This is a genomic window from Spirosoma profusum, from assembly GCF_014699005.1.
GTDB classification, from domain to species: domain Bacteria; phylum Bacteroidota; class Bacteroidia; order Cytophagales; family Spirosomataceae; genus Spirosoma; species Spirosoma profusum.
The window spans coordinates 57,672-109,713 of record NZ_JACWZY010000031.1; the positions used below are offsets into that span (position 1 = coordinate 57,672).

The window sequence follows — 52,042 nt, forward strand, 5'->3', positions numbered from 1 at the left end:
GTTGGGCGTCAGCTTCGTAATGACTGGTATCGTAGCCTTTTCCATAACCCATTCGACCACCATACGGGCAATGTCGGGATCTTGCCCAACGGCGGCCCCCATGCCGCGTTCGGTCATCCCGTGCGGGCAGCCAAAATTGAGTTCGAGGCCGTGCGCACCCGTATCCTCAACCTGAGCAATGAGTTCGTGCCATTTTTCACGGGAGTTATCGGCCATGAGCGATACTACCATTGCGCGATCGGGAAACAGACGTACGCACTCGGCGATTTCACGAAGATTAATGTCGAGTGGTCGGTCGGAGATGAGTTCGATGTTGTTGAGGCCCATCACCTTCGTGCCGTTATAATCAACCGCCGAATAGCGCGACGATACGTTCTTAACCTGTGAGCCCAGCGTTTTCCAGACAACGCCCCCCCAGCCCGCTTCGAAGGCACGTAGTACATTGTATTGCTTGTCGGTCGGTGGGGCACTCGCCAGCCAGAACGGGTTTGGCGATTTGATACCGAGAAAGTTTGTTGATAGATCAGCCATCTTTATAAAGAGTGAAAGAGCGAAAGAATGAAAGAGTGAATTGTAGATGCGAACTTTTCGCTTTTTCACTCTTTCGCTCTTTCGCTCTTTATAAATCCTAGTATCGCTTTTGCACCGTCTTTGCCGGCCTGAACGGCGTCGACGACTTCTTTGCCGCCGTTTACGCAGTCGCCACCGGCAAAGACGCCTTTGATGTTTGTCGAACAGTCGTCGTTGATGAGGAGCTTTCCTTTGGCGTGATCCAATCGGTTGCTGTTGACCAGTTCCTCGAATGGAATCTGTCCGGCTGCTTTGATCACCATGTCGACATCCAACGTAATGGTTTCGCCAGTTTCGACGGGCCATCGCCGACCACTGTTATCGGGCAAACCCAGTTCCATTACGTTGCAAATCAGTTGAGTTACTTTACCGTTTTCGCCCCTGATCTCTTTGGGGGAAGCCAGCCAGATAACACCACAGCCATCCAGTTTAGCCAGATTCAATTCTACCTCGGTGCTGGGCATTTCGGCCTGGGTACGTCGGTAAACAATCGTTACGTCTTTGGCTCCCAGGCGTTTGGCTTGGGTGGCCGCATCGATAGCCGTCATCCCAAGGCCAATAACCGCTACTCTATCACCAACGGGAATGGCTGGATAGCCTTTGGTACGTATGTCGTAAATAAACTCAATGGCGTCTTCTACACCCTCAAGATGTTCGCCCGGAATTTCCAGTTGCCGGGCCAGCCCCACACCGATGCCAAGAAAAACGGCATCGTATTCGGCCTGTAACTGCGATAATGTTACGTTACGTCCCAATTGCTGATCGTACTTAATGTTAATACCGCCCAGCGACGTAATGAAATTGACTTCGTCTTCGCAGAATTGGGGCGTCACTTTGTAAGCCGCAATACCATAGGTCATCAGGCCACCGCCTTTGCTTTCTTTTTCGAAAATCGTTACGTCGATTCCTTCGCGGCTCAGTACGTGTGCGCAACTCAGGCCCGCCGGACCAGCGCCTACCACGGCTACTTTTTTATTCACAACGGGTTTGCGTATAAACAGCGGCCACTGTTGCTCGATGGCTTTTTCGGTCGAATAACGTTGAAGTTTGGCAATAGGAATGGGCGGTTCATTCAGCAGATTGTATACGCAGGAGCCTTCGCACAATTTCTCGACCGGACAAACCTTCGAGCAGCCGCCACCCATGATGTTGGCATCCAGAATAGTATAGGCAGAACCCTTTACGTTATCGGTCGTAATCTGCTTGATAAACTTGGGGATATTAATGCTTGTCGGACAGCTTTTTATACAGGGAGCGTCGTAGCAAAACAGGCAACGATTGGCTTCTACCAAAGCTGCTTCGCGGGTGTCGAAAGGTGGATGAATATCACTGAAATTTTCCGCGTATTCGTCAGTTGATAATCGGTCGTTACGGATTGCCATAGGCAGGAAGCAGTAATGGAAATGAGACTGGATAACGCATCACGATACCTGTATCTTATTTGGCACGTCAAACATCATTCCAAATAAATATAAGCATTTAAGGGCATTAATCAATAGAAAAGCAAATTGCAAAAAAGGAAATTTTTCTTGTTTTGTTACCACTTAAAAAAAAAAATAATCACACAATCTCTCATACAATAAGTTGTCATACCTTTGGTAAACTGTTACAAATTTTTTTCTTATTTCGAGCTTTCTTTTCTTTTTTTGTCAAAACTAACTCACTAGTATGCACAATTTCTCCAGTTCTCATCAGCTATTTTCAGTACTAATTCGCTCGATTCTTCTATCAACTTTTGTAGCCTTTTTAATACCCATATTTGGTCAGGTAGTTCCGCCTGACTTTAAAGTAGTTGAGGTAGTTAGTGGCTTAACGGAACCCACAGTATCGGTCTTTGCACCCGACGGTCGAATATTTGTGGGTCAGTCAAACGGGCAATTGCGGGTCGTCAAAAATGATACCCTGTTAGCTACCCCGTTTATCAGTTTAACCGTTAATTCAGAAGGAGAACGGGGTTTATTGGGGATTGCTTTTGATCCAAATTTTGCCACCAATCAGTACATCTATTTGTATTACACCACCCCGACCAGTGGAACTGTTACTGTTCACAATCGGGTGAGTCGATTCACCGCCAACGGCGACGTATCTGTACCTAACAGTGAAACTGTTATTTTAGAACTTGATCCCCTGACTTCTCCCTTTCCGTGGCATAATGGGGGTTCTCTGGCGTTTGGACCTGATGGTAAACTCTACGTATCAACCGGCGATGGTGCCATCAGTGAAAATGCGCAGGATCTTGATAAATATTTAGGCAAAATACTACGTATCAATTCGGATGGCAGTGTGCCGACGGGCAATCCATTTACAACGGGTTCAGCAGCAAAAAGGCGGGTATGGGCCTATGGGCTCCGCAACCCGTATAACATTACCTTCCAACCCGGAACGGGCCGATTATTTATCAATGATGTGGGGGCTATCTCCTGGGAAGAAATTAATGACGCGACTACAGGTGGCAAGAATTTTGGCTGGCCCACAGCCGAGGGAAATGTTTGTAGCGGGACCGTCTGTGCTGGTTTTACTTCTCCAGTGTATTCCTATCCACATGGCAGTGGCGACGGCAAAGGCTGTGCAATAACTGGGGGGGCTTTTTACAATCCAACGGTACCGAAGTATCCAAGCTCGTATGTTGGAAATTATTTCTTCTCTGAATTTTGTAATGGCTGGATGAACACACTGGATTTGTCAGGGCCAACTGTTCAACGGTCGCCTTTCATGACAAATACATTAACCGGAGATTTATCTGTGATGGTAGGCCCCGACGGATATATATACAGTCTGAGCCTGTCACAGAGTAAGATTTATAAAATTCTTTACCTCGACTCCTGTGCCACATTGATGGCAGGTAGTTGGCAAAATGCAGATATTTGGTCGTGTGGGCACGTACCAACTACGACGGATAAGGCCGTTGTGGGTCATGCCGTTACCATTGCCAATAACCAGCCTGCCCGAGCCTTTGATATTCAATATTTAGCAGGTGGTCAACTTATCTTAACTGAAACTGCCAAGTTGCGAGTGGGATATTAAGTAGGCATGTATTGCTGGAAGGAAAAAAGAGCGTGTTTAACGAAGTGGGCCATGTATGCCATTACCGGAGTAATGGCATACATGGCCCACTTCGTTAAACACGCTCTAGATAAAACATACCTACACGCATTACCACTACGCTGTCGGCAGTGGGTCAACTTGGTAACCTAGAACAAGAATTTTGTTACCGTTTTTTCAAACAATTTAATCTTAAAATCATTCCTACAATAAGTTACTGCTTCTACACACATCAGCTCCAGAAATCTTTGCTAGTCTTTACGTGCTTTATCATCTCTTTAACACCTAAAACTAACTCACTGGTATGTGTAACTTTTCCGTTTCTTCTCATTTATTTTCAGTAGTAATTCGCTCTTTATTGCGAACAATTACTATAATCATCGTTTTAATTGGGCTCACCTTTTTTACGCCTTTATTTGGCCAGACACTTCCCCCTAACTTTACCATAGCGACAGTAACCACTGGTTTAACGGACCCAACGGTGTCAGTTTTCGCCCCCGACGGGCGCATTTTTGTGGGTCAGCAAGGTGGGCAGTTGCGGGTTGTCAAGAACGGAACTCTACTTGCTACGCCATTTGTGAGTCTCTCAGTTAACTCAAGTGGAGAGCGAGGCTTATTAGGTATTGCCTTCGATCCGAATTTTACAACGAATCGATACGTCTATGTTTATTACACAGTTCCCACCAGCGGAACTGTTACCGTTCACAACCGTGTAAGCCGTTTCACCGCTAACGGTGATGTTGCTGTTCCTGGTAGTGAATCCATTATATTAGAGTTAAATGCACTTACTGAAACCAATCATAATGGTGGCTCCCTGGCGTTTGGTCCGGATGGTAAACTCTACGTATCTGTTGGCGATAATGCTGTGAGGGAAAATGCACAAAATCTTAATGACAACTACCTAGGTAAAATATTACGGATCAATTCGGATGGTAGTGTACCGCCGGGCAATCCATTTACAACGGGATCAGCATTTCGACAGCGAATTTGGGCATATGGCCTCCGCAATCCGTTTAATATTACCTTTCAACCTGGTACGGGCCGATTATTTGTCAATGATGTAGGCGAAGGCGCCTGGGAAGAAATTAATGATGCCACTTCCGGTGGCCGAAATTTTGGATGGCCTTCAGCCGAGGGAAATGTTTGTAATGTCACCAGTTGCGCTGGGTTGACATTTCCAGTGTATACTTACCCGCATGGAAGTGGCGATGGCAAAGGTTGTTCGATAACAGGGGGAGCTTTTTACAATCCAACGATACAGAGGTACCCAAGTTCGTATATCGGAGATTATTTCTTCTCAGATTTTTGTAATGACTGGATAAATGTATTGGATTTATCAGGGCCGACCGCCGTCCGATCTCCTTTTATGACGAATACACCAGGTGGAGATTTATCAGTGATGCTAGGGCCCGACGGAAATATATACAACTTAAATAGGGCTTCGGGCAAAATATTCAAGATTATTTACCTTGGCGAAACCTGTACTACAACCAAGGCGGGAAGTTGGCAAGATTCATCCGTCTGGTCGTGTGGGCACGTACCGATTGTCTCCGATAGAGCCGTTGTAGGTCATGTGGTTAATGTGCCGCTTAATCAGCAAGTGTACGCGAACAGAGTTCGATACGTAGCGGGTGGGCGAATCACCTTTAACACAAATACAAAATTACGTCTGGGGCTTTAAAGATTGAGGCACAGAGATGCACGAAGGGTAAAGGAGATTCACAAAGATGAAATAAAAAATCTCTGTGAATCTCCTTTACCCTTCGTGCATCTCTGTGGCAAAACCTCTAACGTCAGCGTTATTTAGTGCGAATCTCGTTTGACTTCGCTTCCTGACCCTCCTTTCAGAAAATCGAAGTCGGCGCCTTCGTGCGCCTGTGTTACGTGCCGGATGTACAGATTCACATAACCACGGTGGTAGCCCAGATCGAGCGGTTTGAAACGTACCAGTCGACCAGCCAGATCCTCATCTGATACGTGCAGGTGCAACCGCCGATTCTCAACGTCGAGCGTAATCAAATCACCATTCTCAACCAGAGCCAGATTGCCCCCTACGGCTGATTCAGGTGATACGTGCAGCACGACCGTTCCGAAGCCGGTTCCGCTCATACGTCCATCTGAAATACGTACCATATCATGAACGCCCTGCGCCAGTATCTTGGCGGGTAGTTGCATGTTGCCAACTTCAGGCATTCCCGGATAACCTTTTGGCCCTACATTTTTCAGGACAAGTACACAGGCCGGGTCAACATCCAGTTCTGGGTCGTCGATACGTGCTTTATAATCGTCGATATTCTCGAATACGACGGCCCGGCCCGTATGTTGCATCAGCGCCGGTGTTGCAGCCGAAGGTTTAAGAACGGCGCCGTTCGGGCAGAGATTACCACGTAGCACGGCGATACCCGATTCAGGCTTAAACGGCTGATCTACGGAGGCAATAACGGCGGGATCATAGCACTGAGCATCGGCGCAATTCTCACCAAGTGTCCGGCCATTTACGGTGATGGCGTCATTGTGCAGATACTGACGTAGTTCGCGGATGACCGCAGGCAGTCCACCAGCATAAAATAAGTCTTCAACAAAATGTTCGCCTGATGGCTGTAAATTGGTTAGCAGCGGGATTTTGGCCGAGAGCTTATCAAAATCGTCGAGTGATAGCTCGATGCCTACGCGACCAGCAATGGCTGTCAGGTGCAGGATAAAATTAGTGGAACCACCCAGCGCAGCATTAATCATGATGGCATTTTCGAATGCCTGACGAGTCAGAATTTTCGAGGGCGTAATACCTTCACGTACCAGTTCAACGGCCCGCATACCGGTGAGATGGGCCAGCACTTTCCGGCGCGAATCAGCTGCCGGAATGGTGGCGTTATCGGGCAGTGCCAATCCCAGCGATTCGACCATAGCCGCCATCGTCGACGCCGTTCCCATCACAGCACAGTGCCCTTGCGAGCGCGCCATACTGGCTTCAGCTGCTACAAACTCTGCCTGACTCATCTCGCCCATTTTAAAGGCTTCGGCGAAACGCCATAGGTCGCTCGTTCCGATTCTACGTCCCTGAAACCGCCCGGCCAGCATCGGCCCACCGGAAACGACCATCGTGGGCAGATCGACACTGCACGCGCCCATCACCAATGAAGGCGTCGTTTTGTCGCAGCCGCACATCAGAATGACGGCATCCAGTGAATTTCCCCGAATGCTTTCTTCTACGTCCATACTGGCCAAATTGCGGAACAGCATCGCCGTCGGCTTAATCTGGCATTCGCCCAGCGACATCACCGGAAACTCAAGCGGGAAACCACCCGCTTCCCAAACCCCTCGCTTGATGGCTTCGGCCAGTTCGCGGAAGTGTGCGTTACAAGGTGTGAGTTCAGACCACGTATTGCAGATACCAATGACGGGTTTTCCCTGGAATTCGTGATGCGGAAAACCTTGATTTTTCATCCAGGCGCGGTAAATAAAGCCGTCTTTACCGGTGCGGCCAAACCAATCTTGAGAACGTAATTGAGCCATTCTTACAGGGAATTATCAGCTTTAGAGCTGATCGGGACATTCGTAGGAAAAGAGACGTAGTGGTCTGTTTTACTTGCACCGACAATTGAAAAGCTGCGTTTCATTCACCTAACTGCTACGTTCAGGGAAAGCACGTATCACGGAACCGCTTCTGCGCGTAATTCCTAAATCCTATTTGCACACCATCTGCATAGTTTGTACTTTTGCGGCTGCTCAAGAAAGTCATGCTGATGACATTCAGAGGCCTATAATGGTAGATGAGCGAGAATTTGGCAATGTAGATACACTGATTATCAACGTACCAACAGCATAATACAGAGAGGTGTCCGAGTGGTTGAACGTGAAAATAAGCCGCAACTTGCTGTGAATCAACCATTAAACCAGCGAAAGGGCCAAATTAAGGGCCAAATGTTGAGACAATACAAGAAACCTCAACTCTACAACGCCGGTGGCGATATTAAAAAAAAGTGGTACGTCCATTATAGCTACATCAACCCTAAAACCGGCAAGTACCAGCGCATTAAACAGTATCAGGACCTCAACTCATACCACACCAAAAAGGAACGTATCGAGTATGCCGATCTACTAATTAAGGCAATTGAAGAGGACTTAGAAGCTGGCTACAATCCCTTTGCCAAAGTCAATGAGCAGACCGTTGCAGGCTCGTATACCCTTGAGCAGTGCGTACCTGCGTTTCTAGCTACGAAAGAGCGTCAACTGCGCGGTAAGACGATAATGGGCTATCGCTCGATTCTGAACATGTTTCTGGACTGGGCAAAGCGAACCGAAAACCACGACCGCCATTTATCGGAGCTAACTACTGAGGACGTTGAGAACTATTTTCGCTGGGCGCAAAAAAACCGCAACCTTGCCCCTACTACTCACAACACAGAGTTAACCACTATCCGCTCATTCTTTACGTTCTGGATAGGTAAACGGCTCATCAACTATAACCCGGCATCGGGCATCAAACGGCTGCGTGAAGAGGTTGCCAAGCACACTGTTTACAGTGATGCCCAAATCAAATTAATTACTGATTACCTTTCGCAGTCGGACACCCCTCGCGATAAACAGCTGCTTCAGTACATCAAATTTATCTACTATACCTGCATTCGTCCCAAAGAAATCAGGATGCTCAAGGTAGGTGATATACGACTCAAGACTGATACAATCCTTGTGCCTGCCAATGTGTCCAAAAGCGGCCGATCTGAGCCGGTGGACATAGCGCCGGGTCTTGACGAAGTGATTGAAGAAATGGGACTGGCTACAGCTGATCCCGACTGGTACGTATTTGGCAACCAGGCCAAAGGCGTTGCCGGTGACTATAGCGACCCACGGCCCGGTCCAAAGCCAGTGGGCATCAATTATTTTTCCGACCTCTACAGGGAGCTAACAAAGGAGCTTGGTCTAAGTGAAGAGCATACCCTCTACTCATGGAAGCATACGCGCAACGTCCATCTGTACATGGAAGATAAGGACTTGCTACGTTTGATGCGTCACAACCGTCACACTGACCCCAAAGTGACCATGCGCTATCTGCGAAATCTTGGACTACTGGTTGACACCCGAATCAAGAACGCCCGTCGTATATAAATATATACCAGATAGAGGCTACCAGCCACGCTAGGCCAAATAGTGCCAGCAAAATCATGGATTTACATTGTATAGAAATACCTATACACCCCGCCAAACTTTCAATTATCAGTAGTTTCGACTTCATCTCATTGCTTTTCTATATATAGGCGATAGGCGTAATAGGTAAGTCAAAAAATTGATAAAAAATATTTTCACTAATTCATGAAAATAATCACTAAATCATTTGTTTGCTAACGAATGAATAGCGACCTTTGAAATGTCGTCCACGGGGGATGGCTGCTAAACACCACTGCAAATGGCTAGCAATAAAGTAGAAGGCTGGATTAAGATGTACGAAGCGGCACTTAATCAGATTCGGCCCCAAATCACCAAAGAAGGTGACACCACCGCCGAAGTTCAACAGGTCATAGACGAAGCGTTGGACGAACTCTTAGGCTGGTACGAATACCGAAAGCTCTTTGGATAGGGCACGGGGGCGAAAGCCCCCACCCTTTCAATCTTTATATATAATCAACTAAATAATCAACTATGGACACGCAGGCATTAATTGACAAAATCAAAGCCATCGACTCGCCCGAGGCTATGGAGGTTGTTGCTGACCTCTTCGAGCAGATGGAGGGCGCTGTACCTGCCGAGGTTAAAGCAGCCTTTTGGCAGCAACTCAAAGTACTAAACACACAAAGCAAGAAAGATCGGGAAGAGATTGCCAATACACTTAGACTGCATGGTGTCGACTATCCATTGGATAAATGGCTAACACCCAAGAACTATGCTCTTAAGTTTGGGATAAGCAACATTGAAACAGTTCTAGGCTGGATCAATCGTGGCGTTATCTCTAAAGAGAACATTAGAGAGATTCCAGAATTAAACTTGCGCCTGGTTAGAGCTATTGAGTATACGCCACGCAAGTACAATCAGAACAAGCAAGAAAAAACATCTTAGATAATACCCTAGTCATTTGCAGATAATCGGAAACACCCTTGCCATTTGGTGAGGGTGTTTTTTTAGTAAAAAAGCCTACCCGAAACAGATAGGCTTTTAAGTTGACAGCTACAAATGAACCCTGAACAGCCCATATTTTAAATACTAATTATATCTTCGCCCTTTGCAGTCCCTGCGTGAGTAGGTATCAAACCGGCTACGACGCGCACCCCTGACCGTTGACAGGCTCACCGACTGCGAACCACTGCTATCGCCACAAACGCCACTGCCTGCATTCACCTTAGTCGATAGTTTCAAGGCATAATCATTGGCGTACGCCTTGTAAGATCGGGATAGTTCGGTACGTTGGCGGTCGGTGATTGGCTCGGTAGCCCCCTGAGAGTCCCGTTTTTGCACCGGGCCTGTATCGGTTATGTTGACGTTGCCGTGAAGTATGTACTCACTCCAAATGGCGTTAGCCAGAAACGGCATTATTAAATCGAAATATTCTTTATTTACGCCGGTTATCAGGTCGACACTACCATTGCCATTCTGATCATAAAATATGTTTTGTATTTCGAGAACGGTATCACTACTAATTAATTCGAGTAGCCAGCCGTTCATAATCTTACGGGCATGAACTGACAACCGCCCGATCACATCAAAGGACACGGGAACGTCGCCAATTTCATCGTTAAAATTAATCTGGCTGAGCCATGCCTGATGCTGTATCGTCGCCATCGGTAAAATAGTCTAGGTTCTCAAGGTGATAATCATGTGTCTCAGGTAGTGGCTTATGCCAGTACGGGAGCACTTTAGCCAATGTCTGATCGATACGCCGTTGCTCTTTATTCACGCTCTGTTGCATGACCTTGCTGGCCACCTTCATTTCTTCGCCGGTAGGAGCTATGCCGCCACTTTTGCGAATGTTCAGTATCTCGTTAGGCACTCGCAACCGTCGGGCTATACGCTGCATAACGCGCTCGTTGGTGGAATTGTACCGGTCAGCCAGTCCAGCCGTGCCCGTTGTAGGCTCAAAGCCCATTGCTTTCAACTCGTCAACGCTATCGGCTTCTGCCAGTATCAGGTTGCCACCATTTTCGCCCCCCTGATTGGCTCTGAGTTGGGCAATTACGCCGTCCTCATCTTCGTCAACCTCATCAACGGTGCCATCCCGATTTTTGCGCTGCGTCTTTTTAGAGCTGCGCAGTTGCTTCCAGACGCCCGATATGTTGAAACCATTGACAACGGTTGAGAAATCGAACTCTACCAGCTCATTCTCCGTCTCCATATTCTTGACGCCACCAAAATAGCTGGGCTTCTGATAGTAAGACGTTGAGGGTGGTCCAACCTTTACGTATAAAAGCTGTCCGTGGTAGTTCTCAATGCCACCTACTGCCAGTATTTGAGCCATGACTATCTCGGGGTCAGGATCGAATAGCGGTAGCCGGGTGTACTTGCTGCGCCGGTCCTTTTTAAACGACTTATCCAGATACGGAAAAACACCCCCAAAGTAGAGGTTGCCGTTGTCGTCAGGCTCACCAAGTCTAACAATCTCCCAGGGTACGCTACGAATATCGTTTACCTGAAAATTACCGTTGTAGCCGATGAGCAGACAAATAACCTGACCTTGTGCAATGTTCCAGGCCATGCCCTCAACGACTTCATCCAGCGTCTCCCCTTTGCGGTTAACAATCATATTGGCCAGCGCTTCATCTTCAATGCCGTTGCCGACAATGAACTCAGCCCGTGCCTGCATTGCGCCGGTCGCGGTGTCGCTGTCATCAATAACATCAATGAGCGTTTGGGGTAAATAGTCGTCTGTCCCAAAAGGAAGAAAGCCCGTAACAGTTGGTTTTGTCACGGGCACCTTCTTGGCTTTTGGCTGAACTTGAAACTTAGCCATAGGTCGGCTTATTCAGTTGGAGCAACTGGCTCCGTTGGGGTTGTGACTGGTTCGACTGGAGTAACTGGCTCCGTCGGTGTTTCTGGTTTGGCGGCAGGTTTCGCCGGTTTAGCTTTTGGCGTTGCTGCTGGTTTGGTTGCTGGCTTCGCGGGTGATTTGGTCGTAGTCGATTGAGGGTCAAAATCCGGATTGACGACAAACAGCTCTTTGGTGCTTGGGTCATCCTTCATAAACTTCTCCGCTACTTCGTCGGTCAGGTGTTTAGCCGACTCCGACTCAGGACCATGTGTTTTATTGATATACGCGAAGGCTTGACCATGCAGTTGAATATGGCCAACATCTTTACGTAGCATCCATTTTTGAGTAACCATGCTGGGTAAGTTTAGAACTTTAATAAAGTGATACCGTAATGCGTGTTGCACCTCCGACAGTTGGCACTTTTTGCAGCTACCATCGAAGATTAAACCAGTAACTTCGGTGTAAGCGGCAAGGATCGCCGGTTTGTCAGATTCAGGTAGTATGCCCGTGTCATACCATTGACATACCACCTGATAAATTGCGGATACGTCCATACATTAAGACAGGGCTAACGCCAGCGTCTCAATAAAGTCGTCAGTGTCATCGACCGGCGAACCACCCGAGGTCATGTGCTGGAACGTATAGAAGGTTGACTTCTCATCCGGTGCCTGCATTTGCAGCGTATACGCACCTTTCAGCGTGTCGTCGTTTGAATCTGAGTCCAGCGTCGTTAAACGAAGTCCGGTTTTCCATCCGACAATTTTCCATGAGCCAGGGTTGCCGTTCTTTTTAACGATGGCGAACACATCTTTCAAATCGAGCAGGGCATCCAATTGCGCCTCTTCAGCGGCCGAGTTGCCAAACAGGATATAGCGGAGCGTTTGAACAACGTTGTTGCCATACTCACCAGTGGTCAGGCTCGTGCCGATCTGGTTAGAGAAGTTGCGACCGATGAAGCGCAGGAGCTTCTTGCCCGATTTTAGCGTAATAGAGCGAATGATTTTTTTATTGGTCGAATCCGGGGCACTGGTTGAGAGCCACGAAAATCGACCAATAAACACCGTCTCACCTACACCTTTAGCCAGGGGTTCATCACAGATGTTTACCCCTAAGTTTATTTTGATATCTTCTGTTGCGCAGGACATTGTTTGCGAAGTTGGTTGAGGTAGGGCCCCGATTAAGAGGCCCTACCGGTGTGTTTAGTAAGCAACGGAAACCAGGTCCTCACGGGCAATCTGAGTATCAAGCTCATAATCAGCCCGTGCGTATTGTTTTTTGTCTTTACGCTCATACCAAGAGTCAAAAGCAACAGGGTTGCGTTCGTCCGTATCAACCGACAATTGAAGGTTATCCTTCACAGTAAGAACTACACGGTGCAACTCGGTAGTAGTAGTTTCGCCGCTATTTGTAAATGTGAAGTCCTCTTCTAACGCCTGATCAACAACATCAAGCACCTCCAAAAGAATACCCTCGAACTTTAGCGTTGGTGTACCATCAATCAATTGAGCGCGAGACGATTCCAGCTTGTCATTACCCGATAACTCTTCAGAATAGTTATCATAGATGGATCGGGTAACAAGAAAGCGCTTGTCTGTGGCCTTCATAGCCTTGAGTTTGCGCTTTTGCTTTCTGTATACCTGACGCAGAATCTTTTTAGCTTCACCATCAGGCAATACCTGACCAGCAGTGGTGGTCGCGGCATTTTGCGAAATAGTATAACGTGGTGTCAGGTTGGCTGTAACTGCGTCTTTAATCCGCTTCCAGATACCATCCACCTGATTGTAGTTTTTCACCTCAGCCGATCCGCCCGTTAGGTTGCTGGCAATAATTGCCTTATTGCTTAACCAGAACATGCGCTTCAAGTCGTTGTCGGCGGCTTCAATCAAAGCCTCCAAAACTAACTCTTCGGCAGGTGTACCGGTTAGGTCTGGTTTTTGCGTACCACCATTCAGGGTTTCCTCAAACTGAGTATTGTACAGGTCAGTATAGCATATACTCATATATGCCTCAACTGGCTGAGGATCCCAGAACTTTTCACGAAAAGTCAGTTGCTTATTGTTAGGTGTTGAATCACAACCAGGATCTTTAATGGTGATCTTGGTGAATGGCTCAACATAGCTCACCTGCTGCTTGGTCTTGACCGCCGTGAGTACCTTGATGAAGTCATCCAAACCGCTAGTTTGCAGGGCGGGAATAAGGATATACTCCTTTGTCAGTTTCCCGTTATAGGTGATGCCTATTGGGGTTTGAATTGGTGATGCCATAGTTAATTTCCCTTTATCTGTCTAAGTTGATACGTTAGTTCGATGCGCGATTGCCCTGCTAGGCGGCTGCCGGAGTTCTTTTGTATTTTGCGTTTGCCTTGGCTATTACCCGTTGTGCTACATTAGCCCCGACTTGCTCATTGTCGGGCACCTCAACCTTGTTCTGCTTGGCTTTGCCGGATTCGGGAAGTTTATTAGCCTGCGTCTGAACGTCGGAGCTACTCATGCCGCCCAAAACAGCTTTGACTCGGTTCTCAATCTGAGTCATGCGCTGGGTGTTGGCCGCTTCCTTATCGGTCAATGCCTTTACCTGCGCCCGTAACTCCTGATTTTCCTGACGTAGCGCGGCCACGTCGCCCGATGCGCTGGCTTCGCTTTCATCGGTCGTGCTTTCCGTTTCCTCCTCTTTGGTATCTTCGATTTTGGTGATTGTGCCATCGGCTACAGTGATCACTTTATCGTCGGCAGTAGGATAGTCACCGTCGGGTGCGGTTTCGCCATCAATCGTGGCTGAGTCGCCAACTACAGCCTCGTCGCCTGTCGAGTTGGTAACCAACGTTCGGCCGTCTTTCAGACCTATGTCCAGTGCCTTCAAGCCAGCACCCTGGACAACTTCCAGAAGTGACTGAGCAGCCGCCAGCGTGTTTTGCTTTTTTGCCATTGTGTTTTGTGAATTGTTAGTTGTAAGATCATCGGGTGCGTCAGGATTCTCCTTATAGTCTCTAAGGCTCATCATATACACCGGTTTGCGCTTTTTGACGGATTCAATTGGGGCAGACACGCCCGACATAGCCATTGCCCCTAGCTTGTGAATGGCTGTAGAAAAGCCATGATCAACGGTTTCCTGCGGAGTCAGGTATAAATCATCTTCCAGGATCAACGCCCGGATGGATTCGACAGCCTTACCAATGCGCTCAGCGAAATAGTCGAACATTTTATTGGTCTCCCTTCGCAGCATCTGGGTAAACTTCTCTGCCTGTAAATCATTGCAGAGGCCAATATCCCACGGGCGGTGGGCCATCCATTCGCAGTAGGGTGTTATCTCTCGGCTTTCGCCGAGGGCATGAAAAATGGTACCAAACGAAGCGCACTGACCATAGGACAGGGTGTCAATGGGTTTACCTAAACTAAGCAGGTACTCGACAATCTTCCATCCTTCGTAGCAGTAGCCACCGGGTGAGCAGATTTCGAGTCGAAGCCGGTCAAAGTCACCAGCCGCAAGTACCTGCTGTTTGACCCGATAAAGGGACGTAGCCTCATCGCTAGGCCAGATGTAGCGCTCAGGTAAAATAATGCCCTCAATTTGAATCGTGGCTGTTGTTGGCACGGCAGGACCGGATTGATAATTTGTGCAGCCGTGAAGTTATGTAGGGCCAAAAAATAGTATATTAGCGTAACTGTATTAGATATGTGTATTTTTTGTGTTCATGGGCGAACTGGAGCCATTTGAGACAGCACTTACCCGCGTCAGGTCGGGTGAGACGATCCGAACCGTCGTTAAGGATAATTTTAAAAATTACCGGGGCTACAATAAGCTGTGTACACCTGAGCAACGGGCAACCATCACACTTGCCCGAGTTGAGTTTCTGGAGAACAAAAAAGCCTCCACCCTTCCCACACCCAGGGCTACCCCTGTTCGCTTCATGGTGGAGACATTGCCCGAACGGGTTGAACGGGTAAAGACCTATTGTAAGGAGCGCAAAATGACCATTTCAAGTTTCATCAACGGACTCATTTTGCGGGAACTGGAACCACCCGAAGCCAAACCGTTACCCAAAAAGAAGCCTTAATAACTGCCCTGTGCTTCTGCGTAAATCAAATCACTTTCAACGCCGTGGATATCTTCAACCGCCACGACGAACCTAGCCCCTTTTAGTGCCGTAATCACATCAGCACCGACATTGATGCCGGGTTTTAACTGCACCCCTCCATACGCAAAGTTGCTCATCTGTGGTGGCTGCATGGCGCTGGCTCCCGAGAACATCCGACCGTTACCGTTATAGGAGTTGATAGCCGAGAGTTCATTGTAAAACTGTGCCGTCGATCTGGCATTGATGATAGCCTCACCGTTACTTATTCGTGCCGGTATCGAGTCAGACGTACCCGAGCCAGGACCACGAACTAACCCCCCTTGCCCGTCGGATACATACCGGCGTACATAATCTGCAACACCACCCTTTGCGAAGGTCTGCGCATCGATCAGCGATTGAGCCGCAAACGCTTTTGTCAATATCAATGCCTCGGTAATGGCACCGAGCACCGGATTTTTAGCAAATAGTTTAAGTGCCTCGGTCGTAGCGGTGGCCGTAGCAATCAGGTTTTCAATGCTGGCAATTTTTTGACGTCGACGTGCGGCCTCTTTCTCAAGCTGCTCACGTTTGGCCTGGTACTTTTCCTCGATACGCGCCCGTAGATCTGCATTCGTGCCGGCCGATCTTAAAGCCGCTTCCTGCTGTTTGTCAAGTGCCGAGAATATAGCAGCACTTTGAGCCTCAAACAGCGTCGACAGGGTGTCTTTAGCCAGCGACACCGTATTGATGATGTCATCAACTAGACCATCAGAATAGGCTTTATCGAGTTTTTTATTATCCTCGTTATTCTTCTCTTTTAGCCGCTTAAGCTCATCTTCTGTTTTTTTGCCAGTGGCAATTTCGAGTTCGTATTTTTTTTGAAGTATTTCCTTTTGAACCTGCAACTCCTTTTTCGACCCCGCAACAACCGCGTTTAATTTGGCCTCAGAAATGGCTAACGCATCAGACTTGGCTTTTTCAAGTTCCTGCTGATCGAGCGCCTTTTGATCTTTAATTGCTTTGGCCCGAATTGCCAGCTTCCTCACCTTTAGCTCTTCCTGCAACTTCAAATCGAGCAAGCCGCGTTTCTCGGCGTTCTCTAGATCAAGTTTTAGCAGGTCGAGGGCATGCTTTTCCTCAAGCTCAATCTGATCACGCTGGAATTTTATCTGTTGAGCAAAGGTCTGTTTGTTTAGGTCGAACTCGGTTTGGAGTCGCTTGTCGGCCAACTCCTTAGCCCGATCAATCTGACCTTTACCAAAATTATCTTCCAACTGTTCACGGGCAAGGTCAGCCTGTGCATCGATCTGTCGAAGTTTTAATTTTAATTGCTGCTTATCCTTAATGGTATCCTGTGCCGCTTTCCGATCAAATTTCTGCTGATCTTCAATCTGCTGCTTTTGAGCCTCAAGTTCTGCCTGACTACCTTTTCGAGCCAATGCGATACGAGTAGCGGTAATAGTCGAATCCAGTTGAAAGGACTTTTCGGCCAGTTCGACAGCGTGTTTAGTCCGAGCCTCGATTATTGCCGCGTTGGTTTGGGCTTCGATGAGTTTACGTTGGGCACTATTCTTTTTCAGTCCAACGCTCTGTAGTTGCCCCTGCAAGGTCAATATCTTTTCCTCCTGCTCTAACGTATCCTTTCCCTGACGTTTCAGGTCAATCAATTCAACCTCTGCCAGCGCAACCCGAGCCTCTGCCAGTTTCTTCCGGGCGTTCAAAGCCTTGTCTGCATTTTCTTTGCGGGTTGCTTCATCAGCTTCAATCTGCGCCGTTTCCCGGTTACGAATGGCCTGCTGCGTGTTAAGTGATTCACGCTGAGCCTTAATAACATTGGCTTTTGCGGTGTCCTCTGCTATTTGCTCCTCGTCTTTAAGTTTTTTATTTGCCGCCAGCCGTGCCTTATTTAGCTTCACGATCTCATTGTAGGCATCGGTAGCATTCTTAACGGTTTGTTTGGCAAGGTCAGCCTCAGCCTTACCTGCTTCACGAAGTATTTTAATTTTCTGCTGCTCCGACAAACTACGGTCTTTCACCTTAAGCAATGCCTGATCAACCTGTAAGCCCACCTTTTCGCGTTGCACAATTAATGCGTTTTCATTGTCCTCAATCTCCTGCATGGCGGCAATATATTCCGCATGGGCTTTACCCGCCTTGATGGCGTTGGCAGCAACTTCGTCCAGACTCACCTTGTACTTATCCGTGCCGGTAACCAGACTTTTAATGGTATCGATCGGTGCGGTGAATAGATCAACGAGCAGGTTGCCCAGTGGCGCAATACCCTGAAGTAACGTATCAAAAGCCTGAGTTAAGAAACCAATCGACTGCTCCAGCTTATCGGCGCCCTCATCGGTCGATTTGATCAATGCCACCAGCCCAACGAATAGCGCAATGATGGGAATGGCCGTAAGTGCGATCAATGCCCCCCGCGTTGAGGCAATGCCTTTAGTGAATACCTGAACGGCCTGGGTGCCTTCCTTGAATTTATCGCCAAACTCACCAACGCTCACCCCGCCGACACGTACCAGTTTCAGGTAATCGCCCACCGATCGATAATTGCGGCCCGTGGCTTCTTCCTGACTCTTCAGCTTATCGGTAACGGCATTGATGGTATTTGCCAGTCTGCCGCCAATCTCTTCATTTTCCCGCTCGGCATCATTCAATCCATCAAACTTGTCCGTAACCAGTGACAAGATAGCTCTCGACTGATCGAGTGACCCGTTGGCGGCTCGGCGCACGTCAATAAGTTTGTCGAGCGTTTTTTGTTCTTCCCGAATTTCACGGCTCAATGTGCGCTCCTGAGTAGTGATCGACGTAAGACTACGGGCGTAATCCTCAGCCGATACCTTCCCCTCTTTGTTGGCTTTTTTAAGATCTTCCTTTGCCACACGCAGAGCCTCCGACTGCTTGCGCAGTTCGACCAACCGGGCCTCGGTAGCGCCCTCGTCAATCTCCACCTCCAGAATAATCGCCTGGTTGTTGTTTTCATCTGCCATACTAGTAGGGTATTAGTACCAGCGAACACCTGCCCGATGCTGACTGATAGTTTTTAATCTGGTTGATGTAGAAATAATTGTCGTTGATGTCCAGTGAACCCGCGCGCACCTTTTGAATCCTGACAGGACTATATAAATCCAGCGTGGCCAGCTCACTCGGGCGCATGTATGCTGACAAAGTGAGTTGCCGGGGTCGACGCAGTACCCGTTTGAGTCCGCCAAAGTAGCGCTGTATCAATGTCTGCTCTCTGGTGAAGGTGCCGGGTGGTCTGTCGAATGCCAGTGAGAAGCTATTGGCCGTTGTCACGGCCCCCTCGGGGCGGGTATACCACCAGCTGGCCATGAGTCGAACGGGTGTAGGACTAATGGTCAGGTCAGGCGTCACCACGTTCACGGTGACTGTCACCGGTTTGGTTGGCTCAACCAGTAATAGCCGTGGCGAAGTAGACTTTCGTTGCACCTGAACATTGGCACCCGTGCCGGTAATGGTCCTCGTTTCGATAAATGGAGGGCTACCATATCCACCGATCACTTTTTTGGAGTCGATGACGGCCGAAAATGGCAATTCAAAGAGCGGGGTTTCAAGGGGAATGTTCTGCGCATCCACACCAATCACACCATCGCCATAGCCTGCCAGTGTTTTATCTTCCAGCGGCTTCCATTTGAGCAAATTCTTTTGCCCGTAGGGGGCAAGTACCGGGTTGTTTTCCGGTTCGTCACTCTCGTCAACGCAATGGCTCAGGTCGGTAGCGTTCACTTCGTTGTCGAGTATACCGTTGAGGGTTTTCAGTTCGAGTGTCCGCGCTACGTCGTCACTCTCCCAGGTAGCCGAGCACATCAGAGCAGTCGACTTGAGAAGATCCGCACAGTTCATGTCAGGCAAATTGATAGCGGTCTGCCAGTTGTCACCTGAGACTATCGACGCATCAGGCTCAAAACTTGCAAAGGTGTCTTCTTCACGAACGAAGCCGATAATTAAGAACTGCGCGAGGGTGGTACGCTTGCGAATGATGAAGCGAACCTGAATCTGATCAAGTGCCCTGCACTCAATGAGCACGTTGAGCTTCAATTGCTCATAACCCGACATCAACAGGTTATAAGGACCGCCATAGGATTGGTATTCCTGGTAAACGTTTTGCCCGTTCTTCTCGACAATCAACATAGCCTCAACCGCTCCCTGATCAACTTTAATCTGAAACGTCTGGAATGCCTGCACACGTAGCCGCATGGCAGTATCGGGCACGTATCGGTAGGTTTCTGCTTTGTAATTATCCTGCCTGCCATCCCGCCAACCGGCTAACGGGTTGTTATCAACTGTTAATGGCAGCAGTATATTCATGCCACTAAAGGAGGGTATGGGCTGCGATGTGGCTACGGTAACCCGCGCCATACGTGCATCAACCCACTCCTGCTCATAGGCTTTCGGCTCCTCTTCGACAAAGGGCAATACCACCCTATTAAGCAACGGATCAGTCAACCAGTCACCTTTAGGGGTATAGCCGACGCGCTGGAGCATGGCCCGAATAAGTGTTTTATTAAATACTGCCGGGGTTAGGGTATCCTGAGCAAAAGCACCGTTATCAATCGAGCCGTAATCAATGGCAGGGTAACAAATACCCTCGGTGCTCTCGGCATAGCTATCAATTACCTCTATCGTCCACGGGTGGTTATAGCGGTTTAAGTCGAGGTCCTTAAGTTTGATATCGGCTAATTGATCGAACAAGCCTTTACGTGCTCCGCTCAGACTAACCTTCCAGCCACCCATAAACGACAACAGCGACGCATTGCCCGTAAAAATAACTTCCCCATCACTGATGAGTTGCGCCGGGATTAGTCGGTACGGGTTTTTGCCAGCCGCGTCCAACTGCTCAGCGTTCTGAAGTAAGGTACGTACCGCCGTCGTATCGGATAGCGTGAACAGGTTGGCATAGGTCACCTGCAAGGTGTTCGGGCTGGTCAGGTCGTTGCTCTGTTTAGTGAGCGCAACGCTGACCTCCGACACCCATTGCCCATATAAATAAAGTCCGTCCTCCATATTATAAAAGCTGACTTCTACGGCTTGGCAATTCGATGGTTACTGAAAAGTTGTTTACGTAGCGCTGCGAGTCCCATAGCTGAGCGTCACCGGTTGGCACGTTGACAGGTATTTGCTTGACTTTATCATCCTCTGTGTGAATGAGCCAATATGCCGATATACTTTCACGTATCGTGCCGAGCGCGTCGGCTTCGTGCTCTCTGAGGTTGGCTGTGTGCAGGACCATGTATTGACCGGTTTCCTTTCTGGTTGACTGGGTTAAACCAATACGTTTGATTTGACCCATTGCACCCGTGCTCTGTCCACGAATCACAGCACCCTCGAATAGCCAGTACATCCAACCACCTGCCAGCGTTAGCCAGGTCAGGTAGACGCCTTCGGTACGGCAACCGGCTTGTGCGGGTACGACGTAATCAATTAGCTCCGGTCGAAACGTTAAGTCAAACGGAAAATCAAAAGAATTTGAACTGCCGGCCGTCACTGTGCTTACTGCTGACATGATTAGGTACCTGTTTTAAATCCAAAGTTGGCCATCATCTCGGCCACATCCTGCTTTGTTCGTTTCAAGTGAGCAGCCATCTGTTGAAGCGTTGCCGTTTGGTGTGCTTCGTACAAATAGTCAATCTCTTTACCAAGCCATTGCCTCGGCGGTGTCGCCTTTATTTCGGATTTCATCCACTCTGGAGCAAGCTCACCCTCGGCCAATTTTTCTAACAACTGCCGCCAGTCGTCAGCGTCAATTTTATCCTTAATCCGGAGTAGTACAGCCTCCCAGACTTTCGACTTTTGGCCAGTCTTGGCTTCCTGAAGCTTCCTGAGCCTATCCCTGTCTTTGGCCTTGAATGCTTCATACTTCTCATTGTCACGTTTGAGTGTCTTCCGGTTTGCTTTACCTACACAGCCTTTACAGGTTAGTCTCCTGTGCGCTGTGGGTCTGCTTGCGTTCTGATCCTCAGCAAATGAATCTATTGACTTCTCTAGTTGACATACCTTGCAAACCCGGGTTGTCTCTTTTATTGAATTATCCTTAAAATTTTTCTTCTCAAACGAGACGAAACCCGACGTGTACCCCTTCTCGCTAACCGCTATGTATTTGATACGCTGCTTCAGTTCACCCTTGTCATTACTGCGTACTTCTAAATACGCCTGACTTACCAAATCACCCGGCTCTGAAAATGCCGTCTTAGGTAAGCAGAGTCGGGCGTACGTAAGCAGGTCGGAGTAGTCACGGTCAGTCATAGGGGTTAAAAGTCGCAATACATGAACGTAATAAATTTACGTCCTTCCAGCCTACTAACAAAGCCAATCACTACTCATCCTTAGTTGGAATTGGTTTTATTGCCCCCGACTGAATAAAGGGTCATCGTTCCCACTCCCGTAGTAATCTGGCCAGTGACTCTCAGCGTTTGATCGGTTGTCGAGTCCACCGTGAAGTCACCTATTTCGACGTAGTTTCGGTTGGAAGAGCCCAACAACTGACCGTCCTGCGTGAGCGTGACTCTCATTTTCTGGCTATTCGTTGACCCGTAGGCGTATAGTCGCCCGATGAGCGTCATGGCCCGATTGGTCAGCGAAGCCGCCACAACACCGGAGTTCTGAATGGTTACGCTCTGCGTTCCGTAGTAGACCTTCAGGGTCAGGTTGCTGCTCACTACCAGTGTCGAGGTGAGTCGAAAGTCGAAACTGAACTGAACGCTCTTATTCGTCTGGAGCACATTGCCTGGAATCGTCGTAACAAACAGGTTCGTTTCTCCGGTAGTACCACCTGTCAGCGAGGTAGAAACCGGCATGATCGAGCCCGATAGGCTAGCTCCGGTTTGCAGCCAGCCGCCTTTTGTCATGCCCACCGGCACCACGACGTTAACTCCGTTGTGGGTCATCACTGAATCTTTCCAGGTAAAGATTTGTCCGGTTGATGTAACACTGCGAAACGTACCTACGCCACCGTTCTGCGCTCTGAGCGTGGCTAAATCCTGAACCGGTAAACCCTGACCAAAACAGGCGATGGATACGAGTAAGAAAAGAAACGTTTTCATTATTGTCGTCCGATTACGTGATAGTTACCTGCCCAGGTCGTTGACGCCGGGAATGTGCTGGTGGCTGGGTTTATAATCTCAAAATAGGTTGCCGTGACCGTGCCTAACTTCCAGGTCTGATTATTGAGTACAGCGCCGTCAGAGGTTGCGGTTAGTGTTACAATGGGTGGATTTGTCCCATAGGAGGCAGCGAACGTAACCCGGCAGATGACGCCCGTGGTGACACCTGATGAGCCTGACGTAAAAGAGATCGAGCCTGCTACGTCGTTACCTACTATTGTTGCAGCAGTAGGTGAGGTTCCGGCACCCGTGTTGAGGGTTAGCGCTGGTGTAGTCGATGATCCACTAAAATGAGTAGCCACTAAACCAGACGCATCAGCGTAACCCGTTCGGGTGCCACTAAACAGGAAGGCAATCTTTGCGCCATTCGGAGCGCCGATATCCATCTGTGCGCTCGACATACCTAGGCCATAACGATTCGCAGGAATGCCATCGTTGTATAAGTCAAATTTAAAATTAGCCCCTGGTACCGATGATGTAGTTGAGCCGAGATTGATATTGGTTGGATTTGTCGAGGCACCCGTAGCGCCGCTTCCAAGCGTCAGGTTGCCCGTGCCTGTTATATTGCCCGATACGTATGGATTGACAAGCGAACCCGAAAGCGTGCCGGACAAATTCGCACTGGTGAGCGTTACATTGCTCCCTGTCACGTTGGAGATAACACCACCCGTAAAACTGGAGCTGGTGATGGTGGTGGTGTTGAGGCTACTGTTGCCAAGTGAAACGTTAGTGCCTAATACACCCGATACCACACCGCCCACGATGGCTACGGCAGTCTGGTTCTGCGTAGCCATCGTACCCAATCCCAGATTCGTCCGGGCCGTTGACGCACTGGGCAGGTCGGACAGGTTGTTACTCTTGACCAGTAGTCCGGATAAATCCTGATCGCCTGAATTCGTGCCCGTCAGACCAAGCGCTGTTTTCAAACTAGCCAGCGTCACATCTGATGCATTAGCCGTACCTCCGGTCAGGTTGGCTTTAATGGTATTGGTTGCCATCTGAGCAAGTCCGGCGTTGGTGACTGCGTTATTAGTAACGGAACTGGCTACATTGGCCGTGCCGTTCAGGGTGCCTGTCGCGTTAGCCAGTGCGCCAATGAACGTACCATTCAATGACGAGCTGCTGTTCGCCGTTACGCTGCCTTCGATAACACCCGAAACCCCACCCTGCAGAAAACCATACGCACTCAAATTAGTCACAGTCAGGCTGTTGGCCGTGCCGCCTACCTTATCCAGTTTGTTACTGGTCAGACTCGCCACCGACGTACTCAGGCTGTTGGCTTTTGTATTCTGCGCATCGTCAACAGCCGCCTGAAAGGATAGATTAGCCGCGTAAATATCGTTACCTACCTTTCCCGCTATGGCTATAGTGTTAGTCGATACTGCCGTGCTTAAGCTATTGGTCTTTGTGTCCTGAGTATTATCTACAGTCGCCTGATATGCCTGACTTACGTTATATAAATCAGTTGATACGTATTGAAACTTAACGCCCGCTATTGGATAGTTAGGACGTTCGACAAGTGAGTTAGTTTTAGTAACTCCATCAGGCAGGGTAACGCTCTGTGTGTAGTCGTCAGAGTCTTCTATTATAAAGCCGTTGTAATTGGCTACGCCGAACGAAAAAGCGAGACGCTTATTAGCCGCGTTAGGCGTATAGTTATTATAACCAGAATACGAGTTATTTAACTTAACAAGAATCTTTCTAGTGTCGTTAGCCTGTAAATCACCGGTTGCAGATAAAAGGATATCGTTAGTCGTAAACTGCGTACCCAGCCGGTTGATCGTATTGCCTGTTATAGAAGCTATACCACCGTTTGCAAACTTTAATTCTAAACAAGCTGGCCCCCGGTTGCCCTCAATATAATTGTCCGTTATAGAGCCCGCGTTACCGCCATTGAAGCCTAAGTACTGAAAGAAAATAGAGCGTTTTTGTAAGAGAATATTTCTGATCGTAATAGTGTCGGCCGTTCCTGTACCATTCCCTAAAACCTGACAGCCTACAACCTTGTTATTAGAGCCGTTCACTATCGCTAACCCAACGATCTCGTTCGAGTTGAAAGCGCAGGACAGGAAAACGTTCCCGTTTGGCGCTACACCATGAGCGCCGTTAATACCGAAAGCGCCTACCTTATTGTAATTAAATACAGACTTATCTATAATACCTTCGCCAGCGTCGGTAATATCCAACCCTAAACGCATCGTAGTAACACGAACCTTAGTAATATTATAATTAGCCGCGTGTTCTATAGCTAATCCTGTAGCTACTTTTAAATTAGGGTCGGCGGCCAATATCCCTAACCCTTCTACTCGTACCCCGTCATCACCTGTGCCTATCACTTTTAGCACCGTTGTAGGGGTAGTCCCTGTGTAGCGTATCAGTGAAGAGGCGGAGCCTGAACCAACGAAAGAGGGACGACTACCACCATAGACCAAAGGACCACTGGCACTACTTAAGTTAGCCGTTAAGCCGAGCGACGTATTGTAGGTACCTTCAGGCCAATATAGTCCGAGGTTGCGCGCTGTACTGAAGTTTATAGCGTTCTGCATCCCTACATTATCGTCATGGATTCCGTCACCATACACATTAAACCACTTGACGTTCACCAGCCCATCGTACTGACGATGAAAGAGTAGCCCGTTAGGGTGTCCGGCAATAGGGGCGGTCCGCAGGTTAAGCACTCCATCATTCAGCGTGGCGTTGTCACCCGGTACGTAGTTGAATACCCCCGCCATGTTCGGGGTGAATACCGTAATGGTATTTGGTGCCGTGGCGTCCGTTAGCGAGAGTGACTGCAAGCCTGAAATGGAGCTAAAAACGGGCAATGAGTTCGCCTTCGGGTTAATCAATAACGGCTTGATAGCGCCCCCCTTCGCACGAATGACAGGCAGACCTTTCGAATCGAAACCCAGATTGATCGATGCATCGTTGGTCGGCTCCTTTACCCCGCCAATGGAGAACTGCGCCAATGCGGGAAGCGTCGAGAACAGAATTAAAATATAGGTCAGTACTGACTTCATAGAGGTATTAAACGGTTTCATTGTTGACATAGAGCTTTGAGCCCTGCATAGTGATTTGATACGTCCGGTTGGGAACAGGCCGAACGATAATGGTTTCACGGCTGATCTTACTGCGTGAGGGATCGAAAGCCGCCCAGTCGATTGCAGTGTTGGCATTATTGATTCTGAATCGAACGTCCGGGCGTCCACGACGAGCGCCCTGGTTAACCGCATAGGGGCCATCGAACGCAGCTGCGTGTTCCAGAATCGTAGTTCCATCGGATGCAGGTGTAATCCAGGCATCCATACCCTGAAACTTATACTCACAATACTGCCACGGTCGACCAGCCGTACGGTCGCATTGATTGTAGTAGTAGGCAGCCTCAGCTCCGGCATCATGCCAGCGTACCGGTTCGACCGGATAGCCATCCTCAGCAAATGGAGCCGGGTTGCCATTGATCGGTTCCCAACTAACGGGTCCGTTCGCTGCGGCATCGTGAGGCTTGACCTTCATCGGATCGGCGCCGTATTTGATCGTGTCATCAAATGGCAGGTAGCCACGTGTACGAGTAAAGCCGATCATGAAGATGCAGCCAAGTAACCAGTCATACTCGACCTGTGGGTGCCCTTCAGAGCTCACTATACCCAGGTTACCCACCTGACGTTTATAGTAAAGCCCGTTGTGCAGCCAGCCTTCATTGCCGCCAATACCGGTATTGCCGGCCACGGCTTCGATTTTCGCCCAATCCAGATAGATCAGGTTCTTATTGCCGATACCACCGACCATACCGCCCATGCCCAGCGCCATCCGGTCAGCGGCATACGCTTTGCGGTAGTACTGGTGTGCATAGTCGGGTGAATCAGTGTAGTTTTTAATGATGGCCCCCACACCCAGCGACTCCAGACCACCCGAATTAAAGTACCCAACACCCGCCCTGGCTCCCGCCTGTGACTGGAGCGTTTGCTTGAAAAATTGATCGTTGGGTGGTATTTTATTGCCACCAGTGTAGTTCTCCCACGGATCGCCATTGAAGTTGGCAAAGGAGCCGTACGTACCAAAGTGATTCATCGGCTGACCGATGGAATCGAAGTAGGCTTTCAGGTATTGATAGAACCACTTCTGATGAATGGAATCGTACGGTATCCGGTAGTTGCCCTCTTCCAGCTCAGCGGCCATGTAGGGCGTTTTCGCCAGCCGGTTAATACCGTCCTGCATCTCGGCTTCGGTGATAAGGCTGCCTGGGTAGCCGGGGCCATTCGGTTTATTGAGGTAATCAAAGAACTTGGTTTCCGTCCATTCGAGCCGTTTGGAATAGTCGAGCATCGAACCATCTTTGATTGCCTTGACGCCGTACCTGCCGTGAACAGTAGTTGGGTCCACATCGGCGGTTTTGCCAATGGCGAAAATGAGTTTGTTGTCGATCAGATCGAACTTTGGCGCAAACCGGGCGGCCCGGTTTAGCCAGTTATCATCGCGGTTGAGCCAGGAAGGTCGTTGAATCAGTGTCATGGTTAGTTGCTGGGTGCTTGCCCGAAAATGATAAATGCCTCTGACTTGCGGTTGAAAATGGACGTGTACGGGCTTGGCGTCTGGGAGATAGAGAAGTAAATCTGAAGCTCATCGCCCGGATTGAATGAGTTGAACGGCATTGAGCCGTAACCCGTAGCCCCACTGAAAAAGTAGTATTTGGTGTAACCGGGTGGTACCTCGGGCGTAGCGCTATCTCTTACGTGCCATGCTCCGTTTTCCCAGTAGACCACCGGGTTGAAAATATCCGGGTTGGACTTGAGAATATGCGTCTGAGCGGGTACGCCAACGGCTGTGCCTGGTGGTGGTGGTTCGGTCGGGTTGCTACTGCCGGTCGGGTAAATCTGAACACGCTCCGTTGATAAGGAGGGTGTGGGTGGAATTCTAAAGTTTACTTCGACCTGACTTGCTATACCCCGACCAGCAATACGAGCCTTAACGTTTAATTGAAGGTTCTGGAATCCGTTTGTCGTAAAAACGTATTGATACCCTTTTGAGTCATTGGTCAATGGGGTCAGATCTTCAGGGTCGTAATGCGTTACGATGCCAGCACCAAAGAAGGGGCCACCATCCAGATCAAATTCGATCTGACCGCCGTTGCTGGTCTGGAAATAGATATAAAACTGGTTTTCTGCCCAGGGGTCACCCGCTTTGGTACGTATCCAGCGCCAGTCAATGCCCGTTATTTCGGCAACCTGAACAACAGGAACCGACACGGTAACAACCAGACGCCCTTTCTCAACGCCACCTACTTTTGAAATAATCGTTAGGGTTTGCCCATTCGTCACGTTGGCATTATTGGCCAGTGTCAATGAGGCATTCGCGCCACTGGTAAGACTCACACCGGTAATGGCTGCGCCGAGCAATTCATAGGTTTCATTGCCAACGCTCTCTGCGGTTTCGCCTACCAGATTTTTTAGCTCATAGGTTTTGGTCTGCCCTTTCTGAATGGTAGCGTCGCCAACCAGAACATACACCTCAGTGGTCGGCTCGGTGGCTGTTAGATTCAAAATCGCTTCCACGTTGCCATTGCTGACCAGAAACGAGCCGTACAGGATCTGGCTTAATCCTTCAATCTTGACAATGTGAATACCATTGGTAGTAAGTCCAGTGAAGATTGAATAGAACCACCATTGCTTATTGAGGACCGTCTCGGCGCTACTGCCCTTCGTCGCTGGAGCCGGGGTAGAAAACGTACCGCCTGGTTTTTTTAGCGATACGATTGGTGCAATTTCCATGTTCGGACTAATGCGAACAATCGCCTGATCCTGCGCATCCTGAAACTGGACAAGCCCCTCAAGTAGTGTACTTTGAATTGGAAAGAAATTCGTATACGTCGCAAAGGCTCCATTATCCTGCGTCGTTTTGAACTCATAGTTATACGTCTGGTTGACGTTTAGGTTCGCCGGTACCGATCCACTGAGTACAATTTCCCCCTGCGAATTCTTGCCGGCTGATAGAAACGCCGGTTTAATCAGCGCATCATAATCAGCGATGCTGTGCCCGTCGGCGGCTGTTGCCGAGGTGAAGGGGACCGTCCAGATATAATCTTTGCCGGGAATCAATGGCGGTGGGGTGAGTGTGCTCCATACCGGTTTAACCGTTGGAACCTCTCCCCCTCCATCACAGTTTGGATTCACCAAAGCCAGGTCGCCAAGGTAATCAGGCCAGCTCACTACCAGCGCATCCGGTGGATTGACACCGTTCGTCCTTTGATACGTTGGTGGTCCAGCCCATGCCGCTTTCTTGCCGTCAGGGCGAAGCATAGGATTGCCGTCCTTATCCTTGAGTGAAAATATGAGTGCGTGATATGTCTGCATTACGTAGTCAGATTATATTGTTCAAGGCGCAGCGTTTCAGAAAAATCGGTAGGTATCTGACCAATGGGCGATAGTACAAAGTGGCTATTGTCGGGGTAGGTCAGATCGAAAAGGCCCAGCAATGGATTACCCTTTTTATCGGTCATCGTGGCGCGGATCTTATCACCGGGCAGGTCGAGATTGTGCAGCAGGGGCACGTTGAACTTGTCGTTGGTAATGGTAAAATCTTCGACACTTTTGGGAGGCATAGGCAGGTCAATACAGCCCTCGAACACCACCGTATACGTGCCGCCAGTGCCCAGACTCGATAGCAGTTGCGAGGCATTCAATACGCCGATCTTCTTGATACCGCCCGGCATATTGATGGGCACAAGCACCTGTGTTGCACTGGTAGCCGATGGAAACGAGGGTGCATGAAACTCGGCAGCCTGAATCTCACGGGTTGTTACGTTGCCATTGTCGGTAGCTACCTGAAGGTCAGGATTCAAGCCAGCATTTAGCGCTTCAATCTTATCGTCCAAATCCTCTGGACTAACCCAAACATCATTAGCCACACCAGCATTAAGCTGCGCCTTGCTCGCCTTACGTGCGATACCGGCAATGTTTTCAGTGGCATAAGGAGGCAACGCACCGCTACCACCGCTACCCTCTGCGAGTAGCTGAGCAACAGCCGAGGCAGACACGGGCAGGTTGTTGCCAACGGTCACCTGCGTTTTATCGGTCACCAGTTTGGTGCTCCACTTCGCCGGATGAGTTGCTGGTGACTGACCGGTTGCAGCCGCTATGAGGCACTTATGCAGCACACCGTCGATGATAACCCACTGATTGACTTTATAGCCTCCCTCTTTTTCAGGGTCGAACTCTAAAGCCGTTGACTCAGCAAGGTTCTCCATCCACGTACCAACCCGCGTGGCTGTATTTGCCTTGAGAACAAGTTCGTTCTTGATCTCAATGGCCTTGTTCAATATGTAGGATAGCGGCTTAACCACGGTATTCGATAGTTAATGGTTTGGTTGCAGCCTGTTCGCCGTCAAAAATTTGCAGTACCGCATACTCGACCGTAGCGGCCGGGTCGGTATTGACTCGAATCCGTTGCACGTAATCGCTCTGATTCACATCATCGGTGGTCGTGCTGACTTCGCCACCAGCTGCGTTATAGTAGGTGGTAACCAGTTGAAAGGATTCGTCTGGATCTTCTGCCAGCCATATCGATACGTCACGGTAGTAGCCACGAAAGGCAATAACTGGCTGCGCGGGTACGATCCATTCACGCAAGGCAGGGGCAGCGTATTTATTTAAATCAGTCTCCCCATCGGGCGGTAAGGTCTGAGCCACCGAGACAATAAACCCGAGCGGTATTTCAGCCTCTCCCTCTTCGGACAGGGAGGTAAACGATACCTCGACTTTATCTGAAAAATCGGTATCGTCCCGAGTCAGTCCCGTATCAACCAGTAGCGGCCTGACGCCGAGGTTTAACCGGTTGCGTATGTCGATACGTGTCGTTAGGTCGGTCTTATGGACTGGCGACTCAATCGCTGAGATATCGCCGTTGGACTTGCCGACCGTCGCTCTGATGTACTCCCATTCATAATCACCGGGCGATTCAGCCATGCATACCAGTGGCGTCATGGCCGACATGAACCCGGCACCGGGATTGGTGACCGAGTAGGCGCCGACGGTAACCGTGCTGCGCGTCAGGTTGGCAGTATACGCACCAGCCCCAATAAACGTAGTGTCGGTGGTGACTGACCACGGCTCATAGCCACGGGCTAGCACCTGAATGGTATACACCTGACCGGATGGCAGACCAAACGTGCTTAGAAATACTTTATTGACTTTGCCGAACGTGTCAGTAAATGGGGCAACGTCGATGCCCATTGAATTGAAAAGCACATTGGTCACGTCAACACTGGTGGCATTCAATATGCGTATCTGCGCACCGGACAGCCCATCACCATTGGGGCGAAGTGCAGTCAGGTTGAATGCTTTAAATGTTGGTAGTGCCATCTAGTTGAACAGGATTGATTTAGCGGATTTAAATAAGACTGGTTGTAGATCGACTTTAGCCAGACCACGCACCCGGTCGGCGGCTAGCGGTTCACTGAGTACACCGCCACGGTTGAACGGATTGGGCACGGGTGTGCCTTCACGGGCTTGCTTGACAGCAATGGCATAGACGGGAATGTTAAGCCCTTTCTCCTGTAGCCACTTTTTCAAGCCTTCGACCTGAGCCGCTGCGGGTTTGCCCGATCGGTTTGGACCACGGCCAACCTGTTGGAAACGAAAGCGGGAAAGCCCGAGCATTACGAGCCGCTTTTTACTGCCAGTTGATTCAACTTTAACCTGTAGCGATTCGGCCGATTGACCCGACGACACTAACCCACGGTCACGCTGTGACTTTTGTACATCGGCAATGAGCTTGCTACCCAATGCCTGCAATGCTTCATCCGTTGTCAGTAGCATATCGATACAGCGTTGGGCTTAAGGGTGAGCGTTAATTGGATGGCGTCGAAGTTGCGACTGGTTAGGTTTAGCCCCATTCGAGCACGGGCACCGGACACCTCACCCTGCTTGGTTAAGCGATTAAGAACCCGGCGCATTTCAATGTCCAGGGCGTCAAAATGGGCTTTCTTTTGCTCGGGCGTGTCGTGAACTTTGGAGGGTGTGCAGATATCCAGTGCTAACTGATGGCGATACTCAAGAGCGCCCTGACCATCAAAGTTGAGGTCGGCCGTAAAGTAGCCTTCGTGAAACAACAAAAACCCGGATTGAAGGCTTTGCGCCACATCATCCAGGTCTTTATTGGTACCGTACCCAAAGGCCATACCAAGTTGAGCCGCAATTGCTTCCAACTTATTCAGCATAGGAAGCAAGTTACAGTGAGGCTATTTTGAGGAGGGGTTTTGTAGCTTGTGTAAGCGTTTTAGATATGTGTTTTTTTTGTGTTCAGCCACGAGGGCGTTCATTGCCCGATCGAATATCAACGAACGGGTTGATTCGGGGTAGTTGATCCTGAAAATATCCGCGAGATGAAGGCTGGTAAAATGCATGTCAAATGCTTCCACGCCCGGCGTCTGCGCTCGTGCCATTTCTTCCAGCGGGTCAACGGCAACAGGACCACGCTGATCCTTCCAGTATTGGTAGGATTTATAAAATTGCGCAAAAAAAAAGCGGACACGGCCAATGCTTCCAGGCATGGCATAGCTGAAATGATGGGCAACAGTTCGGCGGCATGGTGTCGGCTTACGTAGGGGTCAGTGCGAAGAACAGGCCACAAGAAAACGGGTAGTAGTTGGTCAGCCAGATTAGCCGAGTCGACCGGTTGCTTTGCCTTTTCGCGGGCACGTATCACTAAATCAATATCCCACATCTGCCCAACGGTAGCCACCGCGCCGAGGTCATGGGGTAGCTTATGTGTCACACCATCGATGGTAACGGTTTTGGGTAGTTCGGGCTTTAGGGCTGGCTCTTTTTTCAAAAAATCAAGCCGCTCGACTATGAACAGACTGGCATTGAATGGAAGGGTTTGGCTCTTGAAATCGTCCTCATCCATTCCACACAATGCGGCAATGATGGCATAGGGCGATGTATCGCTATCGCTCTGAGCAATGGCCATGAACTGAGCAAGTGTTACCTCTGCCCATGACGTAGGTATATCAAACTCGAAATCGCCGGACTTGAATCGTTGCATGTTAGAACTTCCAATAGTGTTTATCAATCCACCTGAATATAGGTGCGGTCTTTTGGAGTAGGCAAAGGCCGAGCGGTCCGACGACAAAGCCCACAATAAGAAAGTACAGCCACGCATGAAGCATGTTCAATGCCTTTAGTCCAACTAGTACCAGCCAGCAGGGTAAGCCAACACAGATGGCAAGCAGCACTAGTATTGTCAGTATCAATGTGTAGTTTTTCATTCTGTCCATTCGTATCTAATGTGACCACTATGCAACTTCATGTTTTGCAAACATCGTATGACCATTGCCCGAGTATCGATCACCGGACGTAACTTCTTAGGTGCCAGCATCTCACGCATTTCGCGGCGGCTGCATGGCCGAGTCGTGAATATGTACGGTGGGCACTCCATTGGCGGTAGCTTGATTGGTATGTCAGGGCAGGTCATGAGTCGATATTTTTGAATAGGTCGTTTTGCACAAAACCATCATACCAGTTATTTAAAAACTCCATACCCGCAACACTGAAATAACCTTGAAAATCTTCAGTGTTTGGTTTCGTCGCAGGGTATAAGCCTCTAAGCAAGTAATAGCCTATCGTATCGGCCTGTTGCTCCTCGCTGACTAAATCAGACAACAACATGCTCCTTTTATCATAGTGCCCAGTTATTACTTGAATTGAATGACCTAGTTCATGGCAGAGGGCAACCTTGTGATAATCATTTGAATCGCTGTTAGTTACCACTATTCGTTTGCCGATAATATCACAATACCCTCCACAATCATCCGCCTCTTCGCTTTCGTACTCATAGTCAGCCAGCACACCCACGACCTCAGCAAAGTCACTATGATCAACAAGCTTCTTTTTGTTGGCAAGCTTAATCATTTCATCAACAACCCTGCATATATCACGGGTAAGCAGTAACGGCGATATACTAGGTAGTATCTGCGCCTTGTGGTCGTAAAGTCTAATGATGTTGCTCATGCTAATACGTTCGTCCTTGTGCGGTTGGCACTCTCCGTGCCCGTGCTCCACCGGTCGGCGGCTGGTGGCGATGCTGATCGTAGGCCAATGCTAATGCCATCACGCAGTCATCATTCAATCCTTCGGGTGCTGAATACCTGAGGCCGCCACTACGTGAGTAGCTATACTCGAAACTATATAGCTCGTCTTCGAGCGCCCCACCTTCAGGAAACGTCAACTCATTATTTTGAAATGCTGTTGCCAGTGCTTCAATAAGTCGCTGCTTGCTCTGCTGGGAAAATATAAAACTCTCGGTGTAGCGTCTGCCCTTTTGCATCCTCTCAACAATCACGGCGCCAACGCCCGTACCATCTACGGCAGTCGGTATGTCGGGCAGGTTGCTAATGGTATTGGTGGTTTGTTCCCAGTCCATTTGATACCTTTTGAAATGGCAAACTTCCTTTTCTTCATTTAATCCAACCTCAACGGTGAAGTCAACCCGTGAAGCCAGGTCAATGCCATACGACGTAGCAGGACCTTCGCCTAGTCCCTTGCGTTTAGCTCGGTCGAGGTTTTGAACGCCAAATGGGTTGCCGCCATCATCAGAAGTCTCAGCCTCGTAGAGTTGCCTAAATACATGTGGCGGTAACTCTGACTTTGCCTGAACTACCTCTTTGAGTGGTAGCCGTGCTTTTTTCTTGAGTGGCTTAAAATTAGAATAGGCATGAGCAAGGAGCTTATTATACACCTCCTCCATCCGTGCCCGGTTGTCATCATCGTGACCAAGTATCTTGGCTTTGGCTGCCTTAACTTCGTCCACGCTCAAAGGCCCGGTCATTACTGCATCCCAGCCAGTCACTTTAAAATGTCGATACTCGGGATCTTCGCCGGACCTGGCTTTAAGTGCCAGCTTATAATACCATCCACGCCCAACAACGTTGGCGATAAACTTGCACTTACCACCGGTTGAGGTGAGCGTTGACCGTATAGCAAACCAGGACGCTTCCTGAGCGCGTGAGGCTTCATCAAATACGACAGCGTACACATCTTCACCATACAGACTATCGGGATTGTCGGCAGACTTGAAATGAATAATCGAGCCACCGGGAAGGGTAAGCGTCAGGTTACTCTCGTTGACTTTGAAGAAGTTGCGCACATCGATCTTATTGCGCATACGGTCGAAGGCCATTTTAGCCTGGGCACGTATTGGAGCCACCCACCAAAAAGTTTGCCCCGGCTTACCCTTCAATGCCTGCTCCAGTAGCCAGAAGATCATCGGCGTTGTCTTGCCAATCTTCGTTGCACCCTCTACCACCGTGAACCGCTCCTTATTATCCATGAATGCCTTTTGGTAGGGGTACACAAAAGGTCTGTCCCAATGGATATGAATGACGGGTCGTTGGCGGGTGCGGTTGCTCATTGTCTAGGGCGAATCTTATAGAGCAAATACGGCCAGCACAATATCATAATTAGTGGCTTCCAACGTTCAGTCAATTCGTTTTGCGGGTGAATGTATTGCCCGCAGATAAGTCCAAAGACAACACCCGCTGCGAGGTATATGATTTGGAGAAACAAGACTGTCACGGCTATAGTAAATCCCATCTTATCGTACATTGATACTCATTCTTAAAGCTTGACTCCGAAACGTTGTAGCCTGCGCGTTCGAGTGCTTTAATGGTATTCGTAGTCGGCTTTTCATAGATGCACACCTTCATCTCGCCTTTTTCAATAGCCATATTAACGAGAGACGTAACGTAGTTCAGATTCTTAGCGTCATTGGCTAGTCTGCTAACCTCAACGTATTCACGGGCCACATTGGCCGGAATCAATTTACCATCCTTTAAAACGTCCTTCACGAGTCTTTTGCTGATATAAGGGTGAGGGTCAGGCATAACTACACGTCGGCGGCTTCTATAGCTTTTCTCATCTGCTTGTCAATGCCAGCTATATCATAACCGGCTGTAGTAATAAACTCAGGCTCAAGTAGTTCCATTGCCTGATAGATGCGATAGTTATTTGGATTAATGAATGGAGCACCTAAGCAGGCATACCCGTTATCAATCGCCAGGTTGACCTCTTGCACTAAGTGCTCAGGTTCAGTTGACATTAAGATTTGATATTTCTTCTTTCCAGACATTTGTCTATAAAGTTAGGACAAAATTCAAATAAAAAAGCGAACGCCGTTGCTAGCCAGCGTTCGCGTATTGGGCTCCCCGACAGGATCAATCTGCAAAGCAGTGAGCCGAATTTACATAGTTAAACTCAGTTTACAAAATGCAACTATTTTTGAGAATTATATTTCCGATCAAGGCCAATAATGAGAAATATATATTCCAGCATATACGCTTAGCGTATGTCTTTTGTAGGTCGTTTGTCCGTACAGCGTGTGTACAGTGTACGCACAAAAAAGGGTGTAACCATCGCTACACCCTGTAATCAATATTGCTTACATACTCTTAGGGTATGCGATGCAAATCCGCATCACCCAAAATGCCTATTTCAATCAGTATGAGCACTTTTGATACAAACCTGCATCACTTAAAAGGTTGCTAACTGACAACCTCAATCATCGTCATCATTGCTCTTCTTAGGCTCATCGTCTTCCATGTTCATCGTTACCCGAATAACAGGAGGTAGGCCCACATCGATCTTATCACGCCACGCATCGGGTTGCCGGTTCTTCAGCCAGTTCATTGCTGCGCCTGGGTCGGGTGGATAGTAGAGGTCGGTTTCAACCTCTTTCACCTCCTGCTTATAATCACCAGTCGATACGACGAAGAACTTTTTTTCTTTGATCGTGAAGCCAGTAGCGCGTTTGTATAGTCCCTCTGCCACCTTCGCATCAGCATACGCGCGCCCGCGATAGACTGAGGCCCGAAACGAGGGATTTTCTTTAAACCACGTTTTTACTGTTGTCAAACCTATGCCAAAGTCATTGGCGAGGTCTTTTAATGAATGTCCGAGCAAAGAATATCGATACGCTTCCTCATCGTGAACAGTCGCATCGTAATCGGTTTCTTTTGGTTTTAAGTTTTGATTATTAGCCATCTGAGTAAAGTGCTTATTCTATACCCTAAGTTACGCAAATTATGCTTGTGCGTCGGTAGGGAGCATCGGGGTTTGTCCTTCATCGTTATCAGGCCTGCCTCGCTGCCTGGGTATTTCAGGTTCAGGCTCCCAATAATTAGAACCGTCGTGACTAGGCCACTCATTGTCAGGACTTGGAATGATTATCCATGCGGCTACCCCTCGGGCTATTTCATAAACTAGGTCGAGGTTGTTATTGATTTCCTGCTCCCGGGTCCAACCTTCTATTGGCTCGTCATCAAAACTATCGTAGCGTTCACAGTTCCAGTAATACACACCCTCATCATGAGCGTACCAGCCGCTCACAATGTTGTAATCTTTGATGGCTAATATCAGGTCATATTTTTCCTCAAGCTCCCCGTTTTTGATGTCGGGTGGAGGTGTGCTGGCCGGGTACCATTTGCCTACTTCAATGTCGGTGCCCTCTACTAGGTTGCTCATGTTGCTGCTGTTTAAATGGGCGATCAATATAAATAAATGCCGTCAAAAACGGTATTATGAAATAAGCCTATACACTGGAAAGTATTTTTTAGGTACCGGCCAATGTATAGGCTTTTCTATGCAACAACTCGTGCTATACTACGTCTTGTGTAATACCCCCCCCCTGTAAGCAAGGTTGCTTACAGGGGGGTTAAATGAAAGGTATGTCGCCCGTATCCGTTGCAGATGGGTTGTCGCTCCCCGCGTAAGGATTGATGCCACTAGCCGCTTTTCGCTCATGCATCACAGCGTCGGCGTAGTAGTTGGGAAACTGTTTGCTGAATCCTATAGCCACTTCAATAGGGCTTTCATCTAGTATTATATTATGAAAGGCGTCCAATGTGATGCGTAGAAACGTTGTATGTGGGTCTTCTGAGTTAACGTTCTTTGGCGCATTGATTGCACCAATGACTTGCCCCAAAAGATTAACCATCTGCTGATAATTCAACTCAGGGCCTTTTATCTGTCGATCAACATAGTACTCGCCAAAGTGCTGCTTAAGTACTTCATCGAGTTCACTAATCCGATTATCCTGAATAAGCGTCGATACCATGCCAATGACAGAGAATGTTTGAGCTAAGTCTTTAGGCGTCGACTCAACAATCTCAATCGGTGTGATGAGATGGCTAACCATCGTAATGAATTGGTCTTTAATCTGTGTGCTATCCATTGTGTTTGGGGTTTGATTGTTAAAATCCTAGTTCGGGGTCGTAGCCGTCGTAAGTATCGGTGCTGGCCTCATCGGTCGGCGGTTGCTGTTGCTCGGTGGGTGGATCGGGTTGTCTAGGCTCTTCATCTGGAAATAAAGTGGAGGTCATTCGACCAGGCTGGCCGTAAATCAGATAGTCCAGGTCAGAGGTGAAAGGCGTTCCAAGCTCAGTAAATCGACCAACGCCAACGTCGAAATGAAACGACTGCATGCCAAGTTTGCCGTAGAAGAAGTACTTCACCTTTTGGACCCATATGTCAGTAGTGTTCTCTTCATAGTTACGATAGCAGGTTATACCGTTATGAGTTTTATTGAAAAAGTTGGCCGACCCTGATATATTGTAAAGGTTGGGTACTACGAACTTTTTGCCCTCCTTGAGCATCTTGGTTGTGTGAGCGACAAAAAATATATGCACCTTATACTTGAGCGCAAAGCGTGTAAGCTTCTGATAAATCTGACTGACGTACTCCCCCTCGGTCTGCCATTGTTCGCGCTTATCTTCAATGCAGTTATAGGGTCCAAGTGAAATATACTTGACCCCTTTTCGTAGGACCATCTCTGCGCACTTGACTAAGAGCCCATCAATGGTTAGGTCAGCGTTGATATGGTCGACAAAAAACAAATGAGCGTTAAGGTATTTTTTAGCGTAATCATACTGCGCCGGGTTCACGGAGTTGTGGCGGTCGTGGCGGTAAAAGGTTTTACCAACAAGCTGCTGCACGGCCTTGGTTGCCTGCACCCATGCCTCCTCTTCTGGATTGAAGATAAATGACTTCTCACCATAGCGCACGGCTTTACGAATCATAATTTGCCGTATAAACTCATCTTTTCCATGCTGAGGAATACCCGTAACGGTGGTTACCTGTCCAGGTCCAAAGTTGAGCAACGCATCAAAACCCTCATAGCCAATCGGCTCGATCTTTGGCCATCCATTTTGATAAACATCGTCCATGTCCGGCTCGAGATCTTCAAACGTTAGTACGTCTTCAATAGGCGGAGCGGTGGCCGTACTCCATAGCTTACGCACGGCATCATTGCCATGTTTAATTAGTACCTCGTTAGCATCTTTGCAACCTTCAGGATACTCAACCAGCCAACACCGATGGCTGCCGAGTCGACGTACTAACTCATCACGTAGCGCACGGCCTGGCTCGTCTCCGTCTGTTGCAATGATAATCTTAAACATGACGTCAAACTCACCCGCGCAGTTATCCAGATATTCAAGTTTTGCGCTGCCCTTGCTGGCGCCGTTAGGCACACTGGTTGCCCCATAGTAGCCTGACTGATAAAAAGCCATCGCGTCAATTTCGCCTTCACAAATCAGCATCTCGGTTCGACCTTTGAGTGAGTTGAGGTTGTATAGAATCAACTCAGCATCTTTGGTCATCTTGAAGCACTTGAGTGGGTCCCGATACTTGATGTTAACCAGATCATCACCTCGGTAATAGTTGAAGTTGATGCAGGTTCGTTTGCCAGCTTTATGGCCGTCCTTCTCAGGCATCCACTCTTGCGACTCGGTAACTTTGAAGTACTGGAGCGTTTCGCGGGTAATTTTGCGATCTTCAAAAAACTTAACGGTACGGTCGGCAAGGGGTACATGGGTAACGTTGGGCTTGGCGTATTCACGCTGTTGCCGGTAGTACTCCCTACCCTCCTGTTTTTTTTCCTCAGCCGTCTTGCCATCTACTACGCCCTTCCATCCGCAATTAAAACAGTGATAGGTACCTTTATCCAGATTAACTGACAGCGATTTGTCGGTTTTGTTTTTGCGGGTATGTGAACATGTCGGGCACTTGACCTTTTGCTGTTTACTATTGCCGCGAATCTCAATTCCTAACTCTTCATAAGTTGCCATAGTGAATTTTTAATAGACCATCTCCTTTTCGGTAGGTCGCGATGAGGGTTTGATTGGATCGAGCCAAACAGCACCGTTCAAATAAGACAGGGGGTTTTTGCGATAATTGACGTCCGGATGCTCTTTGATGTAGAGCGGTACGTGCTCAAGTATTGCCTTGTGATCTTCGGGCTTCAACTTACCCCATTTTGCCTGACACTTTTTACGGTCAACCTTCTTGTCGTAGGTGTCGTAAAACTGCTCAAACAAATCAGGCACACTAGATGCGTCAGCATCGTTAGTATTATCTTTATTTACTTTATCTTTATTTACTTTACCTTTAGCGTTGTGACTACCGCGTGACTCCTTGCGGACATTTTTGGGAACTCCCTGTTTATCACGTTGTTGTGATTTTCTTTCAGCGTCTTTTTTTCGTTTTTCCTCGTAAGTTTCCACATACGACAACATTCGTACACTCAAAGTTTCACCATTCTTTGTGCAAAGTAGTCCGATACTTTCCATGAAAGTCCAGCACTTTTCGAGCCTCCTTCCTACATCCAGCTGCTTCTTAAGCACGACTGTTTTTATGGGTTTCTCTTGAGCAGCCAACCGTTCCAGAGTGGTATAGAAAAGACCTAAACCTTCATAGCCAAAGGCCATATATAGCTCAGATATTTTCTCATCCTGAAAGGCGTTGGTATCGTGTAAGAAGTACTTCATGGGTCAGGTAATTAGATACGGTCCTCTACTGGCAGTCTCTTTGTTTTTACGTCTTCGTACGTGAAAGGGTCAATGCCAAATCGGTCACCAAGCTTTTGTATGACAATCTTGAGTCTGGCCATTAGTTCGTACCACTCCCGTACCAGCAAGTCATGACTGATGGTAAAGAGAACAAAACCAATCACTTCACGGCTATGGGTCTGATACAGCTTGATAAAAGCCTGCACCTCCTTGATTACCGCATGCAGCGTCTTTCGATGCCCTAAGACATAGCGCAGGATATAGATTTGAATTGAGTCAGCCCACGCGAAGAGGAAAATAGTATATTCAGGATAGCCTAGTTCCTCCATCCGCTTTGAGTAACCGGGTGAAGTCCATGCCAGCGCAATAGCCTTCTCCCATTCGTAATCCACGATCAACCATGTAGGCTTTCTCGACTCGGGAGTGGCTAACCTGAGCGACTCAAAAGAGTTATAATCTAACTTACGGTTAGTCATATACGTTGTCGATATTGGCGGTTTTGCTCATTCCGTTTTTGACGTTCGATAAATCCAAGTGCTGTGCGTTTCCAGTCCTTCATTGGCTTGCGCTCAGGTCGCCAGTGGGTCGCTGCCGATGGCTTTCTAGTGACCGTCCATCCGTTCGCCTGGTAGCGTTCAAAGAATGATCTTGCAAGCTCAGGTGTGCTTTTTTGTTCCCGGAAGTATTTCACTACCTCCGGGAGTTTGGGCTGCTTCATAATGAGCGGTGAAGGTCATCGACGCTCTCAGTAAGTGTTGACTCACGTGGAGCGAATAGTTTTAAAATTTCAGTCGCGCATCCTACGTGGTCATTCCATACCTTATGGGCGGCAATGATGGCCTGCGATACCTCGTAGAACTTATTATAGTTGTCAAGGCAAAATTCAACATCAATAGCCTCCTGAAGCCGCTCAATTTCGCGTTGCTCCTTCATCTCTTTACTGGCAGGCCAGAGAATCAATGCACCATTAGCAAGCTGCTCATAGCCTGACACCAAATAAGTATCTCCCATCTGCTCCTTATACCTCTCCCACTTCGCAGACTCGACACCACCATAAATAGCAACCATAACCAGCAACTCTTTATACTGTCCTATATCACTGGGTAGGTCAGTCGCTGAGCCGAAGCCAAAGCAGTCTGTAATGTCCTGAAATGGATTATGCGGTTCAGGCTCTTCGTCCGGCTCAGCGAAGGAATACCAATAGTCTGCATAAGGCTTAATATTACCAGCCGCAAAATCAAAGCAGGTTTGATGTAGCTTGGCTAGATGCATCCATAAATTTCGAGCCTGTACGCACATCCGGTGAAGTCGTACCCGGCTTTCGTCATCAATGTTGAGTTGATGTTTCGGGTATCCGTAGGCTTCACTTTGAAGTGTAAAGGCGTATTCGTCAGCCTGAATAGCTACAGAAGCAAACGTAGTTAAATTGAAAAGTGGCTTCACTTTGGTTGGCTCCATCTTGTTAGTCCATTAAATAGAAGTTCGTTGCATCATAGCCAGCATCGCGCAGGTGGTTGCCAATGGCTTCGGACGCTACATGGCGCTTGTTAGCCTGACCGTCCGAAGTCGGGTTAATCATATAACCCCTACCGCACCAACCCCAATCACCTTTATTAGTCGTTACGCCTGCTTTAGCCAGCGCTTCGACTACCTTACGTTCACGTATCATGGGTATAGAAAGCACTACACCATCCATGTTGCAGGCTCCGCCATCATCAATGGCATCAGCGGCCAATTTGCCAGCCTCCAGTGCGGCCTTTACGTCAGCCGTTAGTTGTTCTAAGTCGAGAAACATTTTTATTTTAGGTTATTCAGGACGTGGGAAACCTTCTTTATCCGGATTGTACAGCAGGTAGCCAACAGTTTCGCCGGCACGGTGCTTGTTCCATGCCTTAATGACCAAAGCCAGTCGCTCAACCGGACTTGAACGGATATTCTGAACTTTGTACTTCTCCAGCTTTTTGCGCAATACGTACTCAGGTGATTCCTCCTGAAGATTCAAACCCGACGCAATGGACTGCAAAAAGGCGAGTGCCTGCTCTTCATCGATCTTACCAAACAGCCAGTAATAAAACGCCCACTCAGTAGGGCGGCAAAACTGGCAGTCTCTATACCATACCGAACCTTTATTGTAGTACTTTACCACGTCGTGATTTTCGACGTAATCAAGTATCTCACCATGCGGGATGGCTCCACGATGAGCGCGGCCCGTACTCTCCAATACGCTGTACATGCGCCCCTGCTCGTAGCTTAATATCATGCGTACCAGCCCCGCAACGTTGCGATTGTTAGCATGTCCAGCGATAGAAAGCACGTCAGCAGCTGAGCGGTTTTTGCCCGTATCGAGTACCCTGAAAAGCTTATCCGGCAGGTTGCGAATAATCAAAAGCTTTTGCGCAATGCCTGATTTAACGATTGCCGTTAGACGGTGCTGACCATCCATCAACCGGCCTGATTCTCCAAACCGAATCGGATCATACGTCATTTCCCAGACACCAGCACGCATCTGCTCGGCAAGGAAATTAACGTGCCCAGGCGTTAACGGGCGATTGTGAATATTATGAACCAAAAAGGTTTCAGCTATTTCGGGCGTTACAAGCTCAATAGTAGCCTGTTCAATAACTTCCTGCTCAACAGCAGTATCAACATCAATTAAATCTTCCATGTGGTGATTAGTAAAGAACCTGCCAGGAGCACCCAGCAGGTTCAGGTGAGAAATTAGGACGCTGTTTGCAGGTACTTGGACGCGATAGCGTGTAGGTTGTCAATCTGCCCCTCGCGCTCGACCGCTTCGATATACGGCTCTTTGGTGTTGGTACGGTGCAGGGCTGCATTGAAGTCATAGATTGCCAGCATCTGACCATAGAGCCACGTCCATACGCGCCGGTATTCGATATTCTTGCTCTGTCCGTATGCCTTCACAATCTCAACCACCTTGCCCCGCGTCGATTCCGGGTTAACAGGTCGGTCGCTATCGCTCACCAACAGAGCTGCATCATCGGGTTTGGTGTTGGCGATCTCAAAAGCCACCTTAGCCGATACCGTTGTAATGGCAGTGCCCGTTTTGCTAAACAGGGTTTGCGAAGCCAGTTGAAAGAAGGTGAGCACGGCATCCAGTTTGCCCTCTAACTCCACCAGTCGAGTCTCAACATTGCTAGGCTTATGGTTCTTCTCGGCTTCGACGGCCGCAATAGCCTGCTTGAGCAACCGTTGCGCTGGGGTTAGTTGCTCATCGTTTTCATCTCTCTCTACTGGTTGTGTGTCACCCGCCGGGGTGGGTGGGTTAGTATCATCGTTAACTTGATTAACGTGGACAGGTGACTCAGTAGGCTCGTCTGTTTCGCCGTTTTTGATTCTGGTCAACTCGCCCTCGGCCCAGGGTGAACGGTCTTCTTTTGCCAGCAGAATAGCCGCGTCGATTGTAAGCACATATTCGAGCACTTTTCGTCCCGTGTCAGGGTGCTGAATCTTGGTTTTGATGTAATCGGTATTCTCAACCAGACCCAAAGTTTTGACTCGGTTGTTGATCCAGTTACAGAACTGATCTTTAGGGTCTTTATAGCCTGAAAAGGCGATGCAGAGGCTACGACCGGATATGATGAAATCGCCTGACGTAGCAGGGTAAACATGAATGTACTGTTGCATGGGGTTGTTAAGGTTTACTAATTGTAGCTGTTAGCGTAAATTGATAAGGCTGTTCGCCGGTCAGTTGAAGTAATTCAGGATGCTCAAGGGCATTGCCAGTTACCAGATCGTCAACGCCCTCGTATAAATAGCAAGGGTCGTATTTATCAAAATCAGTTAGTGCCTCCAGAGGAATAGAACAGAAAGCACCTCGATAATAAATGACTCTGTAGAACCTTGAATAAGCGTAGGGCCAGTGAGGGGGGTCTTTTTCTATATCGAAACGGAGTATATCACCCTCCCACACCTTACGCCCAAAAGGATCACGACAACCAGTGTACTGCATTAAGATGCAGTCCTTACGCTTTAATGGATGGTCGACTATTGCATAGTTCTCAGCATCTGTCTTTTTGTCATCCCAACGAAACGTTACGAAGTCCACATCGAAGTCTATGTTATAGTGCATAGTCTTCGATGGAATGTGCCACGCTCTAAACTGCAACGGCCTCCGATAGAAACTTTTCTTTGACATAATCGGGTAGCAGGTTGAAGTTTTCAAACACATTACCTATTATTCTCCTATAGTCGTAACCCTCACTGATGACTGATTGCATGGCCGCTAGGGTCTGTATAGGCTCCAAAGGATAAAATTGTAATTCGCCAAAAGCGCCGTGCATGAACTGAATAACGGCATGGTGTTCATATAGCGGATCTTCGTCTTCATCGGGGTCATCCAGTATGCAGGAGTAGTAAAGAATATCGCCCTCAAAGATTTTATTACCCTCACAGTCAAGCACTCCGGTGAACTGGAGCAATTCGCATTCGTGAAATTTGAAAGGAGACTCATATACATCATCCCATTGCTCAATCGATGCATCGCCGTCTAACTGATGGGTTATTGTTTCGTCTTCAAAACAGATGCTATGTACAGGGTACATGCGTTGTGTTGGCTTATGCCAGACACGAAACTCAAGCGGCCGCATTCTCAGGAGTGGATTCAAGGTCATCTAACTCCTTATCCTGCGCGCCGTGGTAGTAAGCCGTTAGTAGCTCATATAACCCGTTATAAAACCAGATGTGTTGCTTAACACTATGATAGTCCTTCCGTGGCGAATTGTCATCAATCTCTTCAGGAAAGCGATCAATAGTCAACATGAAGCCATGTTGAAGGAAATCCCTCATGCACATCAGGTTGTCAGAATTGTAGCGATTTGAGAAGAACGAGTTAATAAACCAGTGTATGTCGGTGCCTTTAATTAAAGCCACAACTAGCATATCCAGAAACTCGAATACTTGCCGAACATCATCAAGACGTTGCGTCCAATGCCCGGGGATTGACTGTGTATCCGTTACGACATCATCACAAAAATTTAATACCCAGGTCAAGCAGCATCGGCGAAGTTGACGAACATATTGAATCGACAGCCGCTTATCTCCGCTCAGAGTTCGAGGTATCTGCAATTGATAGAAATCCTCAACCGATAAACTGAAGTCGTCGGGCCAAAGCCCAGTTGCCTCAACTACCGATTTTTCGCGCCACCAATTGAGTCTATCACCAGGAACCTTGCCCATTGGAACTTTAAAGGTGTCAGCCAATTCAGAATTAAGTTCGGGGGTTAACCGGTATCGATTTGCAAGGATCTCTAGTGTAGCTAGGTCAATACCCCGTTTGCTGGCTTTTAAAATGTCGTCTTTGGCAATTGCGTTGAGTCCGTCTAGGTTTGGCATACGGACCTCATGCTGTTTTTGAAAACTGCTCATAATTTATTGTGATTTAAAAAGTTGCGTGATTAACAAAACAGCTTCTGTACTCCGCTTCCTGCCGTTCGTAAGCTTCCTTATCCTCGGTACCGTTTAAGTTTTTTATTAGAAGGTCTTGGAAATATTGACCCTTATGGGCTTGAGCTTTCAGATAGTTGTGGAAGCCTATTTTGCAGACGCTTTCAAAGATTTGGCGTTGCATCTCCTTTGCTGTGTCGTAGTCTTCCTTGAAAGAGGCTGCGCTGGATACATCTTTGCCGGTAGCGTCGTGCTCAAAAAGGACAACCTTTAGCCTTTCTTCACGAAGCATCTCAAGAGCCTCAAAGAGTATTGAGGCTTTGTTATTTTGATAGCCTTCACCCCAAATAGAGACATCCAGATCGAATGAATAGTCTGCCTCAAAATCAGCAGAGATGTACTGACTTTTGGTTTTTTCGTTTTTACGCATACATTTGTGATGATTTAAAAAGTTAACTGCACTGACCCCGACGCCCTTCGCCGGGGTTTCGTCTTTAGTGGGCTCCCGTTGACTTTGGAGTTAGTTCGTACTTTTCCAGAAAGCTCTGTTTATCCTGATCGAGCCGCTTGTTAATTTCCGCTTGATCGAAAGGGTTGTGTCTCAGTTGTTCTGGTGTTAGCCAATAGTTGTGCTGAGCCAAATTGATTGCCTTTAATGCAATCTGCTCCAATATGCCATCGCACTGATGCAGTATGTCGTGGTGCCCCTCAGCCGCTTCAAAATCACCTCGGCCGATTTCTGTGGCCATAGCCTGGACTTGTATATCTCTGTACTGGGATATAGCAAACCATGCAGTCTCTGCTATCGAACCACTGCTATATCTTGAATTTGTGTTTAGAGCTATGTCAATTGCAAGCTCGGGTTGGGGTGTTACTGTGTCCATGTTTGATTGATTTAAAAAGTTATACTGCACTGTCTTGAACCGGCATCTACGTGTCGGAGTATTTCATTTTTGGGTTAGACGCCTCAGATTGTCTTTAACCTTCGCTTTGCCTATCATCCCGTTTTTAGTTGCGTATTGGTCAGCCGCATCATCGAGCAATGCGCCGGTTGATCGGGCAAGTCCGAGTATGCGTCGGCGGTGGTTCACCTCAAAACCTGGTGCTATTTCAACCAGTGGAAACTTTAGGTGTGACATTTCTTTGCGAAGTGCTTTAGCTTTCTTGCCGCTCATAGTGGTGCTATCGTTTGTGGGTTAGATTGAACTCCTTTGCCCGTTCGCGGTCTATGGCTTCATCACGACTAGCCCGGTGACGTGCTTTCATGCGCTCAATCATGGACCGTTTCTTGTTGAGCTTTACGAACTCGGTCGGTTGGGGCAATGGGCTAGTTTGTCCACCCCGTGTGATTTTTAAGAACATAATGGGCTATATAGCCCATTGACGGGCAAAAAAATTTCCGGGTTCTTTTCAACCAAATTATCGCGCTCGGCTTCCAATTTTTTTAGTTCTTGATTCAACTTCACCATTGTTGCAAGCTCTGGTTTGGTCGTACCGCTTAAAATCTTGTAAATCCGTGGGTTAGAAACACCCATTGCAGCAGCTAGTTTTGACTGCCCATCGTCAATGTCCGCAATACGGGCTTTAAGTCCCTCAAAATCATATTTCATATGACTTGCTTATTACCGTTTATCCGTTATATTGCCGTTACATTAACGTTAAACGACCGTTAACGTAACGTTATAGCCCAAAGGTAAAAACAATTTGTGATATTTAGCCCAACGATACAAAAATTTTTTTTGCCTTATGCTGACCACACCTAATACTCCAACCGCACCCCTCTCTACCCTGGTACTTATGGATATAGTAGGCTCTCAGGAACGCAAGCGTTTGAATGAGCTTTTTATGGAGCAAGGCTGGAAGCAGGCCGAGGTTGCCAAAGACCTGGGGTATAAAGACCATAGTGTCATTAATAAATACCTTCGTGGTCGACAGCGTGTATCTGAGTCGTTTTTGTACAAACTATCTGAGCACCCACGTTACCGGGTTTCGGTCAAGTTCATTAAATCGGGCGTTGGTCCAAAGCTTTTACTCAAAGGAACCGGCAACGCGGTACATCAGGAGTCTGAAACGTTACAATTTATAACCCTCCCCTACCTGCCGGTGCCAGCACGGGCAACGTTTGCGGAGATGAGTGGCAGCGAGAATGAATATGGTTTTCCCGAAACGTGGACAATCATCCGCGATCCAAATGAAAACTATAATGAGAATTGCGTAATCGAGGTCAACGGTGACAGCATGGAACCTTACTACCCATCGGGTACAAAAGTTCGCTGCGCTCCGGTTGATCGCAGCAACTGGCAGTATATCAACTCAGGTGTATTTGCCGTGAGCTATGCCGGTTCGTTTGTCATCAAACGGATTAAGAACAACGATTTTCATAAAGGCTACCTGATGCTGCACTCCGACAATACCGAAACGGGTGGATCGGTTCAGGTGCCAATTGAACAAATACGATCAATCTTAAAAGTGTTGCGGGTGGTCGATGGGCCTGCGCGATAGATGAAACTACGTAGTACTATACCGACCTGTCTAGTGATCGCTATGGTTTGCATGGCCATCAATGGGTGTGGTGCCCTGGGTATCGGTAAAGAGTGCTATACCTGTACAACCGAAGCTGCTTTCGCTTCACAAGCGAAGAATTTTCAAAAAGTGACAAAGGAGTTTTGTGATAATGACGAGATGAACAAGTACAGGAAAGCGAACACTACAACTGTAAACGGCATAGTTATTCAAACAACCTGCGTAACAAAATAATAAAATCAGGGCCAGCCACGGGGCCATTTTGCCCCCAATATTGCCCCCAACCGATAGAGCTTGCGAACATAACTTACTGATTAACAAGCAGTAATGAAAAACATACAGAGAGGTGTCCGAGTGGTTGAAGGAGCACGCCTGGAAAGTGTGTATACGGGCAACCGTATCGAGGGTTCGAATCCCTTCCTCTCTGCAATAAATCCTAAAAATCAAGTAGTTACAAGATTTACATACAGAATTACACACAAAAACGGAGAATACACAATGTATTCTCCGTTTTTGTGTTTTTAGCTAACTACCTTAAAAGATGACATGAAACAAAGCAGATGTAACCGGTCGATTAAGTAGTCATATAATTTGTCCTGTCCTGGAGTTATTAAGAGATTCGGGACAGGACAAATGAGAATTTGGCGAATATCTAAAACTAGGGAACTTGGCACTGGTATGGACTTGCTGGATAATATTTGGGGAAATTCCTATATATGAGTTTGGTTATATTACTTTGGTAATTATCACAAATGGTTAATATATGTTTACAACAGCCCTAACAGTACTCAAAATACAATATCAGTTTGTGAAAACTGACAAAGAATATCATCTAGTGATGTAAACACAAGGTGGTATGAAAATAACATTACATCTCAGGACGGCCCTTATCGCTTTCGTTTGGCTACTGGTTGCACTTTCTCCCTTATTTAGCCAGGTAACCCATAAAATTAAAGCCCATATTACAGGCTTAAGCAGCAGGTCGGTTATTATTCAGTATTCACGGGAGGGAATGTTCTTTTATGACACTGTTAAAGTACATCAGAGTCAGTTTATGCACCCCATTGGGGAAACTGATGGATCTATTGCTACGCTTGTACTTACTACAGCAACTCAATTTTCATTCTGGCTCGAATCACCACTTACTTCAATAACCGGTACGCTGGGCTCAACGCCTAACCTAAGATGTACGGGAACACCCGAGAACGACCTGTTAGAGGTGTACCGGCAACAGATTGAGAGGCCTTACAGCCTAAAGAAGCAAGGAAAATCAAGCGCTGAGGCCGATCCTATCGTTCTTCAAGAGTACAAGGCAACTCGTCAATTTATAGAGCAACATCCTGCCACATTAACGGCTGCTTATTTACTCTATTGGCAAGCGGTCTACGATACGACTATTTACGATCAACTAGAAGGGCTTTATGCCAAACTGAGTCCATCCGTAAAAGCCAGTTATTGAGCTCAAAAGGCAATCACTAGAATTAATAATTTTAGAAATCGACCCCGTATTGGTAAAAAGTTACCCACTTTTAAGCTACTGGATGCTACGGGTAAAACTATATCGCTTACTTCATTTGCCGGTAAGTACGTACTATTAGACTTTTGGGGCACCTGGTGTGTACCCTGCATACCAAGTATTCCTGAATTAAGGGCAATCCACAAAAAATATGGAAACCGTTTAGCGATCATTAGTATTGCGCTTGAACGGCCAACGGATCGAGAGAAGTGGCTGAAAGCGATAAGTAAATATGAAATGAGCTGGACACAAACCGCTGAATTTACCAGTGCCAAAGAAGGGATTAATAGGCTCTATAATGTAATTGAGTACCCAACCTTATTGTTGGCCGATCCTGATGGTATTCTATTAGCCAAGATAAAATATGGTGAGCGATTAGACAATAAAATTGGGCAATTACTCGCTAAGTGAAACTATATCTGCCAAAGAGGCAATGCGACCCTGCTCTTTTAGCTAAAGGGTTATGTATCTAGTTGTAGATATTAACCTACTTAAAGGTGTCAAGGTGTCAACCCCCCTATATAGTGTTTGACACCTTGACAGTGTCAAAATAAGCGTTGACACCTTTATTGACACCTTGACACCATTACGTTGTTTACATCTATCTCTCCAGCGTGTGGATTCCCAACGCTGGGACAGTTCTGATTTGAAATCGGAACTGTCAAAAGGATCACGTTTCAAACGCGAACCTTCACCAATGCGAATGGTCAAATCACCAGCGTTGCAATTTGCAACGCTGGTAAAATTCGTATAAGAATAGAACCGTCGGATTACCCAGCGTGGCTGTTTGTCAGGCTGGCAACTTCAGGTATAGTCGAAAGTGTCCGGCAAAACTGTCCCGTCCCAAAAGTGGGATAGGGGACAAACAGTACAGAAACCTGTAAGTAAAGAAACCTAATTAACGCTTTTCAATACACTAGGTAGCTTAGTCTTTTTTGCTATGAACTGGTGGATCGTATTTCAACTTGGGCAATGGCTGTGCCAGATAACCAGTCCACAAGAACTCTATTCGTTGAGTGATCAAGCTTTCTTCGCTCAGTCCATCGCCCTGCAACCCATGGTTTTAAATAAACCCGATACGACATTATTAGATATTGCCCTCTTCCAGGCAACCAATGAGGCTCGGCGGCTGGCGGGTGTAGCTCCACTTCAGTACGATCCAGCCTTATTCCAGGCCGCTCGAAACCATGCGGAATCGATGATTCAATTTGACTATGTAGCCCATGAAGACTTTTATCAACTCGATGAGCTGACACTGCTCAAACGGATTCAAAAACAAACCCATCGATTTGGCCGAGTAGCCGAAAACATCGGTCAATATCAAACCCTTGATACCGCTGAATGGTATGGGATACGTTTTAACACCCGGCGTCAGCAGTATGAGTATCTCGATGCCGAGAGTAAGCAACTCTACCAGCCCTATAATTATGCCCAGTATGCTCGGTATGCCGTAAGCCAGTGGCTAAATTCTCCTCATCACCGGGCTAACCTGCTGAATCCTGCCTTCACCCATGTAGGTTGTGCAGGCCGTTTATCTAGAGCGCCATTTAAGCAGCGTCGCGCTCCATTTGGTCGTCTGGTGCAGAATTTTGGGATTCAGCGCCTTGCTACCCAAATTAGCCGGTAACGTCAAAAGTTTATCGTATAAATTTATGAATGCTTATCCATAAGCTGTACCAGGAGTAGCCTAGTGGACTTGATAAAATCACCTGGCCATTTTGCCATCTAATCTACTTAGCGGAAGCACTAGTATCAGTTGACTAAAACTTGTTCTACGTTATGAAAAATCATAGTTGTCGACTTATCTCTTTTCTGCTTATCCAGTTACTATTCTTTACTAAAAATGCCCAAAGCTAAACGGAGCAAGTTTGCAGTTCGGGGAGGGTTAAGCGGTGGGTTTGATCTGGGCATTGCCGCCAAGAGCAACTACATCAAGCCTAGCCTGCTGTACGTCGTCAAATGAAAGTGGACAAAAGGGGTGAAAATGGGAAGAGACAATTCCCTAAATTGTTTCACTCAAACC

Annotated in this window: 56 protein-coding genes and 1 tRNA gene (1 of these 57 running past the window's edge); 12 read left to right on the forward strand and 45 right to left on the reverse strand. The window is 47.9% G+C overall.

The features are described 5' to 3' along the window. Window positions 1-531 carry the 5' end (the start) of an NAD-dependent dihydropyrimidine dehydrogenase subunit PreA gene (gene preA / locus IC229_RS27405; protein WP_190890940.1) on the reverse strand. It extends 738 nt beyond the left edge of the window, so the window shows 531 of its 1,269 coding nt (coding positions 1-531); its start codon is at window positions 529-531; the stop codon falls past the left edge of the window. A gap of 65 nt (window positions 532-596) precedes the next feature. Further along, entirely contained in the window at window positions 597-1,952 is a 1,356-nt protein-coding gene (locus IC229_RS27410; protein WP_190890941.1) for an NAD(P)-dependent oxidoreductase, read from the reverse strand. A gap of 286 nt (window positions 1,953-2,238) precedes the next feature. Between IC229_RS27410 and IC229_RS27415 the strand changes: the two genes are divergently transcribed. Together IC229_RS27415 and IC229_RS27420 are read left to right on the forward strand one after the other, a co-directional pair. Beyond that, window positions 2,239-3,594: a PQQ-dependent sugar dehydrogenase gene (locus IC229_RS27415; RefSeq protein WP_190890943.1), complete on the forward strand. Its 1,356-nt coding sequence runs from the start codon at window positions 2,239-2,241 to the stop codon at window positions 3,592-3,594. 376 nt (window positions 3,595-3,970) lie between these two features. Next, a complete protein-coding gene (locus tag IC229_RS27420) occupies window positions 3,971-5,293 on the forward strand; it encodes a PQQ-dependent sugar dehydrogenase (protein ID WP_223834222.1) in 1,323 nt (440 codons plus the stop codon). Between the two features lie 122 nt (window positions 5,294-5,415). On the opposite strand, the gene IC229_RS27425 is transcribed toward IC229_RS27420, so the two are convergent. Further along, complete coding sequence (locus IC229_RS27425; protein ID WP_190890946.1) at window positions 5,416-7,125, reverse strand: IlvD/Edd family dehydratase; 1,710 nt, start codon at window positions 7,123-7,125, stop codon at window positions 5,416-5,418. Window positions 7,126-7,533: 408 nt separating this feature from the next. Here IC229_RS27425 and IC229_RS27430 point away from each other — a divergent pair, with 408 nt between their 5' ends. From IC229_RS27430 to IC229_RS27440, 3 genes are all read left to right on the forward strand, one after another. After that, window positions 7,534-8,718, forward strand: a complete 1,185-nt coding sequence (locus IC229_RS27430) for a tyrosine-type recombinase/integrase (protein ID WP_190890947.1) — start codon at window positions 7,534-7,536, stop codon at window positions 8,716-8,718. A 298-nt stretch (window positions 8,719-9,016) separates the two neighbouring features. Then, entirely contained in the window at window positions 9,017-9,187 is a 171-nt protein-coding gene (locus IC229_RS27435; RefSeq protein WP_190890949.1) for a hypothetical protein, read from the forward strand. Window positions 9,188-9,249: 62 nt separating this feature from the next. Then, the gene (locus tag IC229_RS27440) at window positions 9,250-9,663 is read left to right on the forward strand and encodes a hypothetical protein (protein WP_190890951.1); all 414 of its coding nucleotides are present in this window, start codon (window positions 9,250-9,252) and stop codon (window positions 9,661-9,663) included. Between the two features lie 144 nt (window positions 9,664-9,807). Here IC229_RS27440 and IC229_RS27445 read toward each other — a convergent pair whose 3' ends face one another. The 6 genes from IC229_RS27445 to IC229_RS27470 are packed head-to-tail and all read right to left on the reverse strand — an operon-like array spanning window position 9,808 to window position 15,157. Further along, window positions 9,808-10,383, reverse strand: coding sequence for a DUF6712 family protein (locus IC229_RS27445; RefSeq protein WP_190890953.1), 576 nt, complete (start codon window positions 10,381-10,383; stop codon window positions 9,808-9,810). Further along, the gene (locus tag IC229_RS27450) at window positions 10,343-11,548 is read right to left on the reverse strand and encodes a hypothetical protein (protein WP_190890955.1); all 1,206 of its coding nucleotides are present in this window, start codon (window positions 11,546-11,548) and stop codon (window positions 10,343-10,345) included. Before IC229_RS27450 ends, IC229_RS27445 begins: the two co-directional genes overlap by 41 nt. Before the next feature lie 8 nt (window positions 11,549-11,556). Beyond that, window positions 11,557-12,120, reverse strand: coding sequence for a hypothetical protein (locus IC229_RS27455; protein ID WP_190890956.1), 564 nt, complete (start codon window positions 12,118-12,120; stop codon window positions 11,557-11,559). A 3-nt stretch (window positions 12,121-12,123) separates the two neighbouring features. After that, window positions 12,124-12,711: a hypothetical protein gene (locus tag IC229_RS27460; protein WP_190890958.1), complete on the reverse strand. Its 588-nt coding sequence runs from the start codon at window positions 12,709-12,711 to the stop codon at window positions 12,124-12,126. Window positions 12,712-12,765: 54 nt separating this feature from the next. Beyond that, window positions 12,766-13,830 (reverse strand): hypothetical protein, encoded by a 1,065-nt coding sequence (locus IC229_RS27465; RefSeq protein WP_190890960.1) that lies wholly within the window; start codon window positions 13,828-13,830, stop codon window positions 12,766-12,768. 58 nt (window positions 13,831-13,888) lie between these two features. Continuing rightward, window positions 13,889-15,157, reverse strand: a complete 1,269-nt coding sequence (locus IC229_RS27470) for an ATP-dependent Clp protease proteolytic subunit (RefSeq protein ID WP_190890962.1) — start codon at window positions 15,155-15,157, stop codon at window positions 13,889-13,891. 100 nt (window positions 15,158-15,257) lie between these two features. Between IC229_RS27470 and IC229_RS27475 the strand changes: the two genes are divergently transcribed. Further along, window positions 15,258-15,620 (forward strand): hypothetical protein, encoded by a 363-nt coding sequence (locus tag IC229_RS27475; protein WP_190890963.1) that lies wholly within the window; start codon window positions 15,258-15,260, stop codon window positions 15,618-15,620. Here the strand turns inward: IC229_RS27475 and IC229_RS27480 are convergent. From IC229_RS27480 to IC229_RS27540, 13 genes are all read right to left on the reverse strand, one after another. Next, window positions 15,617-18,616 (reverse strand): hypothetical protein, encoded by a 3,000-nt coding sequence (locus IC229_RS27480; RefSeq protein WP_190890965.1) that lies wholly within the window; start codon window positions 18,614-18,616, stop codon window positions 15,617-15,619. The two genes, IC229_RS27475 and IC229_RS27480, sit on opposite strands and share 4 nt — an antisense overlap. 1 nt (window position 18,617) lies before the next feature. Further along, entirely contained in the window at window positions 18,618-20,651 is a 2,034-nt protein-coding gene (locus IC229_RS27485) for a hypothetical protein (RefSeq protein WP_190890967.1), read from the reverse strand. A 1-nt stretch (window position 20,652) separates the two neighbouring features. Continuing rightward, window positions 20,653-21,150, reverse strand: coding sequence for a hypothetical protein (locus IC229_RS27490; RefSeq protein WP_190890969.1), 498 nt, complete (start codon window positions 21,148-21,150; stop codon window positions 20,653-20,655). 2 nt (window positions 21,151-21,152) lie between these two features. Beyond that, complete coding sequence (locus tag IC229_RS27495; protein ID WP_190890971.1) at window positions 21,153-21,890, reverse strand: hypothetical protein; 738 nt, start codon at window positions 21,888-21,890, stop codon at window positions 21,153-21,155. A gap of 80 nt (window positions 21,891-21,970) precedes the next feature. Continuing rightward, the gene (locus IC229_RS27500; RefSeq protein ID WP_190890973.1) at window positions 21,971-22,687 is read right to left on the reverse strand and encodes a hypothetical protein; all 717 of its coding nucleotides are present in this window, start codon (window positions 22,685-22,687) and stop codon (window positions 21,971-21,973) included. After that, entirely contained in the window at window positions 22,687-25,764 is a 3,078-nt protein-coding gene (locus IC229_RS27505; RefSeq protein WP_190890974.1) for a hypothetical protein, read from the reverse strand. The genes IC229_RS27500 and IC229_RS27505 overlap by 1 nt, the downstream gene beginning before the upstream one ends. Window positions 25,765-25,771: 7 nt before the next feature. Next, entirely contained in the window at window positions 25,772-27,253 is a 1,482-nt protein-coding gene (locus IC229_RS27510) for a hypothetical protein (RefSeq protein WP_190890976.1), read from the reverse strand. 2 nt (window positions 27,254-27,255) lie between these two features. Then, window positions 27,256-29,091, reverse strand: coding sequence for a hypothetical protein (locus tag IC229_RS27515; RefSeq protein WP_190890977.1), 1,836 nt, complete (start codon window positions 29,089-29,091; stop codon window positions 27,256-27,258). After that, the gene (locus IC229_RS27520) at window positions 29,091-30,080 is read right to left on the reverse strand and encodes a hypothetical protein (RefSeq protein ID WP_190890979.1); all 990 of its coding nucleotides are present in this window, start codon (window positions 30,078-30,080) and stop codon (window positions 29,091-29,093) included. The genes IC229_RS27515 and IC229_RS27520 overlap by 1 nt, the downstream gene beginning before the upstream one ends. After that, window positions 30,073-31,098, reverse strand: a complete 1,026-nt coding sequence (locus IC229_RS27525) for a hypothetical protein (RefSeq protein WP_190890981.1) — start codon at window positions 31,096-31,098, stop codon at window positions 30,073-30,075. The genes IC229_RS27520 and IC229_RS27525 overlap by 8 nt, the downstream gene beginning before the upstream one ends. Further along, a complete protein-coding gene (locus IC229_RS27530; protein WP_190890982.1) occupies window positions 31,099-31,554 on the reverse strand; it encodes a hypothetical protein in 456 nt (151 codons plus the stop codon). Then, entirely contained in the window at window positions 31,545-31,955 is a 411-nt protein-coding gene (locus IC229_RS27535) for a hypothetical protein (protein WP_190890984.1), read from the reverse strand. The genes IC229_RS27530 and IC229_RS27535 overlap by 10 nt, the downstream gene beginning before the upstream one ends. A gap of 116 nt (window positions 31,956-32,071) precedes the next feature. Then, entirely contained in the window at window positions 32,072-32,782 is a 711-nt protein-coding gene (locus IC229_RS27540) for a hypothetical protein (RefSeq protein ID WP_190890986.1), read from the reverse strand. A 280-nt stretch (window positions 32,783-33,062) separates the two neighbouring features. Here IC229_RS27540 and IC229_RS27545 point away from each other — a divergent pair, with 280 nt between their 5' ends. Then, a complete protein-coding gene (locus tag IC229_RS27545) occupies window positions 33,063-33,227 on the forward strand; it encodes a hypothetical protein (RefSeq protein ID WP_190890988.1) in 165 nt (54 codons plus the stop codon). On the opposite strand, the gene IC229_RS27550 is transcribed toward IC229_RS27545, so the two are convergent. The 23 genes from IC229_RS27550 to IC229_RS27660 all read right to left on the reverse strand — a co-directional run bounded on the left by IC229_RS27550 (window position 33,208) and on the right by IC229_RS27660 (window position 47,590). After that, window positions 33,208-33,747 carry a hypothetical protein gene (locus tag IC229_RS27550; protein ID WP_190890989.1) on the reverse strand — a complete coding sequence of 180 codons (540 nt, stop codon included), beginning with the start codon at window positions 33,745-33,747 and terminating at the stop codon, window positions 33,208-33,210. The two genes, IC229_RS27545 and IC229_RS27550, sit on opposite strands and share 20 nt — an antisense overlap. Window position 33,748: 1 nt before the next feature. Continuing rightward, on the reverse strand, window positions 33,749-35,146 hold the full coding sequence (locus IC229_RS27555) for a terminase large subunit domain-containing protein (protein WP_190890991.1): 1,398 nt from the start codon (window positions 35,144-35,146) through the stop codon (window positions 33,749-33,751). A gap of 166 nt (window positions 35,147-35,312) precedes the next feature. Further along, window positions 35,313-35,582, reverse strand: coding sequence for a hypothetical protein (locus IC229_RS27560; RefSeq protein ID WP_190890992.1), 270 nt, complete (start codon window positions 35,580-35,582; stop codon window positions 35,313-35,315). A gap of 38 nt (window positions 35,583-35,620) precedes the next feature. Next, window positions 35,621-35,863 (reverse strand): DUF1737 domain-containing protein, encoded by a 243-nt coding sequence (locus IC229_RS27565; RefSeq protein ID WP_190890994.1) that lies wholly within the window; start codon window positions 35,861-35,863, stop codon window positions 35,621-35,623. 425 nt (window positions 35,864-36,288) lie between these two features. Further along, the gene (locus IC229_RS27570) at window positions 36,289-36,774 is read right to left on the reverse strand and encodes a hypothetical protein (RefSeq protein ID WP_190890996.1); all 486 of its coding nucleotides are present in this window, start codon (window positions 36,772-36,774) and stop codon (window positions 36,289-36,291) included. Window positions 36,775-36,813: 39 nt separating this feature from the next. Then, entirely contained in the window at window positions 36,814-37,254 is a 441-nt protein-coding gene (locus IC229_RS27575) for a hypothetical protein (protein ID WP_190890998.1), read from the reverse strand. 190 nt (window positions 37,255-37,444) lie between these two features. Beyond that, window positions 37,445-37,963 (reverse strand): hypothetical protein, encoded by a 519-nt coding sequence (locus IC229_RS27580; RefSeq protein WP_190890999.1) that lies wholly within the window; start codon window positions 37,961-37,963, stop codon window positions 37,445-37,447. A 19-nt stretch (window positions 37,964-37,982) separates the two neighbouring features. Next, window positions 37,983-39,857: a toprim domain-containing protein gene (locus tag IC229_RS27585; RefSeq protein WP_190891001.1), complete on the reverse strand. Its 1,875-nt coding sequence runs from the start codon at window positions 39,855-39,857 to the stop codon at window positions 37,983-37,985. 9 nt (window positions 39,858-39,866) lie between these two features. Further along, on the reverse strand, window positions 39,867-40,556 hold the full coding sequence (locus IC229_RS27590) for a Lin1244/Lin1753 domain-containing protein (RefSeq protein ID WP_190891002.1): 690 nt from the start codon (window positions 40,554-40,556) through the stop codon (window positions 39,867-39,869). A gap of 11 nt (window positions 40,557-40,567) precedes the next feature. After that, complete coding sequence (locus IC229_RS27595) at window positions 40,568-41,053, reverse strand: hypothetical protein (protein ID WP_190891004.1); 486 nt, start codon at window positions 41,051-41,053, stop codon at window positions 40,568-40,570. After that, complete coding sequence (locus IC229_RS27600) at window positions 41,050-41,295, reverse strand: hypothetical protein (RefSeq protein WP_190891005.1); 246 nt, start codon at window positions 41,293-41,295, stop codon at window positions 41,050-41,052. The genes IC229_RS27595 and IC229_RS27600 overlap by 4 nt, the downstream gene beginning before the upstream one ends. Next, entirely contained in the window at window positions 41,292-42,035 is a 744-nt protein-coding gene (locus tag IC229_RS27605; protein ID WP_190891007.1) for a hypothetical protein, read from the reverse strand. The genes IC229_RS27600 and IC229_RS27605 overlap by 4 nt, the downstream gene beginning before the upstream one ends. Window positions 42,036-42,039: 4 nt before the next feature. Further along, entirely contained in the window at window positions 42,040-42,372 is a 333-nt protein-coding gene (locus tag IC229_RS27610) for a hypothetical protein (protein WP_190891009.1), read from the reverse strand. 12 nt (window positions 42,373-42,384) lie between these two features. Continuing rightward, on the reverse strand, window positions 42,385-43,242 hold the full coding sequence (locus IC229_RS27615) for a hypothetical protein (RefSeq protein ID WP_190891011.1): 858 nt from the start codon (window positions 43,240-43,242) through the stop codon (window positions 42,385-42,387). 53 nt (window positions 43,243-43,295) lie between these two features. Continuing rightward, a complete protein-coding gene (locus tag IC229_RS27620; RefSeq protein ID WP_190891012.1) occupies window positions 43,296-44,222 on the reverse strand; it encodes an antA/AntB antirepressor family protein in 927 nt (308 codons plus the stop codon). A 7-nt stretch (window positions 44,223-44,229) separates the two neighbouring features. Then, entirely contained in the window at window positions 44,230-44,667 is a 438-nt protein-coding gene (locus tag IC229_RS27625) for a YopX family protein (RefSeq protein ID WP_190891014.1), read from the reverse strand. Between the two features lie 25 nt (window positions 44,668-44,692). Continuing rightward, a complete protein-coding gene (locus tag IC229_RS27630; RefSeq protein ID WP_317171649.1) occupies window positions 44,693-45,208 on the reverse strand; it encodes a YopX family protein in 516 nt (171 codons plus the stop codon). Beyond that, window positions 45,171-45,962 (reverse strand): hypothetical protein, encoded by a 792-nt coding sequence (locus tag IC229_RS27635; RefSeq protein WP_190891017.1) that lies wholly within the window; start codon window positions 45,960-45,962, stop codon window positions 45,171-45,173. The genes IC229_RS27630 and IC229_RS27635 overlap by 38 nt, the downstream gene beginning before the upstream one ends. A gap of 13 nt (window positions 45,963-45,975) precedes the next feature. After that, window positions 45,976-46,410 carry a hypothetical protein gene (locus IC229_RS27640; RefSeq protein WP_190891019.1) on the reverse strand — a complete coding sequence of 145 codons (435 nt, stop codon included), beginning with the start codon at window positions 46,408-46,410 and terminating at the stop codon, window positions 45,976-45,978. 64 nt (window positions 46,411-46,474) lie between these two features. Then, the gene (locus tag IC229_RS27645) at window positions 46,475-46,729 is read right to left on the reverse strand and encodes a hypothetical protein (RefSeq protein ID WP_190891021.1); all 255 of its coding nucleotides are present in this window, start codon (window positions 46,727-46,729) and stop codon (window positions 46,475-46,477) included. A 198-nt stretch (window positions 46,730-46,927) separates the two neighbouring features. Beyond that, entirely contained in the window at window positions 46,928-47,155 is a 228-nt protein-coding gene (locus tag IC229_RS27650; RefSeq protein WP_190891023.1) for a hypothetical protein, read from the reverse strand. Between the two features lie 7 nt (window positions 47,156-47,162). Next, window positions 47,163-47,342: a hypothetical protein gene (locus IC229_RS27655; protein ID WP_190891024.1), complete on the reverse strand. Its 180-nt coding sequence runs from the start codon at window positions 47,340-47,342 to the stop codon at window positions 47,163-47,165. Beyond that, window positions 47,333-47,590, reverse strand: a complete 258-nt coding sequence (locus tag IC229_RS27660; RefSeq protein WP_190891026.1) for a helix-turn-helix domain-containing protein — start codon at window positions 47,588-47,590, stop codon at window positions 47,333-47,335. The genes IC229_RS27655 and IC229_RS27660 overlap by 10 nt, the downstream gene beginning before the upstream one ends. Before the next feature lie 136 nt (window positions 47,591-47,726). Between IC229_RS27660 and IC229_RS27665 the strand changes: the two genes are divergently transcribed. The 5 genes from IC229_RS27665 (at window position 47,727) to IC229_RS27685 (ending at window position 51,646) form a co-directional block, all read left to right on the forward strand. Further along, window positions 47,727-48,482, forward strand: coding sequence for a LexA family transcriptional regulator (locus IC229_RS27665; protein WP_190891028.1), 756 nt, complete (start codon window positions 47,727-47,729; stop codon window positions 48,480-48,482). A gap of 361 nt (window positions 48,483-48,843) precedes the next feature. Then, window positions 48,844-48,930: transfer RNA gene (locus IC229_RS27670), tRNA-Ser, on the forward strand. A 429-nt stretch (window positions 48,931-49,359) separates the two neighbouring features. Next, window positions 49,360-49,962, forward strand: coding sequence for a DUF4369 domain-containing protein (locus tag IC229_RS27675; protein WP_190891029.1), 603 nt, complete (start codon window positions 49,360-49,362; stop codon window positions 49,960-49,962). 48 nt (window positions 49,963-50,010) lie between these two features. After that, window positions 50,011-50,430 carry a TlpA family protein disulfide reductase gene (locus tag IC229_RS27680; RefSeq protein WP_317171651.1) on the forward strand — a complete coding sequence of 140 codons (420 nt, stop codon included), beginning with the start codon at window positions 50,011-50,013 and terminating at the stop codon, window positions 50,428-50,430. A gap of 529 nt (window positions 50,431-50,959) precedes the next feature. After that, a complete protein-coding gene (locus IC229_RS27685) occupies window positions 50,960-51,646 on the forward strand; it encodes a CAP domain-containing protein (RefSeq protein WP_190891031.1) in 687 nt (228 codons plus the stop codon). Window positions 51,647-52,042 lie beyond the last annotated feature (396 nt).

What these genes read in the sequence shown, in the direction of transcription:
- IC229_RS27580 (WP_190890999.1), bottom strand. Translation starts at nt 37,963, where the DNA reads ATGGATAGCACACAGATTAAAGACCAATTCATTACGATGGTTAGCCAT.
- IC229_RS27625 (WP_190891014.1), bottom strand. Translation starts at nt 44,667, where the DNA reads ATGCACTATAACATAGACTTCGATGTGGACTTCGTAACGTTTCGTTGG.
- IC229_RS27425 (WP_190890946.1), bottom strand. Translation starts at nt 7,125, where the DNA reads ATGGCTCAATTACGTTCTCAAGATTGGTTTGGCCGCACCGGTAAAGAC.
- IC229_RS27550 (WP_190890989.1), bottom strand. Translation starts at nt 33,747, where the DNA reads ATGAGCAACATCATTAGACTTTACGACCACAAGGCGCAGATACTACCT.
- IC229_RS27685 (WP_190891031.1), top strand. Translation starts at nt 50,960, where the DNA reads ATGAACTGGTGGATCGTATTTCAACTTGGGCAATGGCTGTGCCAGATA.
- IC229_RS27590 (WP_190891002.1), bottom strand. Translation starts at nt 40,556, where the DNA reads ATGAAGTACTTCTTACACGATACCAACGCCTTTCAGGATGAGAAAATA.
- IC229_RS27510 (WP_190890976.1), bottom strand. Translation starts at nt 27,253, where the DNA reads ATGACACTGATTCAACGACCTTCCTGGCTCAACCGCGATGATAACTGG.
- IC229_RS27675 (WP_190891029.1), top strand. Translation starts at nt 49,360, where the DNA reads ATGAAAATAACATTACATCTCAGGACGGCCCTTATCGCTTTCGTTTGG.
- IC229_RS27630 (WP_317171649.1), bottom strand. Translation starts at nt 45,208, where the DNA reads ATGACCTTGAATCCACTCCTGAGAATGCGGCCGCTTGAGTTTCGTGTC.
- IC229_RS27660 (WP_190891026.1), bottom strand. Translation starts at nt 47,590, where the DNA reads ATGAAATATGATTTTGAGGGACTTAAAGCCCGTATTGCGGACATTGAC.
- IC229_RS27615 (WP_190891011.1), bottom strand. Translation starts at nt 43,242, where the DNA reads ATGGAAGATTTAATTGATGTTGATACTGCTGTTGAGCAGGAAGTTATT.
- IC229_RS27495 (WP_190890971.1), bottom strand. Translation starts at nt 21,890, where the DNA reads ATGACTGACCGTGACTACTCCGACCTGCTTACGTACGCCCGACTCTGC.
- IC229_RS27540 (WP_190890986.1), bottom strand. Translation starts at nt 32,782, where the DNA reads ATGCAACGATTCAAGTCCGGCGATTTCGAGTTTGATATACCTACGTCA.
- IC229_RS27530 (WP_190890982.1), bottom strand. Translation starts at nt 31,554, where the DNA reads ATGCTACTGACAACGGATGAAGCATTGCAGGCATTGGGTAGCAAGCTC.
- IC229_RS27410 (WP_190890941.1), bottom strand. Translation starts at nt 1,952, where the DNA reads ATGGCAATCCGTAACGACCGATTATCAACTGACGAATACGCGGAAAAT.
- IC229_RS27595 (WP_190891004.1), bottom strand. Translation starts at nt 41,053, where the DNA reads ATGACTAACCGTAAGTTAGATTATAACTCTTTTGAGTCGCTCAGGTTA.
- IC229_RS27460 (WP_190890958.1), bottom strand. Translation starts at nt 12,711, where the DNA reads ATGTCCTGCGCAACAGAAGATATCAAAATAAACTTAGGGGTAAACATC.
- IC229_RS27665 (WP_190891028.1), top strand. Translation starts at nt 47,727, where the DNA reads ATGCTGACCACACCTAATACTCCAACCGCACCCCTCTCTACCCTGGTA.
- IC229_RS27620 (WP_190891012.1), bottom strand. Translation starts at nt 44,222, where the DNA reads ATGCAACAGTACATTCATGTTTACCCTGCTACGTCAGGCGATTTCATC.
- IC229_RS27565 (WP_190890994.1), bottom strand. Translation starts at nt 35,863, where the DNA reads ATGTCTGGAAAGAAGAAATATCAAATCTTAATGTCAACTGAACCTGAG.
- IC229_RS27640 (WP_190891019.1), bottom strand. Translation starts at nt 46,410, where the DNA reads ATGCGTAAAAACGAAAAAACCAAAAGTCAGTACATCTCTGCTGATTTT.
- IC229_RS27575 (WP_190890998.1), bottom strand. Translation starts at nt 37,254, where the DNA reads ATGAGCAACCTAGTAGAGGGCACCGACATTGAAGTAGGCAAATGGTAC.
- IC229_RS27450 (WP_190890955.1), bottom strand. Translation starts at nt 11,548, where the DNA reads ATGGCTAAGTTTCAAGTTCAGCCAAAAGCCAAGAAGGTGCCCGTGACA.
- IC229_RS27475 (WP_190890963.1), top strand. Translation starts at nt 15,258, where the DNA reads ATGGGCGAACTGGAGCCATTTGAGACAGCACTTACCCGCGTCAGGTCG.
- IC229_RS27435 (WP_190890949.1), top strand. Translation starts at nt 9,017, where the DNA reads ATGGCTAGCAATAAAGTAGAAGGCTGGATTAAGATGTACGAAGCGGCA.
- IC229_RS27655 (WP_190891024.1), bottom strand. Translation starts at nt 47,342, where the DNA reads ATGTTCTTAAAAATCACACGGGGTGGACAAACTAGCCCATTGCCCCAA.
- IC229_RS27480 (WP_190890965.1), bottom strand. Translation starts at nt 18,616, where the DNA reads ATGGCAGATGAAAACAACAACCAGGCGATTATTCTGGAGGTGGAGATT.
- IC229_RS27445 (WP_190890953.1), bottom strand. Translation starts at nt 10,383, where the DNA reads ATGGCGACGATACAGCATCAGGCATGGCTCAGCCAGATTAATTTTAAC.
- IC229_RS27545 (WP_190890988.1), top strand. Translation starts at nt 33,063, where the DNA reads ATGACCATTGCCCGAGTATCGATCACCGGACGTAACTTCTTAGGTGCC.
- IC229_RS27505 (WP_190890974.1), bottom strand. Translation starts at nt 25,764, where the DNA reads ATGAAGTCAGTACTGACCTATATTTTAATTCTGTTCTCGACGCTTCCC.
- IC229_RS27515 (WP_190890977.1), bottom strand. Translation starts at nt 29,091, where the DNA reads ATGCAGACATATCACGCACTCATATTTTCACTCAAGGATAAGGACGGC.
- IC229_RS27610 (WP_190891009.1), bottom strand. Translation starts at nt 42,372, where the DNA reads ATGTTTCTCGACTTAGAACAACTAACGGCTGACGTAAAGGCCGCACTG.
- IC229_RS27490 (WP_190890969.1), bottom strand. Translation starts at nt 21,150, where the DNA reads ATGTCAGCAGTAAGCACAGTGACGGCCGGCAGTTCAAATTCTTTTGAT.
- IC229_RS27635 (WP_190891017.1), bottom strand. Translation starts at nt 45,962, where the DNA reads ATGAGCAGTTTTCAAAAACAGCATGAGGTCCGTATGCCAAACCTAGAC.
- IC229_RS27570 (WP_190890996.1), bottom strand. Translation starts at nt 36,774, where the DNA reads ATGGCTAATAATCAAAACTTAAAACCAAAAGAAACCGATTACGATGCG.
- IC229_RS27465 (WP_190890960.1), bottom strand. Translation starts at nt 13,830, where the DNA reads ATGGCATCACCAATTCAAACCCCAATAGGCATCACCTATAACGGGAAA.
- IC229_RS27645 (WP_190891021.1), bottom strand. Translation starts at nt 46,729, where the DNA reads ATGGCCACAGAAATCGGCCGAGGTGATTTTGAAGCGGCTGAGGGGCAC.
- IC229_RS27555 (WP_190890991.1), bottom strand. Translation starts at nt 35,146, where the DNA reads ATGAGCAACCGCACCCGCCAACGACCCGTCATTCATATCCATTGGGAC.
- IC229_RS27440 (WP_190890951.1), top strand. Translation starts at nt 9,250, where the DNA reads ATGGACACGCAGGCATTAATTGACAAAATCAAAGCCATCGACTCGCCC.
- IC229_RS27600 (WP_190891005.1), bottom strand. Translation starts at nt 41,295, where the DNA reads ATGAAGCAGCCCAAACTCCCGGAGGTAGTGAAATACTTCCGGGAACAA.
- IC229_RS27525 (WP_190890981.1), bottom strand. Translation starts at nt 31,098, where the DNA reads ATGGCACTACCAACATTTAAAGCATTCAACCTGACTGCACTTCGCCCC.
- IC229_RS27485 (WP_190890967.1), bottom strand. Translation starts at nt 20,651, where the DNA reads ATGGAGGACGGACTTTATTTATATGGGCAATGGGTGTCGGAGGTCAGC.
- IC229_RS27605 (WP_190891007.1), bottom strand. Translation starts at nt 42,035, where the DNA reads ATGGAGCCAACCAAAGTGAAGCCACTTTTCAATTTAACTACGTTTGCT.
- IC229_RS27585 (WP_190891001.1), bottom strand. Translation starts at nt 39,857, where the DNA reads ATGGCAACTTATGAAGAGTTAGGAATTGAGATTCGCGGCAATAGTAAA.
- IC229_RS27650 (WP_190891023.1), bottom strand. Translation starts at nt 47,155, where the DNA reads ATGAGCGGCAAGAAAGCTAAAGCACTTCGCAAAGAAATGTCACACCTA.
- IC229_RS27430 (WP_190890947.1), top strand. Translation starts at nt 7,534, where the DNA reads ATGTTGAGACAATACAAGAAACCTCAACTCTACAACGCCGGTGGCGAT.
- IC229_RS27535 (WP_190890984.1), bottom strand. Translation starts at nt 31,955, where the DNA reads ATGCTGAATAAGTTGGAAGCAATTGCGGCTCAACTTGGTATGGCCTTT.
- IC229_RS27455 (WP_190890956.1), bottom strand. Translation starts at nt 12,120, where the DNA reads ATGGACGTATCCGCAATTTATCAGGTGGTATGTCAATGGTATGACACG.
- IC229_RS27415 (WP_190890943.1), top strand. Translation starts at nt 2,239, where the DNA reads ATGCACAATTTCTCCAGTTCTCATCAGCTATTTTCAGTACTAATTCGC.
- IC229_RS27500 (WP_190890973.1), bottom strand. Translation starts at nt 22,687, where the DNA reads ATGAAAACGTTTCTTTTCTTACTCGTATCCATCGCCTGTTTTGGTCAG.